Source organism: Prodigiosinella aquatilis, assembly GCA_030388725.1.
Classification (GTDB): domain Bacteria; phylum Pseudomonadota; class Gammaproteobacteria; order Enterobacterales; family Enterobacteriaceae; genus Prodigiosinella; species Prodigiosinella aquatilis.
The window spans coordinates 4,839,321-4,896,991 of sequence record CP128857.1 but is presented as its reverse complement, the minus strand read 5'-3'; the positions used below and the strand labels follow the sequence as shown (position 1 = coordinate 4,896,991).

Genomic DNA, 57,671 nt, shown 5'->3' with positions numbered 1-57,671 from the left:
AAATGTACCAGCTTTACCCAGAGCAACATGCTGAGGGAGATATTCTGCTGGATGGTAATAACATCTTGACGGATAAGCAGGATATCGCATTGTTGCGTGCCAAGGTGGGTATGGTATTCCAGAAACCGACACCGTTCCCGATGTCGATTTATGACAATATTGCGTTTGGGGTGCGCCTGTTTGAAAAGCTGTCCCGTCCGGATATGGATGAGCGCGTACAGTGGGCGCTGACCAAGGCGGCATTGTGGCAGGAAACCAAAGATAAACTGCACCAGAGTGGTTACAGTCTGTCTGGAGGACAACAGCAACGTTTGTGTATCGCTCGCGGTATTGCTATCCGCCCTGAAGTTCTGCTGCTGGATGAACCTTGCTCGGCATTGGATCCTATTTCCACTGGCAGAATCGAAGAACTGATTTCAGAGCTTAAGAAAGATTATACCGTGGTGATCGTGACGCATAACATGCAGCAGGCTGCGCGTTGTTCCGATTATACGGCGTTTATGTATCTGGGTGAGCTGATCGAGTTCAGTGATACCGACACCCTGTTTACCGCGCCTCGGCAGAAAAAGACCGAAGACTATATTACCGGTCGCTACGGTTGATTACGGGAGTATCATGGAAAATCTTAATCTGAATAAACATATTTCCGGTCAGTTTAATGCCGAACTGGAGAACATTCGCACTCAGGTCTTGAGCATGGGGGGACTGGTTGAGCAGCAACTGACTGACGCCATTACTGCGATGCACAATCAGGACTCAGAACTGGCGACGCGGGTTATTGAATGTGATTCCAAAGTTAACTTGATGGAAGTGACGATTGATGAAGCTTGTGTGCGCATTATCGCCAAGCGTCAACCCACGGCCAGCGATTTGCGCTTGGTGATGGCGATCATCAAAACTATTTCGGAGCTGGAACGCATCGGTGACGTGGCGGATAAAATTTGCCGCACCGCGCTGGAAAAATTTTCCCACCAGCATCAACCGTTGCTGGTGAGTCTGGAGTCTCTGGGCCGTCACACGGTGCAGATGCTGCATGATGTGCTGGATGCTTTTGCCCGTATGGATCTGGATGAAGCCATCCGTATCTACCGGGAAGATAAAAAAGTCGATAAGGAATACGAGGGTATTGTGCGTCAGTTAATGACTCACATGATGGAAGATTCCCGTACCATTCCAAGTGTTCTGACCGCACTGTTTTGCGCCCGTTCTATCGAGCGTATCGGTGACCGCTGTCAGAATATCTGCGAATTTATCTTCTACTTCGTGAAAGGTCAGGATGTTCGCCATATGGGTGGCGATGCTCTGGAAAAACTCCTGATCGCGAGTGACGCCAAAAAAGCGAAATAATGTTATTTCGCTGAGTTTGATAACAAAGTGCATATAGCGATGATAATGGGGAGATCGTAAAGGCGCTGCAAGTATATTATTGTCAGCTTCAGCCGCACCATCTCTGGCATGGATGTTTGACTTGTCTCTCCCATTATCATCGTTTTGACTCCGCGGTTTATCGTCTGACGCTCTGCTTGCAGAGCGTTTTTTATCGGGATCCCCAATAAGTCTGACTCCTTCGGAGCCGCCTTTCTGAACTGGAATTATTTAGAGTACAGGTAAGGTGAATAACCGTGATAATAACGCTGTATTGATACCAATAATTATTATTGGAGTCATGACCAAAGAATTTATTGTGCAGCACAAATGGCGGAAGAACCCATTAAACGGGGTTGTCGACAGGGAGTCTTGGTCAGAAAAATGCTATCTGCTTATGGGGTTGTAGTGGCGGCGAGCTACACGTTGATCGGCAGTTACAAACTCAATACGACCAGTACCACCGCTCTCGACCCTAAGCTCATTTTACTTACAAACCTGACATTAGCGTTTTAAGTTTTAAATAAGTGTTTGATGACACTGTTTATTGTCTCCGATAGTCGTTTGTAGTCAATTTTATTCTCGTTGGCCCTGGTGACGACATGTTGGGATAATCCACTGAAAATTAACGCTATAATATCCATCTTTCCACTCAACTTTCGGAACTCCTCCGCGTTGCTGGTGTTTGACCTTTTAATCAATTGCTCATCAAATTGTGCAACGATATTTTTATGCGATAATTGAAGCAATTTAGCAACGCTCGGATTACGTGCCGCCTCGGCAACAATTTCTAGCCATAATCCTACAAAATCAGGGGAAGTATGATGCTCAATCATTCTTTCGGTTTGCCTGGTCAGAGAATCAACCAACGCTTCATCGGGTGGAGCAGCGGCGATGTCATTCACGAGTTCCAGTAGCGTGTGTTCCTGCTGTGCCACCAGTGCTTCAACGATCGCTTCTTTGTTAGCAAAATGATAGTAGATATGCCCTGGGCTCATGCCAGCAGCCTTAGAAATTTTGGCTATGCTGCAACCATGAAAACCCTCTTTCCGGAAGCAATCTGCCGCTGCGTCTAGCACCTGTTTTCTGCGTTCCTTGGTTTTCTCCCGAACTTCATCGTCCTGGGGGTTACTCATGGATTTCTCCTGTTCAGTAATTCTTGCAAGTTTTAAATTAGCATTAATATACTAGAATGAATATTCAACCTAATAAGAGGGTGATAGTCATGTTTGCTTTTCTTCGCCCTGTTTGGACAAGTTTAACCATATTAATGATGGCACTCTCACTGGACACGATCGCTCTCTGCATCCCTCAGGGACGGTTTTCACGAGGAGTGTAACGTTAACGTTAAGAGAATTAAATGTCACGCTCACTTCAAAGCTTCATGGCCCACAACATCTCATTGAGTAGCTGAAATAAAGCATCAGACCAGGGGGTATTTCAAAAACACTTATTCCACAAGGGTAGCATGGTCAATGTGGGACACACTGTACAAGATCAATCTCACATTTTGCCAAGACAAGCTAGCAAGAGAGTGATGGTTTCTCTATTACGGTCGGTAAGGCATCAGCCGTAAGTAGGTCATTGGGGACTATGCCTATCGCAACCGTATTGGTGATTTTTGATATCCCACGGTTTAACGTTTTGATTGCGAGTTGGTTCAGTAAAGAGAAGAAACGCATTAATAAAGTAGAACATCCCGAAGACCTGACGAAGCAATGTGCGTTGGGCTCGCAAGCATAATTCTCGCGATTAAATCAAAAAGTTATTGAGTTAATGTTGGGGAGATTAATCAGTGGTAAAACGCAAAAAAGTCGCAGCGGAAGAAACTCGCGAGCAGATCCTTGAAGCTGCCGAGCAATGTTTCCGAGATGTGGGAGTGGCGCGCACTACACTACAGATGATCGCTGTACGGGCCGGTTGTACCCGTGGGGCCATATACTGGCATTTTACTGAAAAACAAGATCTTTTACGAGAGATCATAAACAGGGTACCTCTGTTGCTGTTCAGCCAGTTGGAGAGGATATGCGTGGCTGCTAAGCCTGTAGCTGAGTTACATCGTTGCCTCACTCGCAATTTGGAGGATATTCAAAACGACAGGCATCTACGTAATGTGGTCGAGATTATGGTCTTCAGAGGTGAATGCTCTGAAGAAATAAACAATGCATTCTTAGCGGGGAAAGAGGGTGACAATAAGTTTTTGCAACTGCTGGTCAGTATTTTCGATTCTGGTAAAGCGCGGGGTGAAATTAAAACTACCATCCCGACGAAGACGCTGGCTTGTCTGACGTTCTTCGTTTTCACCGGTGCGTTGAAGTCTTGCATTTTGATGCCGCCGGACTGTTGGGCGGTCCAGGAAGGTCAATCTGTATTACAATTTGTATTCGATATCGCCCATGAAAATACCAAGGCATGTCATCGCGGTAATGTTGGATAAAAGCGATTTATCCATTGATCGGGTGATGCTTTCTTCTGTGCCCGGCTCCTTCAACCCACAGGCAGGTCTGTTTGTGTATGTTATAAGCGAGTAACGGGCTGGCATGATGCCGATGAGATAAAAATAATAAGCAAAGCTGTTTTCGGCGTAAGACAAAAAGGCTCTTTTATTCGATTGTTGGGCCAGGAAGGCTTCGTTTTTACGATCGAAACGCCACTGGTGGACATTTTCAACGTTTCTTCCCGTTGCTGGGTCAGTGTCTTGTTTGCTGTCAATTTCGCGCGACGGTCATTTCGTTTTTACCTGCCATCCAATGACATTTCAATCCGCTTCCCAAGCCGATCATCCCGTTTTTTGTTCGCGCCATATGACGACTCTGGCTCTACAAGTGATCAGGGTTTGAAGGTCCGCAATTGTCATTCCCAATTCATCAATTTTTTTACATTTTGTAACTATTTTTTTTGTGCTTCGACACTTATTGACGCAACATGATATTGTGCTCAACTTAGAATGATCATTCTAATTTCTTTGGGATAATATATTCATTATGCGGTATACATTATCAGTGCTTTTTCTGAGCATGCTGCTGATCGCCTGCGATCGTTCTACCAACAATGGCGCACCAGCAGCACCGGTGCCTCATGTTAGCGTCGTAACGCTTAAAACTCAGCCCATAACCTTGTTCACAAGTCTGCCCGGCCGCACAACCGCGGTACGCAGTGCTGAAGTGCGACCACAGGTAGATGGCATTATTCTTAAACGGCTGTTTACCGGAGGTACCGAGGTCAAGGCCGGTCAACAGCTGTATCAGATCGATCCCGCCAGCTATCAGGCCGCTTATGACAAAGCGGTAGCGACTTATGTTAACGCCGAATCAGTGGTCAAGCGCTACAAGCCACTCGCTGCCGCCCACGCGGTGAGCGCCCAGACTTACGACGACGCGGTGGCTACTGCCGCTGAAGCCAAGGCCGATGTGGAAACCGCGCACGTGAATCTGGAATACACTAAGGTTCTCGCGCCGATATCCGGACGCATCGGTCGTTCACTCTTTACCGAGGGGGCCCTGGTCACCAATGGCCAGAGTAGCTATCTCACCACCATCTCCCAGCTTGATCCAATCTATGTCGATGTCAGCGAGTCATCTCTGGATCTGCTGCGCCTGAGGCGCGCGCTGAGTGAGGGCAAGCTAAAAGCGCCGAACGACCATGAGGCTGCGGTGCAGCTTATGCTTGAAGACGGCAGCAGTTATAGCCAGGAAGGACGGTTAGACTTCTCCGAAGTGACCGTGGATGAAGGCACCGGTTCGGTCACGCTGCGCGCCACCTTCCCCAACCCACATCATGTGCTGCTTCCCGGCATGTTCGTCCATGCCCGTCTGGTGCAGGGCGTTCAGGAAGAGGGCATTCTGGCACCTCAAGAAGCCATCAGCCATGACGTCAAGGGCCGTCCCTATGTGTACGTAGTCAAAACCGATAACACCATCGAGCAACGTTATATCACTACAGGTGAGATGAACAACGGCCAGTGGCAGGTCACCAGCGGCCTCAGTGCTGGCGAAAAAGTGGTCACTGAAGGCATCCAGAACATCCATACCGGCATGAGAGTTTCCGCTAGCGAGCAGAGCCAGACGGCTAATTCCAACTCCGTCCAATTATCCATGACCGATCCGTCGGCGCAATAAGGGGCTATCGATGTCAAAGTTCTTTATCGAACGCCCAATTTTCGCCTGGGTGATCGCCATTGTAGTGATGCTGGCGGGGGGGCTCTCTATCCTCAATCTTCCGATCAACCAGTACCCAAACATCGCGCCGCCGGCGATTCAGGTGTCGGTAACCTATCCAGGGGCTAGCGCCGAGACAGTACAAAAAACCGTAGTGCAGGTGATAGAACAGCAACTCAACGGTATTGACAATCTGCGCTACATTGAATCCAACAGCAATAGCGATGGCAGCGCTAGCATTATTGTTACCTTCGATCAGGGCACCGATCCGGATATCGCCCAAGTGCAGGTGCAGAACAAAGTGTCTCTGGCGGAATCGCAGTTGCCGACCGAAGCCACAGAACAGGGTATCCGGGTAGCGAAATACCAGTCCAACTTCATGATGGTCGTTAGCTTGATTTCCACCGACGGTAAAATGACTGACGCTGACCTGGGCAACCTTTTGGTCTCCAAACTGGAAGATCCCATCGTGCGTACCAAGGGGGTGGGCGACTTTCTGGTTATGGGGGCGGAATACGCCATGCGTATCTGGCTGGACCCGGCCAAACTGTATAAGTATTCATTGGTACCAAGCGACATTAGCACCGCCATTTCGCAGCAAAACGTCCAGGTGTCCTCGGGCGCACTGGGTGGTTTACCGACAGTGAAAAACGCTAAATTCAGCGCCACCATTATTGGCAAAACCCGGCTGGAAACAGTGCAGCAATTCCAAAATATCCTGCTGAAGGTCAACAGCGACGGGTCACAGGTGCGGCTCAAGGATGTTGCGGCGGTCGATCTCGGGCCGAAAAGTTACAGTATTTCTTCCACTTTTGACGGCAAGCCCTCCACCGGTATCGCACTGCGTCTCGCGAGCGGAGCTAACTTGCTCGACACCGCCAATGCGGTGCGTGCCACCCTCCACGGCCTTGAGTCTTCTTTGCCGGAAGGTGTGAAGATTGAATTTCCGTACGATACCTCGCCGGTGGTCAGCGCCTCAATTGAGGAAGTGGTTAAGACGCTATTGGAAGCCATTGTGTTGGTGTTCATGGTGATGCTGCTGTTCCTGCAGAATCTGCGTGCTACGCTGGTCACCACCATGGTGGTGCCGGTTGTACTGCTCGGCACTTTCGGCATACTGTTTGCGTGCGGTTACTCCATCAACACACTCACCATGTTCGGCATGGTGCTGGCGATAGGCTTGCTGGTAGATGACGCCATAGTGGTAGTGGAGAACGTTGAACGAGTGATGCACTATGAGAAATTGGGGCCGAAGGAAGCCACTATCAAATCGATGCAGCAGATTCAAGGGGCTCTATTCGGCATCGCCATGGTGCTGTCAGCGGTGCTGGTGCCGATGGCGTTCTTCAGCGGCTCCACCGGTATCATTTACCGTCAGTTCTCCATAACCATCGTATCGGCGATGGCACTATCTGTGTTGATGGCGCTGATCTTCACCCCAGCATTGTGCGCCACAATACTCAAACCATCGGCCGGTGAGCGAGCCACCACCGGCTTCGCCGGTGCCTTTAACCGCATGTTTGTTCGTGGGACGGTGAGTTATACCCGTGGTGTTGGCCATGTCATCAATAAACGCTCACTGTTCTTACTGGTGTATTTGATGATCGTCGGGGTCACCGGCTACCTATTCACTCGCGTGCCAACGACATTTCTACCTGATGAAGACCAGGCTACTTTGATGATTCAGGTTAGCCTTCCGGCCAATGCTTCTGCCGAGCGTACTCAGCAAGTCGTGCAAAAAATCAAGGACTATCTGCTGACCGATGAGAAGGATATCGTTAGCTCGGTATTTGCTGCCAACGGCTTTAGCTTCGCCGGCCGCGGTCAGAACAGCGCTATGGCTTTCGTGCGTCTTAAAGACTGGAGCGAGCGCCCCAAAGCTAGCCAAAGCGTCCAGGCGCTGGCGGGGCGCGTCATGCAACATTTCGCCACGTTGAAACAGGGTCAGGTCATCGCGCTCGTACCGCCGGCAGTGATGGAGCTTGGCAACGCCACCGGCTTCGATTTTTATCTCCAGGATACTAACAGTCAGGGGCATGATGCACTGGTGGCCGAGATGAATCAGTTCCTATCGCTGGCCCGTCAGGATCCTCGGTTGTCCATGGTTCGCCACAATGGTATGGCGGATGAGCCGGAATACCACCTGGTGATCGATGACGAGCGAGCTCGTGCGCTTGGGCTCAGCCTGGAGGATATCAATGACACACTGTCCACTGCCTGGGGCTCCAGCTATGTTAACCAGTTCATGTACCAAGGACGAGTCAAGGACGTCTATCTACAAGGTAAAGCCACTTCGCGTGTTACGCCGGAGGATCTTAATCAGTGGTACTTCCGTAACAGCAGCAACCAGATGGTGCCGTACTCGGCGTTCGGTAGTGGTAAATGGGGGTATGGTTCGCCTCGCTTTGAGCGCTTCAACGGCCTGTCGGCGGTAAATATCATGGGGTCGCCTGCGGCTGGCTACAGTTCCGGCGATGCGGTGAAAGCGGTGGATGAAATTGCCGCCAAACTGCCTAAAGGTTTCCGTGTCCAATGGCATGGCTTGTCCTATGAGGAGCAGAGTGCCGGTTCTCAGACTACCGCGCTATATACTCTTTCGGTGCTGATGGTGTTTCTGTGTCTGGCTGCGCTGTATGAGAGCTGGTCGATTCCGTTCTCGGTATTGCTGGTAGTGCCACTTGGGGTACTCGGTACCATCGGCGCGGTGTTGCTGCGCGGACTGTCTAATGATGTATTTTTCCAGGTGGGTCTGCTGACCACCGTCGGACTTGCGGCCAAGAACGCCATTCTGATCGTCGAATTCGCCAAGGAATTACATGAGCGGGACGGCAAAGATATCGTCGAGGCCGCTATTGATGCTGCACGTCTGCGTATCCGGCCCATCATCATGACTTCAATGGCATTCGTGCTCGGGGTACTACCGCTGACCATTTCCCACGGCGCCGGCGCCGGCAGTCAGCACTCGATCGGCACCGCTGTTGCTGGTGGTATGATCACCGCTACCTTCCTGGCCATTTTCTTTGTACCGATGTTTTATGTTGTCGTGGTGCGCCTGTTTGACCGCCGACGGACCAAAACGCCGGCCACCGAGGTGCAACAACATGATTGATCACAGTAAGACATACGCGCGGAACGTGATGATCCCGGCGCTTCTGGCACTGACTATTACCGGTTGCAGCCTGCAGCCTGAATATAAACGACCAGCGCTACCGGTCACTAACCACTATTGGGAAAGCACCATCAATGGCGGCACTAGCGCGTCGGATTTAGGTTGGCGGCAATTTTTTACCGAGCCAGAGTTGCGTCAACTGATCCAGTTGGCGCTAGACAATAATCGCGACTTACGGGTGGCGGCGCTGAATGTCGAAAGCGACCAGGCTCAATTTCGCGTCGAGCGCGCAGCACTCATGCCGACAGTGAGTGCTGGAGCCGATATGACCTCGGCGCACGTGCCTGGTAATCTGTACAGCACCCAGAGCACCGGACCGACGACCTATCAACAGTATGAGGCCAATCTGGGCGTGACATCATGGGAGCTGGACTTCTTCGGCCGAGTGCGTAGCTTGCGCGACCAGGCGCTGGAAACCTATCTGTCCACCGAGGCAACGGCCAAAGCCACGCGTATCAGTCTGATGGCAGAGGTCGCTTCAGACTATATGACGTTATGCGCCGACAGCGATTTGCTGCGCCTGGCACACCAGACCGTCGATAGCCAACGCGCCTCCTACGAACTGACCAAGAGGAGCTACGACAATGGGGCCAGCACCGAGCAGGATTTGGCGCAGGCCGAAACCACTGTCAGAAGCGCTGAAGCCGATGTGGCGCAATATGCCAGGCAGGTGCGTCAAGACGCCGACGCGCTGCGGTTGTTGCTGGGAACTGAATTGCCCGCCGGTTTGGTGAAACAGGCACGGCTGGACCGTGACTGGCACTTCCCGGATCTGCCAGTCGGCCTGCCGTCGGAGCTGTTGACCCGCCGGCCGGATATCGTCGCTGCCGAACATACCCTTAAAGCGGCCAATGCCAATATCGGCGCGGCGCGTGCGGCGTTCTTCCCTACCATTAGCCTGACGGCGTCCGGCGGTTCGGCCTCGTCGAGCTTGGGTCATCTGCTGGAAGGCGGCACCGCGGCCTGGTCGTTCGTGCCCAGTATCAGCGTGCCGATTTTCGACGGCGGCAAGAACCGCGCTAATCTGGATATTGCCAAGGTATCAAAGCGGATCGATGTGGCCAACTATGAGAAGACCATTCAGACAGCGTTCAAGGAGGTTTCAGATGCGCTGGCTGGACGGGCTACCTATAAGGACGAATTGACCGCGCGAATTCAGGATACCAACGCTAACCAGCGTAACTACGATATGTCCCAGATGCGTTTTCGCGCTGGCGTGGACAATTACCTGAATGTGCTGGTTGCCCAACGTTCACTATATCAGGCCCAACAGAGTCAGATCACGACTCGACTCAACGAACTGAACCAGCAGATCACGCTGTATAAGGTGCTGGGTGGAGGCTGGAAAGCAGACTAAGAACTCTCTGCACAACGCGGCGTCGGCTACGATTAGGCCGGCGCCGCCACGTCTTTCATATTACAAAGGATTGTCGGCTGTGATTAACGCTGTAATAAAGAGAAAATAATAGGTTAACCATCGTTCAGGTCGGGTTTCTCTGGCTATTTTATATAATATTCTCTAAATAATTTGACTTCCAAAGTTAATAATATCCCATTGCTTTTAAATAGTGCATCTTAATGTTTAGGGTGCACTGCAATTGTACTTTTATCGGAAAGTAATTCTTATATCAATTAAATTGAGATTTAATTTTTTACGCGGAGTTGATAAATAAAGCATGCCGCGACTATGGTTTCTTATTTTGAGAAACCTATTGCCTAAAATCAGTAAGGATATAAATCATCGATTGGCTTCAGTCTTGCAACCCATAGGGTATGGCTTATTCATTGATGGTACGGAGAATAACATGACTGGCTCCCTGGCAAGACAAATAAGGAAATATGCTTTATCCGCATTACTGATGGGCTTTGCTGCATATAGCTATGCGGGAAAACAGAATGATACTTTAGTTTATGCCTCGGACAGTGAGGTGGATAATGTTAGCCCTTATCATAATAACCTGCGAGAAGGGGTAATTATTGCCCACCTGGTATGGGATACGTTGATTTATCGTGATCCTGAAACCGGTAAATATCTTCCAGAATTGGCTTCATCATGGAAATGGGAATCCCCCTTAACACTGGTCCTGCATTTACGTAAAGGCGTTAAATTCCATAACGGTGATGACTTTACGGCTGACGATGTCGTTTATACATTCAATAATATTGCGGGTGATAATACTGCCTCGGTTATGCCACAGAGTGTTGACTGGATTAAGAACACCGAGAAAATTGATGATTACACGGTAAAACTCCACCTTAAAAAACCTTTCCCGGCGGCACTGGAATATCTGTCTGGTCCGACACCAATCTATCCTGCTAAATATTATCAACGGGTTAAATTATCTGGTTTCAGTAAAGCGCCTGTTGGCACTGGCCCCTATAAAATTACCAAAGTGATACCGGGGCAAGGCATCACGATGGAAAAGAATACCCATTACTTTAAGGACAGCCCGGTTGGGCAGCCCAAAATCGGAAAACTGGTATTTGTGGCAATCAGCGATCCGGAAACCCGGCTGGCTCAACTGATGACCGGACAGGTTGACTGGATCTGGCGGGTGCCTGCCGACCAGATGGCTTCGCTGGCGGCCATGCCAAACATCACAGTGAAGAGCGGCGAAACCATGCGAGTCGGTTTTCTGGCATTGAATATTCACGCTAACGGACCAGAAGGTAAGCCTTTTAAAGATCTGCGCGTCCGTCAAGCGGTGAACTATGCCATTAACCGCAAGGCTATTGTCGATAATCTGGTTCGCGGCGGCAGTCGGCCCGTTTATTCCGCCTGTTTCTATGCGCAAACCGCATGTAACACCAGCGATGTCATTAAGTATGAATACAACCCGGAAAAAGTCCGGCAGCTACTGGCAGAAGCGGGATATCCCAATGGTTTTGATACAGATATCTGGGCTTATCGTGATCGGGATTACGCCGAGGCGATCATTGGCGATTTACGTAAGGTGGGTATCCGCGCCAGGCTGCATTATGTGAAATATACGGTACTGGCGGCGGATCTGATTTCTGGCAAGGCACCGATGGCGATGCGCACCTGGGGCTCTTTTTCCATCAACGATGCTTCAGCCTTTACCTCACCTTATTTTGGTGGCAAAGGTGACGATATCTGGAAGGATGCCGAACTGACCAGCATGCTGGAAAAGGCTGATGAAACTATCGATCCGCAGCAGCGCAGCGCCATGTATGCGAAGGCGCTGGGCCGAATTTCCTCCCAGGCTTATCTGGCGCCTCTGTTTTCCTATTCGACAAATTATGCATATACCGCCGATCTGAACTTTGATAGCTGGCCGGATGAACTGCCGCGTTTTGTGATGTCCAGTTGGAAGTAAAACGCGACCGGGGATCGGCATCGATTCCCGCAGGTATCTGATGAGAATAAGGAACTGTTCATGATTCTCTATATCTTACATCGGCTTCTGGTTGCGCTGGCGGTGTTGCTTACCGTCGCGGTGGTCAGTTTCTCTCTTTTGCACCTTTCTGGCGATTTGGCGGCAGCTATTGCCGGCCCGGATGCATCTTCTGAAGTGGTGGAGCGTATTCGTGTGCAATACGGATTGGATCAACCGTTAACCACACAGTTTATGCACTGGATGTGGGCGGCGTTGCATCTCGATTTCGGGCACTCTTTCTATTTTGAAAATACGGTCATGGAACTGATTGAGCAGAGGATGCCCATCACACTCAAGCTCGGTGTGGTTTCTCTGTTGCTGGCACTGGTGGTGGCGATCCCTCTGGGGGTGCTGGCCGCGGTCTTCCGTGATACCTGGGTCGACAGATGTTCCATTTTCATTTCTGTGATCGGTCAGGCGATGCCGAATTTCTGGTTTGCTCTGATCCTCATCCTGGTATTTGCCGTCGGGTTGAAATGGCTACCTGTGGCAGGGAACAGCAGTTGGCGGAATTTTGTATTACCGGCGGTAGCACTGGGATATTACGCCATGCCATCGCTGATGCGTATGACTCGCTCTGGCATGCTGGATGTGTTGGGTGCGGATTATATCCGTACCGCGCGGGCAAAAGGGCTGAGTTCATTCAAGGTTATCGTTAAACATGGTTTACGTAATGCCATCATTCCGGTGGTGGCACTGGCGACGGTTGAACTGGGTTTTATGTTGGGGGGATCGGTGGTGATTGAATCTATCTTCGCACTACAAGGGCTGGGGCAACTGGCCTGGGACTCTATTTCTCGTAATGATTTTCCAGTGGTGCAGGCCATTGTGTTGATTATTTCCGTGTTTTATATCGGGCTGACATTTTTGGCGGATGTCCTTAATGCGGCGTTAGATCCGCGTTTACGAACCCAATAAGGAGCGTCCATGAAAACGTCTGCAACGTTGGCGAACACAGCATCGGTCGTTACGTCGGGATTGTCTCCTGAACCTACTCTCTGGCGGCGGTGGTTAAGACGTCTGCTTGGACACCATAGTATGACGCTGGGCCTGATGATTATTGGGACCATTGTACTGGCGGCTGTTTTTGCCCCCTTGATCGCGCAGCACGATCCCTATGCTCAGGATGTCAGTCAGCGTCTGATTCCACCGATATGGCATGAAAAAGGGAGTTGGGAACATGTACTGGGGACGGACAAGCTGGGGCGTGATTACCTGAGCCGCTTGCTGTACGGGGCACGGGTTTCACTCACTATCGGTTTGATTGCCGTTGTTGTCTCCGGGTTTATCGGTGTGACGTTGGGCATTCTTGCCGGGTATTTTGGTGGGCGGGTTGATGTGGTGGTGAGCTATATCCTTACGGTTCGTCTGTCTATGCCGCTAATACTGGTGGCACTGGCTACCGCTTCGCTGGTGGGGGGATCGGTAAAAGTCGTGATTTTGCTGCTGGGATTATTGCTGTGGGACCGTTTCCTGATTGTTTCCCGTTCTGTCACCCGACAGTTACGTGAGGCCGAGTTTATTGCCGCCGCCAAAACGCTGGGGGCGTCTTCGTTGTTCATCATGCTATGCGAAATTCTGCCTAACTTGCTTGGTCCGCTGACGGTGGTGGCCACACTGGAGATTGCTCATGCGATTCTGCTGGAAGCAACGCTTTCATTCCTTGGATTGGGTGTGCAGCCACCAATGCCGTCGTGGGGACTGATGATCGCCGAAGGTAAGACATATATGTTCTTTCAGCCCTGGGTGATTCTGATTCCGGGGGGTGTATTGGCGGTCCTGGTGCTGGGAATTAATCTGGTGGGAGATGGACTGCGTGATATCACCGCGCTGGATGGACGCAACTGAGGACATGGCCATGAATAATGACATTTTGCTGGATGTGAAAAACCTGCGGGTCGATCTGCCAACACCGCGGGGAACTTTGCATGCCGTTCGCGGCCTTGATTTTACGGTAAACCGCGGTGAGATGCTGTGTCTGGTTGGTGAGTCGGGATGCGGTAAATCCATGACCTCGCTGGCGTTAATGGACCTTCTCCCCCGTAAAGCGGCGCGATCCGCCGATTATATTCGTTTTAAGGGAATGGAATTACAGTCGCTGAAAAAACGCGACATCATGGCGCTGCGCGGCGATCAGATGTCGATGATTTTTCAGGAGCCGATGACGTCGCTGAACCCCTCTTTTACGCTGGGTAATCAGTTATGTGAAACCCTGCGGGCGCATCGCAAGGTTTCGTTGGCGGTAGCCCGGGACAGAGCGGTCTATCTGATGGAACGGGCCGGCATTCCAATGGCGTCCGCTCGTTTGAATCAGTATCCACATCAACTTTCCGGCGGTTTGCGGCAACGTATCATGATTGCGATGGCGCTGATGTGTGAACCGGATCTGATTATCGCCGATGAGCCGACCACCGCGCTGGATGTGACAATTCAGGCGCAGATTCTGCGTATGTTGCGCGAACTACAGCAGGAGCTTGGCACTGCGGTGATTTTTATCACCCATGATTTGGGTGTGGTGGCGCGGATTGCTGATCGGGTTGCGGTGATGTATGCCGGACAGATTGTTGAAACCGCACCGGTTATGGCGCTGTTCAACCATCCACAGCATCCATACACCAAAGCACTGCTTGATTGTATTCCGGTACAGGGCAAAACCGTACCTGGCCAGCCGTTGAAGGCGATACCTGGTGTGGTTCCCAGTCTGGTCGGTGTGCAACAGGGGTGCGCATTCAGTAATCGCTGTCCCCATTGTTGCGAAGCATGTCATCAGGATACGCCTTATGTTCAGGTGACACCTCATCATGGGGTTTGTTGCGTTCAGGCGTTAACCTCGGTGGAGGTGGCATGAACAGTCAAGTGACCCAACATGTCGGTATGAATCATGATTCGCCACTTTCTACGCTGCCAACACACATTCCAGGCAATGATGATATTGCGCTGGAGTTGTGTGCGTTAACCCGAGTTTTCCGGTTGAATCGCGGCCTGTTTTCTCGGCAGGGAGAAATCAGGGCTGTGGATAATGTTTCTTTGCGGGTTCGTCGCGGGGAAACATTGGGTCTGGTGGGGGAATCAGGGTGTGGAAAAAGCACGCTGGCTAAAATGCTGCTGGGATTGCTTCACCCGACATCCGGCAATGTGCTGATAGAAGGCCGCGAGATTGATGCCGGGAACCGTAAGGAGATGACCTCCCACATACAGCCTATCTTTCAGGACCCTTATTCATCCCTTAATCCGCGGCGAACCGTTGCGGATATTGTGGAAGTCGCGCTGCGTCTTCATCGTATCGGTACCGCAGATGAACGAAAAAAACAGGTCAGGGAGATGCTGGATGTGGTGGGGATGCCAGCCCGGACGCACAGTCAGTACCCAGGTCAGCTTTCCGGCGGACAGCGCCAGCGAGTGGCGATCGCCCGGGCGCTAATTATGCGGCCCGACATTTTGATCTGCGATGAACCGACATCCGCGCTGGATGTTTCTGTTCAGGCTCAAATTCTGAATCTGCTCCTGGCGCTTAAACGGGAGTTTGGTCTTACTTACCTGCTTATCAGCCACAATCTGTCGGTGGTGGAACATCTGGTTGATCATGTAGCGGTGATGCAGCGGGGAGCCATTGTTGAACAAGGAACACGTGAGCAGATTTTTCACTCACCGAAGCACCCTTACACTCGAACGCTGCTGGCTTCTGTGCTGACGCCAGAGCCGGGGCTGGGTATTCCTGATATTGAACCCTATTAACTAAACCAGACACGAATAATGTGGCGATAACGATAGCATGCCGAAGGAACAGGCGGAGACAGACAGGTCGCGGTTCCTCTGGGACGGATGCTTACCTTGATGAATATACCGATAAAAAAGGACCGGTTGACTATGACGCGTGAAGAAACCATACAAGCGACGGTGGATTATTTTGGTTCAGGCAAATTCCGGGAAACGCTGGCGCGCAGAGTGGCTTTCCGTACGGAAAGCCAGAATCCCGACGCCGAGCCTATTCTGATGTCCTACCTGACGGATGAGATGATACCGGTGTTGCAGGCGATGTCATTCGAATGCCTGATTGTGGAAAATCCGGTCAGCAAGAGCTGTCCTTTTTTACTCGCGCGGCGAATTGAGCCGCTGGCTGAATTGACGCTGTTGACTTATGGTCATGGTGATGTGGTCCAGGGATATGATGAACAATGGCGGGATGGATTATTGCCCTGGGAAATCGTTCAGAACGGTAACGTCTGGTATGGGCGTGGAACGGCTGATAATAAAGGTCAGCATACTATCAATCTGGCGGCGCTGGAGCAGGTACTGAAAGCACGACGTGGCCAATTGGGTTACAACGTGAAAATTATTCTGGAAATGGGCGAAGAAGTCGGTTCTCCAGGACTGAATGAAATTTGTGAGCAGTATCGTGACTGGCTTAGCGCTGATTTGTTTATTGCGTCGGATGGTCCACGGGTCAGTGCTTCCCAGCCAACGCTGTTTCTGGGATCCCGTGGAGTGTTTAACTTTGACCTGAAACTGAATTTACGTGACGGGGCACACCATTCAGGTAACTGGGGTGGGTTGCTGAGCAATCCGGGGATCCGACTGGCGCATGCCATCGCCTGTTTGGTGGATGATCATGGCCGCATTCTGATACCGGGTCTGCGTCCGCCCGCTCTCTCTGACAACTTACGCCGGATGCTAGCAGAGATCGAATTGGGTAGCGGGCCGATGGACCCGGCCGTTGATTCTGGCTGGGGAGAGCCTGGTTTAACGGCCGCCGAGAAGCTCTATGGTTGGAATACACTGGACATACTGGCATTTGTGACCGGGAATCCCGACAAGCCGGCGCACGCTATTCCGCCACAGGCCAAAGCACATTGCCATATGCGTTATGTGGTGGGGAGTGATGTGGGGAATTTTACGCAACACATTCGTCGACACCTTGATGCCAACGGTTTTGAGGATGTGGAAATCATGAATGATGTCAACTGCTACAAGGCAACCCGGCTGGATCTCTGCGACCCGTGGGTTGAATGGGGCGTGATGTCGATTACGCATTCGGTTGGTACCACGGTGGCGGTATTGCCTAATTTTGGCGGCGGACTGCCCAATGCCTGTTTTTCAGAAACATTAGGATTACCGACATTGTGGGTTCCACACTCCTATCCCGCCTGCTCACAGCATGCACCAAACGAACATATTCTGGCTGATATCACGCTTGAGGCGCTCAAAATCATGACGGGCCTGTTCTGGGATCTAACTGAACAGGGTGCTGATATCGTCAGGATGCGTTTACCAATGCAAGCCGCCCGGTTAGGAGGATGATGCTGATCACCTCCGTACTTTTTGTGTCTTCAGGTACGGAGAACCAGAGAAAGCGGATGACGCTATCGTTAAACACCAGCGGAGGCGCTAATGCATAGCAATGAAATTCGTTATTTTATGGCCGTGGCGAGTACCGGTTCGTTGAGTGCCGCCAGTCAGCAGTTGTTTGTCGCTATTTCAGCTATCAGCAGGCAAATCCAGCGTTTGGAAGCTCGCATGGGGGCTCCCTTATTCGAGCGGCATGCCCGGGGCATGGTACTTAACGATGCCGGACATATCCTGGAGAATCATGTTCGCCGCAGCGTTGCGGACATGCAGTTGGCCATGGCTGAAATTGAGGGACTGAAATCGTCCCGTCAGACGACCATTCGGGTTGTTTGTACTGACGGAATAGCCTTCAACCTTTTGCCGACAATGATGGCGAAATTCCGACAACAGCATACCAAGGTCAATTTTGTGCTGACGGTAGGCAACGCCAGACAGATTCCTGAGCTGGTTCGCAATGGTGAGTGTGATGTGGCGTTGAAGTTTAGTCTGGCACCAGAGCATGGTGTTAAGGTCATCGCTTCATTTCCTGCTCCGTTTATGGCAGTTATGAAGGCGGATCATCCGCTGGCCTCCCGAGATTTTCAAATGGCCGATCTGAATGCTTTCCCGGTCGTACTACCCGACCAGACGGCGACGGTCCGACAACTGTTTGATCTTTCCTGTCGCATGAGTGGTGTTTTCATTGATCCCGTGTTTACCTGCAATCACTTTTCAACCCTATATGCTTTTTTGCTCAATACACCACAGGCTATCGCCATATGCAGTCATTTCTCGGTGTTATATAGTGCCCGGCGTGATGGTTTACAGGTGAAGTCAGTCAATATGGAACCACTGGGTCAACGAACCTTGCAAATCCAGACTGAGGTCAGCAAGCCGGCAACGGTAGTGCTCAACTATTTTTTTGATTTTTTACACCAGGAGCTGGTGAGTCAGGATGCATTGTTTCGACAGGATTATCACTTTCAACACTGATGGTGCAGCGTTGACATAAATATCGTTTACTGGTGTTGTGAGGTTTAGAAGGAAATATGGCGCAATGTTCGCGAAATCTGATGTTGTACTTTCCGCTATCGGGCAGCGAATGGGTGTCTACTCATTCGCTGCCCGATACGTTTTGTATTCGATAGATTTCAAAAAGATAGCTGGGTATCAGCCATTACGGAAGATATAACTATAAGCGCTCAGGGCGGGGGCTCCTCCCAGATGTGCATAGAGCACTTTCGATCCTTTCGGGAACTCCCCATTACGGATCATATCAATCATGCCCTGCATGGATTTGCCTTCATACACCGGGTCGGTCATTACACCTTCCATGCGAGCACATAAACGTATGGCTTCCAGCGTTCCCTCATTGGGCAAGCCATATTCAGGCCCACCATAGCGGGTATCAAGCACAATATCCTCTTCGGTTATTTCGCGGCCCAATTCAACCAGACTCGCCGTATTCTGCGCAATTCTCAGGATTTGCTTTCTGGTCTTTTCTGGTTTTGCCGACGCATCAATTCCAATAACGTTGCGTGAACGACCATCAGCGGCAAACCCAACCACCATCCCAGCCTGGGTACTGCCGGTGACTGAGCACACAACAATGTAGTCAAATTTGAAGCCTAGTGCTTTTTCCTGCTGGCGGACTTCTTCCGCAAAACCCACGAAGCCCAGACCACCGTAAGGATGTTCAGAACATCCAGCCGGAATGGGGAACGGTTTACCCCCGTTCTGTGCCGCTTCTTCCATGGCGTTTTTCCAGCTTTCCCGGATGCCAATATCAAAACCGGCGGCGTCCAGACGAACATCGGCGCCCATAATGCGCGATAATTCAATATTACCCACGCGGTCATAAACAGCGTCGGTATAATTAACCCAGTTTTCTTGCACTAATATACATTTCATTCCCAAATGAGCGGCAACCGCCGCGACTTGTCGCGTCTGATTCGATTGAATACCACCGATAGAAACCAACGTATCACAACCTTGTTCTAATGCTTCAGGAATAAGATATTCCAGTTTGCGCGTTTTATTCCCGCCAAATGCCAGGCCACTATTACAATCTTCACGTTTGGCATATATTTCTACATCCCCACCTAAATATTCGCTGAGCCTTTTCATTAGTGTGATAGGGGACGGTCCAAAAGTTAATGGATAACGCGGAAATTTCTCCAGATTCATAATCATGCTCCGGTAAATAATGAATGAAAGTGGTTGCAGGTTGTCAATATTCCACTGGGAAATACCGTCATCCCATGCCGATAATATTACCGGTAATGAATTGAATTTAAATTGCTAAATACCTTTGTGTTTTTTATTTAAATTGCGGTAAAAAGAAAAAATAATTGAGGTTATTTCAATAAAAACAAAAAAACGAAATAAAATTACACTCAGCGTCATTAACTATGGCGGCGGCAACTCCGGTCGAGAACCCTCCCTGTATTTTCCGCGTCAGAATGTCAATTGTGTTGTGGAAAGCACCTCTCTGAGCCCGATAAAGGAGCGGATCTGGCGGACACCGGGCAGGAAAAGCAATTGTTCAGCATGAAGGCGATTAAAGCTTTGATTGTCTTTGGTCCTGATCATCAAAATATAATCAAATTCACCCGTAACCACATGACACTCCATGCAACCGCTGATCTTCTGTACGGAGGATTCAAAATCCTCAAACGAATTGGGTGTTGAACGATCCAGCACGACACCGATCAATACTACCAGACCAGCATTGAGTGCTTGTGGATTGAGCAAGGCGACGAAATGCTTTATCAAGCCAATCTGTTTAAGCCGTTCAACGCGTCTTAGACAGGCTGGCGGACTAAGGTTGACCTTTTCTGCCAACGCAACATTTGATATGGAAGAGTCTGCCTGCAACAGTCGGAGAATTGCGGTATCAAAGCGATCCAGTTCGTAAGATTTCCGCTCTTCTGCCGGAGGTGTAACGTTCGGGGATTTGGCTTTCATTATATGGTTTTCTCACTAACGCAGGTGATGGGTCGACACAAGTGTTGTATCGTCATCAGGTCACTCAACAATATTCCAGCCTCTTTCACGCCACTGCTGTGGTAATTCATTCATGTCATCAAACATGGTGACCAGTGGATGGTGAATCGGGGTATTGTGCGGATCGGCACAGTAGTAAAATACGGGAATACCCGCTGCAATCCCGGCCTGGGTGCCAGCGACAGAATCTTCCACCAGAACGCAACGTTCTATTGCAACGTCCATTTGTTCTGCAGCGTGATAAAGCAGTGCCGGATCGGGTTTCCATTTACCAATGTCGTAGCCGCTGTAGAGCTGTGTGCCGAAAAAATCCAGCAGTTGGGTTAACCCCAGTGAATGTTGCATTTTACTGACCGGACCATTGGAAACCACGGCAGTTGGCACTATCAGTGTTTGCAGTAATTCGCGTACGCCGGGGATGGGTTGCAGGGATTCTTCGAATAACCGGGCCACTTCCTGACGATAGTGACGTTCGAGATCTTTCGGTGAAGCGTCGTGGAGATCATATTGCTGGCTGACGCGGGAGACAATGTCGCTCAGGTTTGTACCTTTAAAGGTTTTAATCATGGTATCCAGCGATAACTGAACACCATACGGTACAAAAATATTCACATAGGCCTGACAGCATAACCCTTCGCTATCTACCAGCGTGCCATCACAATCAAACAAAACACATTCAACCGAGAGCATGAAACATCCTTATTGGTGAGATGAATTATGTCTGACACTTTAACCCAGCAGTAGAATATCGCGATATATCCATCATACTTTAAGTCGCGGTTGCGTTGAATGGCGTAAATAATTCATATGAATTTCTTATGAATCAAAAAAAACCAGTGAACGGCGTTAACTGGTTCACATTTTGTTATAGGATACCTGACAATTATCTTTTCTTTCTTTAGGTCATTAATAATGGATAAACCTCAATCTGACCTTGCTGTGAGGCAAGGCCTGTTGGAACGTGTGTTTAAATTAAAACAGCACGATACAACGGCACGTACTGAAATTATTGCCGGATTCACTACCTTCCTGACAATGGTCTACATCGTATTTGTTAACCCACAGATCCTCGGAATTGCCGGAATGGATACCAGAGCGGTGTTCGTTACCACCTGTCTGATTGCCGCATTTGGTAGTATTTTCATGGGATTGCTGGCTAATCTGCCAGTAGCATTGGCGCCCGCGATGGGGTTGAATGCTTTTTTTGCCTTCGTGGTCGTTAAGGCGATGGGGTTGCCATGGCAGGTAGCGATGGGGGCTGTTTTCTGGGGTGCCATCGGTTTCCTTATCCTGACGATTTTACAGATCCGTTACTGGATGATAGCCAATATTCCCCAGAGTCTGCGGCTGGGTATCGCCAGTGGTATCGGTTTATTTATTGCCATGATGGGGCTGAAGAATGCCGGGATTATTGTACCGAACCCGGAAACACTGGTGAGTGTCGGTCAACTGACGTCTCACAGTGTGTTGCTGGGGGCATTGGGTTTTTTCATCATTGTGGTGTTGGCTTCCCGGAATATTCACGCGGCAGTGCTGATATCCATCGTTGTGACCACGACTATTGGCCTGCTGTTGGGTGATGTGAAGATGGCCGGCGTATTTTCCATGCCGCCGAGCGTGGGGAATGTGGTGGGCCAGGTTGATTTGGCCGGATCGCTGAATTTGGGGTTGTCGGGCGTTATCTTCACATTTATGTTGATTAACCTGTTCGACTCCTCCGGCACATTGATTGGTGTGACAGACAAAGCGGGGCTGGTTGATGCGCGCGGCAAGTTCCCGCGTATGAAGCAAGCTCTGTTTGTAGACAGCATCAGTTCCGTTGTCGGTTCCTTTATCGGTACATCTTCTGTCACTGCCTATATTGAAAGCTCTTCCGGTGTATCTGTGGGGGGGCGTACCGGTCTGACCGCCGTTGTTGTCGGCTTGTTGTTCCTGCTGGTCATGTTCCTTTCACCATTAGCCAGCATGGTGCCTGCTTATGCGGCTGCGGGGGCGTTGATTTATGTCGGTGTGTTAATGACGTCGAGCCTGTCACGAGTGAAGTGGGACGATCTGACTGAAGCGGTACCGGCGTTTATTACTGCGATAATGATGCCATTCAGTTTTTCTATCACCGAAGGTATTGCATTAGGTTTTATCTCTTACTGCGTGATGAAGTTGGCAACGGGCCGCTGGCGCGATATCAGCCCATGCGTGATCGTGGTTGCCATACTGTTCCTGTTAAAAATTATTTTTATCGACGCTCATTAATCATGCGGCCCGCTCCGGGGATATCCCGGAGCGTTTCTTCTCCCTTCATTATTTCACCCAATCGGTCCAAATTTATTAATTCCGTTTTGTCGTGCTGGTGAAAAGTCGCGTTTACTACAATGCAAATAGGGAAGTTACTTTTTCCGCCGAGTGGCTGGTCAGCTTCATATAGCGCCGGGACTGACGTTGTTGCTGTATGATTTCACCGGATTTTCTCATGCCACAAGCTGAAGTGTAGTTCCAGAGAACTAGCTGGTTCAGTGTAGGTGTATGTGCACAGGCCCACGCCAGATAATCATCAATATCACTAATGACTTCGACCTCTGGAACATGTTTGGATCGCAGTCGGCCTGAAGCCGGATGAAGTTTTAGCGACTCCGGTTCTCCCTTGTTGAAGCCGGGAATTTTCAAGATCGATTGACGGATGGTGCACAGTTGAGTGGCCGCTTCCAGTGGGTCAAGCTGCGCCTCAATCCAGGCTTTTTCTGCGTGGGTCTGTATTTTCTGATTTGACCATATATGGACGATTTCTACATCCATGCCGACTTTACCTTCTTCACTCAGAAGGATAGCGATGGTATTACCAGCATACCCGAAGCTGAAATCGGGAAGATGAGGATCAATAAAACAGGGTCTTCCGTTGGGAGAGACCATCATAGGTGGGAGAACGGGATAGCCAAAGAAATAGAACATCATCTCTGCTAGAAGCGCCCTGCTTTTCAGATATCGTTCTCGGCGTTTCACGGAAAATCCTTGTGTTGATGAGATGAGATCATCCGATAATCGCTGTAGATCGGGCAAAGCTTCCGTGCTGGTCCACCTGACGAAATGACAGGCCATATTCACTCCATGATGACAAGAAACATAATCGTTTTAGGTTGAATCGGTGATATATAAATCACTACAGACTCATATTATCAGACTAAAATATGAACTAAAGAAAAATTGATGGATAAATCGGCGATAATTATCTTTTCCCGATTTGAATACATCAAAACAGATTTTTAATTGAAACTAATTTTATTTTTTATCGACACGAAATAATCGTCTGGCTTTTTGCCAGCGGCATTCATTAACAGTAGCACTTATAAATAAATGCGTGCACTCGACAAAGGGACAGGCTTTGTATCCGCAGAAGCCTTCCTGGTTCCGCGGACTGGTTGTTCAGAACAAATGTATTCCCGCGTTATCCTGAGCTGATTGTTGCCGCTTTTTGTCGATCTGCTGATGCAGGTTCTGCGAAGTAACCAACTTGAAGACTGAAGTCGGGCACACACTTACGCAGGATGGTCCATCCTGCTACGCCAGCGCTACTTGACGAAGATAAGGCTTCTTCAACATATAAGTTAGTATTCACTACTGCATTTATAGCCCTAAATGGGCAGATAATAACGCAGCTTTCACCGCCAATGCAGTGTGACTGGATGACCTGGATACTGTCATGATGGCGTACCAGCGCGTCATGAGGACACACTCTGGCACAAGGCGCATTGTCACATTGATGGCACAGCACAGTGTACTCACCTTAGCATTTTTAATTACCTTCAGGCGCGGGAAAAAATGCGTTTTGCCCAGTGTTGTTCGCGTTCCACTGACATGAGCTAATACACACGCGATTTCACACGTTCGGCAACCGATGCATTTCCCCGCACCTGCAATGATAAAATGATTTACGGCAGGTGCTCTTCTCGTGATGAGTTAAACGTGGAAGCCAGTGATGTCGCTGGCTCTTGTGCCTCGGCAACGTCTAATCCCATGGTTTTAATCATTCCCAAGGCGGCTTTGCGCCCATCAGCAATGGCGGTTACCACTAAATCGGCCCCGCGTACGACATCACCGCCCGCAAAAATCCGGGGATGATTGGTCTGGCAAGGAAATTGTCCCTGTGCGGGAGCGGTGATATATCCCCGCTTGTTCAATTGTATCTGTGCGGCTTCCAGCCAGGGCATGCTGTGAGCCTGAAAACCAAACGCTGTGATGATAGCATCCGTAGGCTGAATAAACTCCGAACCTGCTATTGGGCATGGCCGCCGCCGTCCGCTGGCGTCAGGTTCGCCAAGTTCAGTGCGGATCAAACTGATGCCGCAGACCTCACCTTGCTGATTCAGGCAGATTTCCTGTGGCTGGACATTGAACATAAATTCCACCCCTTCCTCGCGGGAATTTTTCACTTCCTTCTTCGATCCAGGCATATTGGCTTCATCGCGGCGATAGGCACAGGTAACAGATTCAGCGCCTTGTCGGATAGCGGTGCGCAGGCAATCCATAGCCGTATCACCCCCCCCTAGTACCAGCACGTGTTTTCCCGCCATGGAAATGTAGGGTTCATGCTCCAGTTCCGGCAATCCCATGACCCGTTTAGTGTTGGCAATCAGGAAGGGTAGCGCGTCATACACGCCAGGGGCATCTTCATTTTCCAGACCGGCCTTCATTGAGCGATAGGTGCCGACGCCCAAAAATACTGTGTCGAACTCCTCCAGTAACAGCGCCAGAGAGATATCTTTTCCCACTTCAGTGTTAAGACGGAATTCGATGCCCATTTCACTGAAAATGGCACGGCGCTGTACCAGAACGTCTTTATCCAGCTTGAAAGGAGGAATACCGAATGTTAGCAGACCACCGATTTCCGGGTGGCGATCGAACACCACGGCCTGCACTCCGTTACGCGTCAGGACGTCGGCACAGGCTAGCCCCGCCGGGCCGGCACCAACGATCGCCGCACGTTTTCCGGTGGGGATGACATGGGTTAAATCAGGTCTCCATCCCATTTTCAGTGCTGTGTCGGTGATGTATCGCTCAATATTTCCTACGGTGACGGCGCCATACTCTTTGCCTAGCGTACAGGCACCTTCACATAGCCTATCCTGTGGACAAACACGGCCGCATATTTCCGGCAAACTACTGGTGCTATGGGAAAGCTCTGCCGCTTCGAAAATTCGCCCCTCTTTTGCTAACCGGAGCAGGGTGGGAATCTGGTTATGCAATGGGCAAGTCCATTCGCAGATGGAGTGTTTGCCGCAGACAAGGCAGCGTCCGGCCTGATCTTTGGTCTGGTCGGGCGTAAAGCCGTAATAGATTTCTTTGAACGTGGATACCCTTTCGTTCAGCGGTTTTTTTGGGGCGTCAAGGCGTGGCCAGTCTTTTCTTTTCTCCAGTGGATGACAGGTCGTCTGGTTCAGTATTGACGTAGCCCTTTGCCCGTCTGGCGCAGCACGTAGTGCCATGTCCCGTTGTTTCTCGCGACGTCGCGCCTCAAGTGAGCTCTCACTAACCAGATGCAGGGCATTCGTCGGGCAGGCTTCCACACAGGCCTGTCCCTCTGGACGGTCAATGCAAAGATCGCACTTATAGGCATGCTCGATTCCCTGGGGCGAGTCTGTCACCATGGACATGGCGCCAAACGGACAGGCCAATACACAGGTTTTACAGCCAATGCATTTGTCCTGAATGAGCTGGATGCTATCATTTTTTTTCACCAGCGCCTGGGTAGGGCAGACTGCGGCACAAGGGGCATCCTCACAATGACGGCAGGTTACGGCAGAACGGAGTTCTGGCGTGTTAAATACCTTGATGCGTGGCTTAAATGTGTCGGCGTTATTTGGGTAGCGGTTGTTGTTATGTGAAATAACACAGGCAATTTCACAGGCTCTACAGCCAATACAATCCTTCGCATTTGCGATAACAAACCTGTTCATATCGTCTCCTGACATGGATGGATAGCGTTACAAGGAAGCAGAGCGGTGTGACAAGAACACGGCTGTTTTCACACCCTATATAATACCCGTCATCTCTCAAGTTGCAGGGACGTTGATGGCGCTCAATGGCTCGGCCCATCATTGGACCTCGCCCTTTTGAGGCTGCTGTAAGCGGCGTTCAACTCCGCCCTCGACAGATTTGATCACCCGAATCACTTATCAAAGCAAGCTCATCGGGATCCCGTCACTTTCTGTCTTCCTGCGACTCGATATCTCTTGGGTATAGTATGGTGCATATAAGTGTGTACTTACTTCTGTTTTTCGACCTCTCTGCCTGTCATTTCTGATTTTTAGTCTGGTCACCCAGAAGTTATTTCTGGAAGGGGGTGGCACGGATCTCGTCAGGAGAAAATACAACAATCCCTCCATTTATTGATTTTTATCCTAGCGGCTCTGTATGCGAACGATCTTGATATAGGACAGGTAATATGAGGGGGAAATAACCAAAACTGTTCGTGCAATTAACCTAATGAGGCCGTTTCAGGAGCAGAAAAGAGGGATCATCCATCATTCTCGTGGTGCTGTAATTTTTAATGATGAAATAAGTGGTTACTTATCTTAACAATAATCATAATAGCCGCGGTTATCCGGCAGATATGTCTGATAACGAGGAACCCGTTGTTTCAAAACATAAAACAGCAGTATTTTATTAATGGACTAGTGATGAGTAAAAAAAACCTTCTTTGTTCTTTTTTTATATCAGTAACGTTACTGAGCGGATGCGCGACAGAATCTTCACATACCGTTGAAGTGCCGAAGGTGTCGTCTTTCAACACCCCATATCAGGGAATACGTAGCCCCATTTCTGTGGGTAAATTTGAGAATCGCTCTAACTATATGAATGGCATTTTCTCTGACGGTGTTGACCGTTTGGGGAACCAATCGAAAACCATTCTGGTGAGTCACTTACAGCAAACTGGCCGTTTTAATGTGCTCGATCGCACCAATATGGATGAGCTGAAAACCGAAGCCGGTATCAAAGGGCAAGCTCAGACCTTGAAAGGTGCAAACTATGTCATCACCGGTGATGTTACCGAGTTTGGCCGTAAAGAAGTGGGCGACCATCAATTATGGGGCATTCTGGGTCGGGGGAAATCACAAATTGCCTATGCAAAAACCACGTTGAACGTTGTTAACGTTCAGACGTCGGAAGTGGTGTACTCCGTACAAGGCGCCGGTGAATATACCTTGTCGAACCGTGAAATCATTGGTTTTGGTGGCACAGCAAGCTATGACTCCACGTTAAACGGTAAAGTTCTGGATTTGGCGATCCGTGAAGCTGTAAACAACCTGGTTGCTGGTATTGAAAGCGGTGCATGGCACCCGGCAAACTAATGGAATAGGAAAACAGGAATGCTATTTAATAAGAAAACAGTTTTGTTATTGACGATATCGGCATTGGCAGGTTGTGCTTCTGCGCCTAAAACAACATATAGCTGGGATAATTATCAGTCTACTCTTTATCAATATTATCAACAAGATAAAGCCAGTCCTGAAGAACAGATCGCATCACTTAATAAGTCGCTGGACATTGCTAAAGCCAAGAATAAACCTGTTCCGCCAGGATTACATGCCCAACTGGGGCTGCTGTATGCCAAAACCGGCAATACAGGAAATGCGCGTCAGCAGTTTGAAGCTGAAAAAACGCAGTTTCCAGAATCAGCACCTTTTATGGATTTTCTGTTGAGCAAAAAATAAGGGAAAAAGTAAATGAAGCGTTTTTTAGCATTCGTCAGCCTTGCTGGTGTTTTGGTGCTGACAGGTTGTGCAAAACCTGTTTCTTATGATTACACCGCATTTAAGCAGAGCAAACCAAAGTCTATTCTGGTATTGCCGCCACTCAATCACTCTCCTGATATCAATGCCGGTGCCAGTTTTCTGACGCAAGTAACCTATCCGTTGGCGGAATCTGGCTACTATGTGCTGCCGATTGCGGTCGTTGATGAAACGTTCAAACAGAATGGATTAATGACTGCACAGGATATTCAGGCGGTTAATGTTTCCCGACTTCATCAGATTTTTGGTGCTGATGCAGCATTATATTTGGATATTACCGATTACGGATCTAAATACCAGGTGATTAACAGTGAAACACGGGTGACAGCCAACGCTCGCCTTGTTGACTTAAGAACGGGTAAAGAGTTGTGGAAAGGTGCAGCAACCGCCTCCACCAACGAGGATCAGTCAAATTCCAATAACGGCATTATCGGGTTGCTGGTACAGGCTGCTATTAACCAAATAGCCAATACAATAACCGACAAAGGCCATGATATTGCCGGCATCACTAGTGCCAGGCTGCTGACTGCCGGTGGCCCTGGGCATATTCTTTATGGGCCGCGTTCCCCTTTGTATGGTAAAGATGCCAGGTAAGTTATCAGCATAGTGCTTTTATCTTTATCCAAACCGTGCATGTTTACATGGGCGGTTTTTTTACGTCGTGAATCACTTCACTGTTGTTCCTGTATTTGCTGTCATTTCTCAATGGAGAAATGACAGGTTTGTGGATGGTATTTGTAGTTCTGAATACGTTTACTATCATTGAATTAGTATTAATTATTAATGAGTTATCATCTATTTCAGCCATTTTGGTAAATGAATTGAAGTAAATACGTAAAAATTTTTACCTATTTAACCATTATCCTTGATCGCGTTTTGTTGAATTTTTTATTACAGAGAGATTGTTGCGTGTTCGTTGAAAAATAACTTGTTACCCTTTTAAGGCGAAAAGTGATAGCAGATACTGGGGTTCTTAATATTTAACTAAGAAATTAGGGTTATGCTCACACTCCATGACAGTTGTGTGCAGAATCTTATTGATAAGTCATCACTCTGCCATCAACTGACGTTGTACTTGAGGAGTCATATCTTTATTTATTCTGACTTGTTAACCAGTAATAAACGTGGCTGGTTTCATTATCGCGATAAAATCGTAAAAAAGTATTGCCAGCCTTTAATTAAACTCAAGAGTGAATTCCTGAAATGGCCGATTTTTTACCTTTTTCCCGTCCCGCGTTAGGTGAAGAGGAACTCGCCGCAGTTGAACAGGTTCTGCGATCCGGATGGATTACCACTGGCCCTAAAAACCAGGAACTTGAACAGCAATTTTGCACTCTGACGGGGGCCAAACATGCAATTGCCGTCAGTTCTGCTACCGGTGGGATGCACGTTACCCTGATGGCGCTAGGTATTTCTGCGGGTGATGAAGTGATTACCCCTTCGCTCACCTGGGTTTCCACCTTAAATATGATCGTTCTTCTCGGTGCCGAGCCAGTGATGGTGGATGTTGACCGGGATACACTAATGGTGACGCCTGAAGTGATTGAAGCCGCCATCACACCACGTACCAAAGCCATTATCCCGGTGCATTATGCCGGTGCGCCGGCGGATATCGATGCTATTCGGGATATCGGGCGTCGCCACGGTATTCCTGTGATTGAGGATGCGGCCCATGCTTGCGGCACCTACTATCGTGGGCAGCATGTTGGTCATGACGGTACCGCGATTTTTTCTTTCCATGCCATCAAGAATATGACCTGTGCCGAAGGCGGCATGGTGGTAACCGATGACGATGAGCTGGCAAGTCGCATTCGCAGTCTCAAATTTCATGGTCTGGCCGTGGACGCCTTTGATCGAATGGTTCAGGGGCGGGCACCGCAGGCGGAAGTGATTTCACCGGGATTCAAATATAACCTGCCGGATATCAATGCCGCCATTGCGCTGGTTCAACTGCATAAGTTGCCGGTACTTAATGCTCGCCGTGAAGCGTTGGCACAGCGTTATTTGCAAAAACTGGCCGCATTGCCATTCCAGCCATTGGCACAACCGACATGGCCGCATCAGCACGCCTGGCATCTGTTTATCATCCGGGTGGATGAAGAACGCTGTGGCATTAGCCGCGATGCATTAATGCAGGAACTGAAAGCGCGCAATATTGGCACGGGTCTGCATTTCCGTGCTGCACATACCCAAAAGTATTATCGCGAACGTTTTCCTGATGTTCATCTTCCCAATACGGACTGGAATTCAGCGCGCATTTGCTCATTGCCACTGTTCCCGGATATGACAGACGCGGATGTAGACCGCGTGATAGAAGCATTAACAGTATTAGCGGAGAACAAACATGGCAGGAGCTGAAAAAATAAAAAAAGTGTCCGTGGTTATTCCGGTTTTCAATGAACAGGAAAGTCTGCCGGAGCTTATCCGGCGTACCACGGCGGCCTGCGATTTACTGGGCACCGATTATGAAATTTTGCTGGTGGATGATGGTAGCAGCGATGATTCTACCGAATTAATGACTGCCGCGGCGCAGGCTACCGACAGTCATATTGTCGCCGTGGTGCTGAACCGTAACTATGGCCAGCATTCGGCAATTATGGCGGGTTTCAGCCATGTTAGCGGTGATCTGATCATCACGCTGGATGCCGATTTGCAAAATCCACCGGAAGAGATCCCCCGGTTGGTGCAAACGGCCAATGAAGGCTACGACGTGGTGGGGACTATCCGCCAGAACCGTCAGGATAGCGTGTTCCGTAAATTGGCGTCCCGGCTGATCAACCAGTTGATTCAGCGTACCACAGGCAAGGCCATGAGTGATTACGGTTGTATGCTGCGCGCCTATCGCCGCCATATTGTTGATGCCATGCTGCATTGCCATGAGCGCAGCACCTTCATTCCGATTCTGGCCAATACTTTTGCCCGCCGAACGACCGAGATCACCGTTAAGCATGCCGAACGGGAATTCGGTGATTCCAAATACAGCTTCATGAAGCTGATTAATCTGATGTATGACCTGGTGACTTGCCTCACTACCACACCATTGCGTTTGCTAAGTCTGGTGGGTAGCGTGATTGCCATTTCCGGCTTTACGCTGGCGTTACTCCTGATTGTACTTCGTATTTTTTTTGGTTCGGTATGGGCTGCCGAAGGCGTGTTTACGCTATTCGCCGTGTTATTCACGTTCATCGGTGCCCAGTTTGTCGCTATGGGCCTGCTGGGGGAATATATCGGCCGCATCTATAACGATGTCCGCGCCCGCCCTCGCTACTTTATTCAACATATCGTCAGTAATGATCGCCAACTTTCTCATCAGGACAATGAAGAATGAATACAGTTGTTTTTGCTTACCATGATATCGGCTGCGTGGGTATTCGCGCGTTAGTGACAGCGGGTTATACCATCAAGGCTATTTTTACTCACCCCGATAACCCTGCTGAGAATCACTTTTTCGGTTCTGTTGCCCGCACGGCAGCGGAATTCGGTATTCCCGTTTTTGCGCCGGATGATGTGAATCACCCGTTGTGGGTTGAGCGTGTGGCAGCGATGTCGCCGGATGTCATTTTCTCGTTCTATTATCGTAATCTGCTCAGTGACGATATTTTGCAGTGCGCCCGTCAGGGAGCCTTTAACCTGCATGGTTCGCTATTGCCGCGTTATCGTGGTCGGGCACCGCTGAACTGGGTGCTGGTGAATGGGGAAACGGAAACCGGTGTGACGTTACACCGTATGGTATCCCAGGCTGATGCGGGCAATATTGTTGCCCAGCAACGTATCGCCATCGACGAAAAAGATACGGCGTTGAGCTTGCATGGCAAAGTGCGGGATGCCGCCGGACAATTACTGGCAGCGGCTTTGCCGGGCATCGCTTCCGGTCATTTCAGTGAAACACCACAAAACGAGCATGAAGCGACGACGGTTGGCCGTCGTACGCCGGAAGATGGCCGTATCCGATGGGAACAGCCAGCGAAGACGACATATAACCTGGTACGCGCCGTAACTGAGCCGTGGCCGGGCGCATTCAGCTATGTGGGTACCACGAAATTCATTATCTGGCAGGCCGCTGTGCGTGCTGATTTCCCGGCAGCCAATCCGGGCACGGTACTGAGTACGTCTCCGCTGGTGATTGCCTGTGGCAATGATGCGCTGGAAGTGATTACCGGTCAGGGCGATAACGGGATCTACCTACAGGGTTCGCAGTTGGCGGAAAGCCTGGGTCTGGTGACCGGTGCCATTCTCAATAATGCGCCCGTGATTAGTATGAAACGCCGTACCCGGGTGTTGATTCTTGGGGTTAACGGTTTTATCGGTAACCACCTTACCGAGCGGCTGTTGCAGGAAGATGGGTACGAAATCTTTGGGTTGGACATCAGCTCTGATGCTATCGCCCGCTTCCTGGACAATCCCCGTTTCCATTTTGTGGAAGGCGACATCAGCATTCATTCCGAGTGGATTGAATACCACATTAAAAAATGCGACGTCGTGTTGCCGCTGGTGGCGATTGCCACGCCTATCGAGTACACCCGCAACCCGCTGCGCGTCTTTGAGCTGGATTTTGAAGAAAACCTGAAAATCATCCGTGACTGCGTGAAATATAAAAAACGCATTATTTTCCCGTCCACGTCTGAAGTCTATGGCATGTGTACCGATCCGATGTTTGATGAAGATAATTCCAACCTGATTGTCGGGCCTATCAATAAACAGCGTTGGATTTATTCGGTATCTAAACAGTTGCTGGACCGTGTTATCTGGGCTTATGGCGAAAAAGAAGCGCTGCGCTTTACGTTGTTCCGCCCGTTCAACTGGATGGGGCCGCGGCTGGATAATCTGAATGCGGCGCGTATCGGAAGTTCTCGTGCCATCACGCAGTTGATCCTGAATCTGGTGGAAGGTTCTCCCATCAAGTTGGTTGATGGCGGGAAACAGAAACGCTGCTTCACCGATATCAAAGATGGTGTGGAAGCGCTGTTCCGTATCATTGAAAACCGGGATGGGGTTTGTGATGGGCAGATCATCAATATTGGCAACCCGGACAATGAAGCCAGCATCCGTCAATTGGCGGAAATGTTGCTTAAGTGCTTTGAAGCGCATCCGCTGCGTAATCAGTTCCCGCCGTTTGCCGGTTTCCGTGAAGTGGAAAGCAGCAGCTATTACGGTAAAGGCTATCAGGATGTGGAGCATCGTAAGCCCTCCATCCGTAACGCAAAACGCCTGTTGCAGTGGGAGCCTACCATCGACATGGAACTGACGGTGGCGGATACGCTGGATTTCTTCCTCAACACGGTTGAGCAGGCGGGAACGGCTGAATGAGAAAAGTGGGGTTAAGGATTGACGTTGATACCTGGCGTGGGACGCGGGTGGGGGTTCCTCGCCTGCTGACGTCACTGGAGACTCATGGTGTCAGGGCCAGCTTTTTCTTCAGTTTGGGCCCCGATAACATGGGCCGCCATTTATGGCGTCTGATTCGACCGGTATTTCTGTGGAAAATGCTGCGTTCACACGCAGCATCCCTGTACGGCTGGGATATTCTGCTGGCCGGTACGGCCTGGCCCGGCCGAGTGATTAGTCGCGGCCTGGCCGGACAAATCAGCGCCGCCACGCAACGTCATGAGGTTGGGTTACACGCCTGGGATCATTTTGCCTGGCAAACCTGGGCCGGTGTGTGGGATCGGGCCAAAATGAAACAGCAAATCCAACTGGCATATGACGCGCTGTCTGAGATTACCCACCAACCCGTGATGTGTTCGGCGGTGGCGGGCTGGCGGGCCGATCAGAACGTGGTCGAAGCCAAACAGGCGTTCCCATTTCATTACAACAGTGATTGTCGTGGCACCGCGCCGTTCCGGCCGCTGCTGGATGATGGTTCTACCGGTACCGTACAGATTCCGGTTACGCTGCCGACCTGGGATGAAGCCATTGGCCGGGAAACCAATGCTGATGATTTTAACCGCTACATTCTTGATCGGATCAAGCAGGATGAAGGCACACCGGTCTATACCATTCACGCTGAGGTGGAAGGTATTTTGATGAACGGAAAGTTTGACGAGTTGTTGACGATGGCTAAACAAGAAGGCATTCAGTTCTGCCCGTTAAGTGAGTTATTGCCCGCCGACCTTGCTACGTTGCCGTTGGGCCGTATTGTCCGTGGTACGCTTGCGGGACGTGACGGATGGTTGGGATGCCAGCAGTCAGTGGGAGACGCATACTGATGAAACAGGCTGGACAGGCCATCATGTGGCTGGGATTGTTGGCGCTCTATTACCTGATTCCGCTTAATGGCCGTTTTCTATGGCAACCGGATGAAACCCGCTATGCAGAGATCAGTCGTGAAATGCTGGCTAGCGGAAACTGGGTGGTGCCCCATTTTCTTGGCCTGCGTTATTTTGAAAAACCCGTGGCGGGTTACTGGATTAATAATCTGAGTCAGTGGTTGTTTGGCGATAGCAATTTTGCGGTACGCTTTGGTTCGGTGTTTTCTATCTTGCTAACCGCCGGGCTGGTGTACTGGCTGACGCTACGCCTGTGGCAGCAGCGTAAAACCGCTTTTCTGGCGGTGATAATTTATCTGAGTAGTCTGCTGGTTTACGGCATTGGCACTTACGCTGTGCTGGACCCGATGATTGCCCTGTGGCTGGCCGCTGGCATGTGCAGCTTCTGGCTGGCAGCGCAGGCGACAACTCGCAGCGGCAAGATAAACGGTTATCTGCTGCTGGGTGTGGTATGCGGCATGGGGTTTATGACCAAAGGGTTTCTGGCGCTGGCGGTGCCGGTAATCGCGGTGTTGCCGTGGGTGACTCAGCAACGGCGCTGGAAAGAGGTGCTGCTGTTCGGGCCGTTGGCGATCATCAGTGCACTGGTCATTTCCTTACCCTGGGTGCTGGCGATAGCCAAACACGAGCCGGATTTCTGGCACTATTTCTTCTGGGTGGAGCATATTCAACGTTTTGCCGAGAAAAATGCCCAGCATAAGGCACCTTTTTGGTATTACCTGCCGATCCTGTTTGCCGGTACACTGCCGTGGATGGCGCTATTGCCTTCGTCACTGCTGAATGGCTGGCGTTCGCGACGACAGGACAGTGGCGCTTTTTATCTGTTGGGTTGGGTTGTGATGCCATTGCTGTTTTTCAGCATCGCCAAGGGTAAATTGCCCACTTATATCCTGCCTTGTTTTGCGCCGTTGGCCATGTTGATGGCTCGACGGGTGACTACTCTGGTGCAACATCGGATACTGACCGTGAATGGCTGGATTAACCTGCTGTTTGGTGTCGTTTGTGCGCTGGTGGTTGTGCTGGTTTTATCTCCGTGGGGATTCTCACATCGTCCGCTTTATCAGCATGATGAGCTGATGAAGGTGGTATTGGCGGCTGGCGCATTCCTGTTTTGGGGCGTGGTCGGTGCACTGACGTTGCGTCGATCTGCGCAGCGCTGGTATTGGGCGGTGTTGTGTCCGTTGGGTGTGGCATTGACCGTTGGTATGGTTATTCCACAGCGGGTGTCCGAAACCAAAAATCCGCAGATTTTTGTGCAGGAGGTTCAGCCTCAGCTGGCCCAGAGCCGCTATATTCTGTCGGACAGTACCGGTATGGCATCAGCGATTGCCTGGGAAACCAAACGTAGCGATATCACCATGTTTAATAATCAGGGTGAGCTGGAGTACGGGTTGTCTTATCCTGACGCAAAATCCCGTTTTGTGGATCAAAGCCATTTTGCGGATTGGCTGGCGACACATCGTCGTGACGGTAATGTGGCGTTGATACTGAAGTTTTCCTCAGCGAATGATCCGGTTTCGGGTGTACCGAAAGCCGATTTCACGTACCGTCAAGGGCGGATGGTATTGCTATGGTATCGTCAGCAGTGATCGACTATGTACTGATTGTGGTGGTGAGCCTGCTGAGTTGCGCCGGTCAGCTTAGCCAGAAGCAGGCTGCCTGTGGGCAACACACGGGTTCCCATCATCGCCATATTTTGCTGTGGATGGGGATCAGTATCCTGCTGCTGGGGCTGGCGATGCTGCTGTGGTTGGCGGTATTGCAGAGAGTGCCGGTCAGTGTGGCTTATCCCATGCTGAGCTTGAATTTTATTCTGGTCGCCTTGGCTGCCCGTGTACTGTGGCGTGAAGTTATCAGTTGGCGTCAAACTGTGGGGATTGTGCTGATTGTCGCCGGGGTTGTCCTGATGGGAAGCAGCGTATGAAAGGTTACGGCTGGGCCATGTTGAGCGTGCTGCTGGTGAGCGCGGCGCAACTGTTGATGAAATGGGGCATGTCACAACTGCCATCGATGACGGAACCACTGCTGTTTGTCTCGTCACTGTTCACCTCGTTATCCGCTACAGTGGCGGTGGCGAGCGGTTTGGTTGCTTATGCGCTTTCCATGTTGTGCTGGTTTAATGCGTTGCGTTTTTTACCGCTCAGCCGGGTTTATCCGTTATTAAGCCTGAGTTATGTTCTGGTGTGGCTATTGGCGGTGATCCTGCCGGTTTTCTCCGACCGGTTCAGCCCCGGTAAACTGGCAGCCATTGGATTGATTCTGGTGGGCGTCTGGCTGGTGTGCGGAAAACCGGATAATCAGAACCATCATGCAGGTTAAGCCGGTTGGCCTAACCTGTATATTATCGGTTGCCGTTGCGGTGTCGGATAAAAATACCGGGGCCAGTAACCGGCCTCATGGTCTGACGATATGGCCAGCCGACATGGAAACCGCACGGTCACACATGTAACCGATCACATCCGGGTCATGGCTCACCAGTACCATGGTCAGCGCATCTTGCTGTTTCAGATCGTTAAGCAGATTTAGAATCTCCGCCTGCACCGACATATCCAGTGCCGACGTTGGTTCATCCAGCAGTAGTATTCTGGGTTGTAGCAATAAGGCTCTGACTATCGCCACGCGCTGACGTTGCCCACCCGAAAGCTGGTGCGGATAGCGGTTCATCATGGCTGAATCCAGGCCAACATGACGCAGCCCGGCTGCAATACGATCATCAATATCCTGTATTTTTAGTAACTTCAGTGGCTCGGATAAGGTTCGACGCAGCCGGTGTTTGGGGTGCAATGACGCATAAGGATCCTGAAATACCATCTGCACATCACGCCGCAAGCTGCCAGTAAAAGGGCGCCCAGGCTGAACCTGATGCCCTGCCAGTGTCATTTTACCCTGCCAGTGGGCGTTAAGACCGGCCAGTACCCACAGTAGTGACGATTTACCGCATCCGGAAGGTCCTACCAGGCCAAAGCATTCACCGGGTTCTACCGTCAGACTGACATCATGTACCACGGTGAGTAGTTCATAGCCCTGTTTATGCGCGATACTAACAGCCTGCAAATCAATCATGCTCATTTGCCGCCACCTCCAGCGCAACCCGCTCCTGCCCGAGAGTGAAGGAGATATTTTTCACCAGATCATTGCCATCAGGCAGCGTGATGGATAAATGCCGTGCGTCTATCAACGGGATGTCAGTTGTTGTCATTACGGGTATCCAGTCGGTCTCTCAGACCATCGCCAGTCAGGTTAAAGGCCAGACTGGCCAGTAAAATAGCCATGCCGGGTGCGGCAGCTACCCACCACTGATCAAAAATGACTTTTCCACCTTCAGCCACCATCGATCCCCATTCTGCGGTTGGCGGTGCGACTCCCATCCCCAGAAAGCCGAGTCCGGCGGCGGCAAGAATAATCCCGCCCAGGCTCAGGGCAGCACGTACCACAGCGCCGGGCATGCAGAGCGGCAGAATATGCCCAAACATTAAACGCAACCCGGTAATTCCCTGCATGCGAGCGGCGGCCAGATAATCACTGCGGCGTAATGCGAGAGTTTCTGCCCGTGATTGACGGGCGAAAGGCGGCCAACTGGTTAGCGCCAGCGCCAGTGCACCATTCATCAGCCCGGGACCCAGTACCGACACCAGCGCGAGAGCGATCACCAGATTGGGTAGCGACATGGCGATATCGGTAACGCGCATTAATATGCGCTCAGTCCAGCCGCCCACATAACCGGCAGTAATACCGATCAACATGCCAATCGGTATGGTAAGAATCAGGATCAGGATAACCAGCACCAGCGTTGGTCGGGCGCCATAAATCACCCGTGATAACAGGTCGCGACCAAAGCCATCGGTTCCCAGCCAGTGTTGCGTGGAAGGTGGCAACAACCGCGCCGTTATCGTTTGCATATCAGGATCAAACGGCGCCAGCCACGGGGCCAGGAGGGCGACCAACACCAGAATGGCCACCAGTGTTGTGCCCATCGCCAGTGTATTGATCCGCCTGACCGGTTTAGTGACAGATAAATGTTGTGTCATCGTGTTCTCGGATCGGTTAAATACGTCAACGCATCCGCCAGCGCGTTCAGTAAAATGAATAAAGTCCCGATCATCAATGTCGCACCCAGAATCGCGGGCGTATCCGCCGCGAACAGGGCATTGGTCAGATAGCGGCCGACGCCAGGCCAGGCAAACACTGTTTCCGTCAATACCGACCCCTCCAGCAGACTGGTATAGGCAATAACCAGCACCGTAATCAGTGTACCCCGCACATTAGGCAATACATGCCGGATCAATATGCGCCAGCGACCTGCGCCTTTTGCCCGCGCCAGCACCACATACTCTTTATTGCTTTCTTCCAGTAATGCCGCCCGCAATAAACGGGTAATACTCGCCATCGATAACAGGCCAAGCACTGCAACCGGTAACCACAAATGGGCGATGGCATTGCGGAACATGGCACTATCGCCTGACAACCAGGCATCTACCAACACCAGCCCGGTATGCGGCTCCAGCGAATAAATCCAGATATCGTCCAGTCGGCCCGGTCCGGCTGACCAGTGAAGCACGGCATAAAACAGGAGTAACCCCAGCAATCCCAGCCAGAAAACCGGTACGGAGAAGCCCAGCAATGAGATCAATCGGACCAGATTATCGAGTACGCTCCCCGGTTTTAAGGCCGCCAGAAGTGCCAGTATGATTCCGCCTGTTGCGCCGACCAAAATGGCGCAGGTCGCCAGCTCAAAGGTGGCCGGGAAGGTGCGTAGCAAATCACTGAAAACCGGCTGAGTGGTGATACGTGAAATCCCCATATCACCCTGTGCGAGGTGCGCCAGGTAATGCCAGAATTGCATGATAACAGGCTGATCCAGACCCAGACTGTGCCTGGCCTGATCGTAAGTGGATTCGCTGGCATGATCGCCCGCCAGTTGCAGCACTGGATCGATCGGGGACAAGTGGGACAAAGTAAATGTGAACGCCAGTAACCCCAGCATGGTCACTATCAACGAGATAATGCCGGTTAGTAACCGGCTGGCACGCTGTTTGGCCAGTCGGATAAACCCGGCATGAGCGGTATCTGGTTCCATTACTTCGTAACCTGGTTGTAGTAAACCATGTCGGGGTTGATTCCCTGAATGTAGCCTTTCAGATTTGCACGCACGGCAATCAGGTTTTTGGCCTGTAAACCAATCACATAAGGTGAAGATTTCATGATTTCCCGCTGAAGTTTCTGATAGATTGCCACCCGTTTTTGCGGATCGCTTTCTGCCGTGGCGGAGATAGTTTGTCGGGTCAGTTCCGGGATCTGCCAGTTAGCGCGCCAGGCTAGTGTTTTACCGCCTTCCGGGCTGGAAGCAAAAGCAGCCGCGTTGGTGTTCGGGTCAAAATAATCCGCGCCCCAGGAGGTCATGGTCGCCTGGTAATCATGTGATTTTATTTTCGTTGAGACTTCTGAACTGATGCCGGGAATCAACTCGATTTTCACTCCACCTTTGGCAAAACTGGCCTGTAAGGCTTGCGCAATATCAATGTAAGGCGGCTGGTTACTCACAATCAGCGGGAAACTGACATTTTTCAAACCGGCTTTGTCCAGAATTTCGCGGGCTTTTTGCGGGTTATATTGATAGGGCGTGTCATTGATGGCTCCAAGAAAGCCTTTCGGCAGAAAGGACTGATGAACCTGAAACTGTCCTTTCAGCAAACTATCGGCAATACCATGGTAATCAAACAGATACCTTGATGCTTCCCAGAGCGCCGGATTACCTGTTAATGCATTGGCCTTGGTATTGAACAATATGTAATAGACCGATGCCATGGGGATGGCGAGGGCTTTAACACCGGGTTTGTTTTTCAGCGCTGAAATCTGATCGGCACCCAGGTTACGGGCAATGTCTGCATCACCTTGTTCCAGCAGTAAACGGCGGGTTGCTGGCTCGGGAACGTTTTTAATCAGTATGTTTTGCAGTTTTGGCGCACCGGCCGGAGATCCCGGATTGGCTCGCAGCAACAGCACTTCATGGGGTATATATCTCGTAATCTGGAATGGGCCGCTGCCAGCGGAATGGCTACCTAGCCATTGGTGGCCGAAATCATTTTTTTCCTGATGCGCCAGCACGGTTTTTTCATCAACAATAGAGGCTACCGGTGCGGAGAGCAGACTGAGCACATAGGCCGGGCTGACATTGGCGGACCAGCTTATTTTAACTTGATTATCAGTAACTTTTTTTAAAAAACCCTCAACATTCTGCGGATCCCAACCCAGCTGTGCCAGAATAAAAGAGGGTGCCAGATTGAGCTTGATCACCCGTGCCAGCGAAAAAATCACATCTTCCGGCCGTACCGGATTTCCGCTGGAAAACGTGGCACCTTTACGCAGGGTAAAAGTCAGGCTGCGGTTATCACTGCCCGCCTGCCAACTTTCTGCCAGCGTGGGCTTCAGGTCGGTTGGATTGGTGGGATCTGACTGTACCAGCCGTTGATAAAGGTTGGTAAACGCCTGAACGGTGGTCAGTTCAAAGCCCTGGGCGGGGTCGAAGCTGCTGGCATCATCAATGGACTGGGCGATAACCAGTGTATCCTTGGGTGTGGCGGCCTGAGCTGAGAATCCAAACGTAACAGCCAGTACAAGCGATGTGAGAGTGAATGATTTCATAATTTACTCTGTGTCATTGAATTCTGGTGATTTTACGGTAGGTCGTAGATATAAAATAGTCTAATAAAAACTATACTTATATCTTTTAATAATAACGACTACAGCATCGGATTGGTTATTTTATCGGCACGGCTTCGGTAGCCATACTGCCATACCATTGGCTACTCTCTGTTCCGTTCTATCACGCCGCAGTAATTACTGTAAAAAACGAATATGTTATTACTCTTTGAATTTTTTATTAAATAGGGCTAATGAATGCGGCGTTTATCTCCTGGCGTTCTGGCTCCGTGCCGGAGCCAGGCATAAACTAACAACAACAGAAAACTATCCGTGAGGCATCACAATGGCATTCGAATGTGTTCTCAATGCCTGGCAGACCCATGAAAAGGAGTTGTTGGGTTTTCTATACCGCCATCTTGGTGAGCATTCGTTAGCTGAAGATTTGCTTCAGGATGTCTTCATCAAAGCGATGAAGCAGGGAAGCCATTTTTGTTCGCTGGATAACCCCAGAGCCTGGCTTTTCCGGGTAGCCCGTACAACACTGATTGACCATACGCGGTTGACCAAACCCGATGTGGTACTGACTGAAGATTTATCGATATCGGACGCACAGGAGCGTGATGCCATTGATGAGCTGGATATCTGCATCAGCCGCAATCTGCCGCATCTACCCACGGAAGATAGATTTATCCTCGAAGCCTGTCATCTCCATGGCCTGACGGTTTCCGCCTTTGCTGAGCGGGAGGGACTTTCACTCCCGGCGGCCAAATCGCGTCTGCTACGCGCTCGCCGGCGATTACGCGATGCGTTGGTTCAATATTGCCAGGTGCAATTCGACGAGCAGGGCAGAGTGTGCTGCCATATCCCTAAAAAAATAGAAAAATAGACAGCATCCTTTTGCCGATTCGTTCGTCTTCTTGATTAGAGACCTGTGGTGATGCCACAGGATGAATCAATTAAGGAGTTGTACGATGTCAGAACCCATGTTGCGGTGGTCACAGCGTAGCCCGCGCGTGTTTCTTATGGTAATGGTTGTTGTCTGGTATGGGTTGTATCAGATGCTGGCACCATTGGCGGAGGCACTGGTTGCCCAGCTGCCGGTGACGACTGATAGCCATCTTGGCGGCGCATTGCAATTCTTCTTTTATGACACGCCCAAAGTGCTGTTGTTGTTGACGGGTATTGTATTCGTGATGGGCATGATCAACAGCTATTTCACGCCTGAACGTACTCGCGCCATACTGGCAGGACGACATGAGGGGATCGCCAATGTGATGGCGGCCAGCCTGGGGATTGTGACGCCATTCTGTTCATGCTCTGCTGTCCCGCTGTTTATCGGTTTTGTTCAGGCTGGCGTCCCGCTTGGCGTCACGTTCTCATTCCTGATTGCTGCACCGATGGTTAACGAAGTGGCGTTAACATTGCTGTTTGGTCTGTTCGGTTGGGAAATCGCCTTGCTTTACCTCGGACTGGGACTTGTTGTCGCCATCGTCGCTGGCTGGTGTATCGGCCATTTGAAGATGGAGGCATACCTGGAAGATTGGGTGCGCGAGATGCCCAAAATGACAGCGCAATATAGCGGACAGAAGTTGAGCTTATCCGAGCGTATTGCCGTTGGCATGCAAAGTGTACGTGAGATTGTCGGCAAGGTCTGGCCTTATATTCTGGTCGGTATCGCCATTGGCGCGGGTATTCATGGTTATGTGCCGGAAGATTTTATGGCTTCGGTCATGGGTAAAGAGGCGTGGTGGTCGGTGCCGCTGGCCGTTTTGATCGGTGTGCCCATGTACACCAATGCCGCTGGTGTGATCCCCATCGTACAGGCTCTCCTGACTAAAGGTGCCGCGCTCGGTACGGTGCTGGCCTTCATGATGAGTGTGATTGCGTTATCACTGCCGGAAATGGTGATTTTGCGCAAAGTGCTGAAGGTGCGCCTGATCATCACATTTATCGCTATTGTGGCCAGCGGCATTCTGCTGGTTGGTTATATTTTCAATTGGGTTCTGTAAGGAGTCATCATGAAAGATATCAAAGTATTGGGAACAGGGTGTGCCAACTGTAAAAATACTATTGCGTTAATCGAAGAGATCGCCAAAGCGCAGGGTGTTGATATTACGCTGGAAAAGGTTGAGGCAATTCAGGATATTATGAGTTATGGCATTATGAGTACGCCGGGTGTGGTCATTGATGGTGAGGTGGTCCATGCCGGTGGCGTTCCGAGCCGTGACGCCATTAAGAAATGGCTGATGTTTTGAATAAAAATAATATTAGTAAAAGGACAGCCCTTGGAACCGTAGATACTCCTGGGGCTGTCTAGTCAAAGATGGAATACACGGTGGTCGACTATCTTGGCCTTTCACACTTGAGTCATTTCCTGCAAGAAGATTGGCAGCGATGATTTGAGCGCCACTGATTAAATCCAAGGCAATGATGATGGGTCAGCTCTGCCGGTGACTGGGTTAATTATTCTCTACCTGCTATAGGCGGTAATTATTGATTCATCTGTTATAGCAGTTAAAGAATAACTACCGCTTTATAGTGTGAAAATAAGCAAAGCGAAGCTCGTACCAGAAGGGATATAACGAAAATTATTGGAACCTGTGGTGGGATAAATTTGCTTAATCAACAATAGGTATATTTTTGCTCAATGAGTGGGCGAAACCAGCGTATTACAGAGAGATTGGGCTAAATGAATAACAAGGGGTTATGTGATAAACGGAGAGTGTTATGTATCAGCTGAGGATTTACAAAGTTAATCTTGAAAAGCGTGAGGCGTTTCACGATAGGTTTAAAAATCATGCTATGCGTATTATGAAAAAATATGCGTTTAGTATTGTTGCAATGTGGGAAACCGTTACTGAATCCGATATGGAGTTTATCTATATTCTGGATTGGCCTAATGTTGAGACGATGGAACATCAATGGAAAGCATTTCTTGCAGATCAAGAGTGGATAGATATTAAGAAAAAGATGGATCTTGATATTGGAGAACCAGTTATTCAAGCAACGGGTCGTGTTCTAACCCCTATCGAATATTCACCTCTATCCACAATACAGGTGCCATAGTGCCAGGCACCAGGTTACCGTTTTTCTCCAATATGCTCCGAAAAGTTATCCTCGGAGCACATACGGAGCAAGAATCGACAAAACCCTTCAAATTACTTCCCACCAAGTAAAACAAAATTATTTTAAAATCATAATGTTGTTTTGATTTGGTTTGATGCGTTTTACTATTCTACTTGCCGATACAGAAACTAAAAATGGTGGTTAGCCGTTCCTTTTTGATGTGTGCTCACTTATTTGTATTGGCAAATATCCCTGGCACTTTTGGCTGGCTATCTATTCGTAGTGTTTGTCAGAAATATGATGGAGTTGAATAAAACCTACCCAATGCCAAGTCGTCATAAACGAATGAAACGTGATAGTACTGTTTTCGCGGATAGTTTTGATTACGGCTACCGAAACTATATTGGGTTTGATGACTAATTTTGGCCCTTAGTTGGTTCATTTTAAGTACAACTCAATGATATCAAAGATATATTACAAATTCATTTTAACTAATAGATTAGTGTGTCGACGTCGCTGCTTCGAGTTGCGCAGGCTCCATAAGTGCGAATGCTGTGCGCATTTTACGCGCCTCCTCTCCGGGGCTGCGACCAAACAGTCGTTTGAACTCCCGGTTGAACTGCGATGCACTTTCGTAGCCGACCCGAGCCGCTGCCCCTGCAGCAGTAACGTTGTCCCGGATCATCATCAGTCGCGCCTGGTGAAGACGCACTGACTTGATGTACTGAATAGGAGAAGTCGCCGCTACGGCTTTGAAATGCGCATGAAAAGCCGGAGCGCTCAGGCCAGCTTCGCGCGCCAGTGAAGCCACATCCAGTGGCCGGGCGTAATCGAGGTGGATACGCCGTAACGTACGCGCGATACGTCCAAAGTTGCCATGACAGGCCAGCGCAGCACGAATGGCTCCGCCTTGTTGACCCAGCAGAACACGAAAAATCAGCTCGCGTACAATCCCCGGCCCCAGAACCCGGGCTTCAAGCGGTGAAAACAATACCTTCAGAAGACGAACTGTCGTATCTGACAGCGTGTCGTCAAGTGGTGTGGAGACAATGCCGACGGGTGTGCCTGACGCAGTACTGGCATGGTGATCGACAGCCATAGCCAGGTCTGCCACAGCTGTCATATCCAGACTAATGGACACAGCAAGCAAAGGTTCTGTCGGACTGGCATCGGTCTCGCTTGAGAATGGCAGAGGTACTGACAGCACCAGGTAGTGCAAAGGGTCATAGTGGTAAACCCTGTCGGCCAGGTAGCCACGTTTGTGTCCCTGACAGACGATAATAATGCTCGGCTCGTAGAGTACGGGCGTGCGACCCAACGGTCCGTCTGCACGCATCAGACGAACGCCATCAAGCAGCGTACGCGTATGGCCTTCGTGCGGGGCAAGTTGGCAAATCATAGCAGCCATTTCGGACTGCTGAGACACAGAGGGGGATGCTCCTGACATATATCAGACCTGCTTAGTTAATTTAATGGTTATATTTTTGCTTCTGACATGCTTAAAAATCAATACAGAAATAGGATTAGGCAATGATGCAAGAGTGTCAGGCCTGTCGCCGATCTTTCTCTCTATTTATGATAACTGCCTGTTCGATATTCCCACGGCATTTCCTGTAACCCCCGAAGACAAGTAAGGAGGAGTAATGAAAGCAGTGGTATCTGAAAAGGCTAAGGTGGTCATTCTTACCGGAGCAAGTAGTGGTATAGGTGAGGCCACAGCCCGTCATCTTTCCCGGCTGGGGCACCATCTATTTATCGGAGCCAGACGTCTGGAAAGACTGACAGCATTGGAGGCAGAGTTGCGGGCAAAGGGGGGCAATATTGATGCCATGGCACTTGACGTCACGCGACCAGAAGATTTGCAACGCATCGTAGCCAGTGGCGCAGGCAATCGCTTATGCCATCGAACAACCCTCTGGCGTGGATATCAGCGAACTTATAGTCCGTCCTACGGCCAGTCCTCATTAACCGTAAACGTGTTTTCATCTATCAGGAGTGTTCATGTCAGAACCAAGCGCTTTTTCCATGTCCATGTCTTTTGCTGGCCATGTTGCTATCGTCACCGGTGCCGCCAGCGGTATCGGCCTGGCGACCGTCGAACTGTTGCATCGCCAGGGAGCACACATCGTCGCGGTTGGCCGGGGAGATAACGTCAATACGCTTGCGCGCGAAGGCATCATTCCTGTCGTAGCCGACGTGACGCAGGAAGCCAGTGCAGAGCTGGCGGTCCAGACTGCAATAGACCAGTTTGGTCGTCTCGACATCCTAATCAACAACGCTGGCATCATCATCAACCAGCCGGTGGCAGCAATGACTCTCACGGAGTGGAATCAGGTAATGGCTGTTAATGCAACGGGCGCATTCCTTTTCTCAAGGGAAGCCATGCGCCCAATGATGGCGGCAAAATCAGGTGCAATCGTTAATATTGGTTCCTACGCCTGTTATCAGTCCTTTCCCGGTATCGCCGCCTATGCAGCATCCAAGGGGGCGCTGGCGCAGTTAACTCGCACACTCGCGCTGGAAGCTATCGATCACGGTATTCGTGTTAATGCCGTCGGCTCCGGAGATGCTGTGACAAACATTACGAATACACTCCAGCCCGATGGGCAGGCATATCTGGCAGAGCACGGTCGTAAAGCGCCTATTGGTCGCGCAGCCCATCCTAATGAAATCGCAGAGGTAGCGGCCTTCCTGGCGTCAGACAGAGCCAGTTACATTGTTGGTGCGGTGGTTATGGCCGACGGTGGCATGAGTGTCGCCATCCAGTAATGCAACTTATTTTTCAACAACAGGAGTCTCCATCAATGCAACAACAAACCTCACCTGCAAAAGTCTGGTTTATCACCGGTGCCGCTCGTGGTATTGGCCTTTCGCTGGCGCGTCAGCTGCTGGCTCGTGGCGATATCGTTGCTGCAACGTCCCGTACCAGAGCCAGTCTGCGTCAAGCGCTTGGTAACGACAATGCGCAGTTGCTGGCGCTGGAGGTGGATTTAGTGAACGAAGCGAGCGTTCAAAAAGCCATCAATGAGACTATTACCACTTTCGGCCGCATAGACTGCGCGGTAAACAACGCAGGTTACGGTCAGCAGGGCACTATCGAAGCATTGACCGATAACGAATTGCGTCGCAATTTCGATGTTAATGTGTTCGCTCCCCTGCACGTGCTGCGCCATGTACTGCCGCATATGCGCGCGCGGCGCGGCGGACATATATTCAACGTGGCGTCGATCGTGGGCTTTCAGGGCGGTTACGCAGGCTGGGGCAGTTATGTTGCCAGCAAATTCGCGCTGGCCGGTCTGACCGAAACACTGGCTGCTGAACTGGCCGAGCTGAACATCAGGGCCACGGTGGTTTATCCGGGACCGGTGCGCACCGGGTTCCTGTCGAAGGACACGCTGGTCGTGGCCCAACGCACAATCGCCGACTATACCGAAGCTAAGGCCTCGCTTGACCTCCATCTGAACGGTCTGGACGGCAAACAGGCTGGCAATCCTGATAAAGTATCCTCTCTGATATTGCAGGCGGCCAGCGCTGACGAACCACCAGTGCATCTTTTCGCAGGTAAGATTGCCAACACGCTTGCGGAGCAAAAAATGCAGGTTGTGAGTAAGGACCTTGAGGTCTGGCGGTGTGCGTCAGACGCCACGGATTTTAATGAGTAATAACCCATTTCCCCGGGGACATGTGAACAACGCTGCCCCTGATTTTTCCTTCTGGAGGAAATATCATGCATGAAAGCCTGCCTGCGGAAAAAGCGTATCGTATTCTTGAGTCCGGCCCTGTTATTCTGGTGTCCACTAGGGGGACAGATGGCCGTGCTAATCTGATGACCGTAGGTTTTCACATGATGATGCTACATGACCCACCGCTGGTCGGTGTGATTATCGCCCCCTGGGACTACAGTCATCAGGCATTGTCAGATACGAGGGAATGCGTGCTGGCTGTCCCGACAGTAGAACTCACGGAGAAAGTCGTGGAAATCGGCAATTGTTCGGGAGAAACAGAGGACAAATTTGCACGTTTCGGTCTGACGCCTGTCCCTGCCCAATGGGTCAATGCGCCTCTGGTACGTGAATGCTGGGCCAACCTTGAGTGCAAAGTGGTGGACGATAGCTGGATGCGGCGCTATGACCTGTGGGTTCTGGAAGTTAAGCGGATATGGCTCGATAGCTCGCGGCAGGATGTGCGACTGGTCCATCATCAGGGTGACGGCTGTTTTAGTGTGGATGGTGAGACGATAGACCTCAGAGACAGAATGGTGAAATGGCGCGATCTGATGGATTGAATTTTGTGCAATCTAACTACAACGCCCTGATGGCGATACATTACCGGCAAAATTCGGAAATGTATCGCCATGAACAAGGGCGCACGCCTCGTTATCCATCCTGTAAATGAATACGCCAGAATACTTATAAAAATTTTCTTTTAGCTCAATTTTTCAGTCAATTAAATCCTGCAATTTACTGGCTGTATTGTGGCTTGAGTACCTGTCAATCTGACCAAACAGCGGGTCCCATTGTTGGATATCAAGTTGCGCGATAAGACCTTCACGTGCAAAAGGGGCCGCACTGATCATTGCCTGGACTTCATCCAGCGTCTCAGCCCTGAAAATAAGAAATCCCGCCCGCAGCTGCGTATTATTTAGTGGGCCGGATAGTAGTTTGGACTGCCCCCAAAACCGTGGACATATCCTGTCCTCACGATGAGGCCCGTTCAAAGGCCTCGGGACTGACCCCGCCAAATTGGATTTGTTACCGGATGCTTTACTCGCTGTTATCTGGTCGAAGTAGTTGAAGAAACTGGCATTGAGTTTGGTGCGGTCATCTAAGCCATGTTTGGCAGATTCCATTTCCAGCAGGCGTTTGGCACGAATGGCTTCGGCTTTTTGCTGTGTGGTTTTGTTGTGCTCGCGCTCAACTGCGTTTTTTGGCTTATTATAGAGGAACAGATTCAGCGTTTCATAAGCGCGTTTTTGGGCTATCGAGTCGTCTCCAGTTGTCTTTGAACCAACCTGATAGCACGTTGGCCATTCTTATCTGGATCTCGGTTTTGTATATTGATTTTCATGGGTTTTCCTCATCTTGTGCGCCAGAATTTATCTGTGGCGCACACGTGGCGCAAGAATCGACAAAACCCGTCAAATCACTTCTTACCAAGTAAAAAATTATTTTAAAATCAACATGTTGTTTTGATTGGGTTTGATGCGTTTTACTATTCTACTTGCCTATACAGAAGCTGGAAAAAATTCTGCCTAGCAGGTCATCAGAGGTAAATTCCCCGGTAATTTCGCTTAGTGCCTGTTGAGCCAGTCGCAATTCTTCCGCCAGCAGTTCCCCCGCGTAAGCACTCACTAGTTGTTCTTTACCTTCCTGTAGATGTTGGGCTGCCAGTTCCAGTGCTTGCAAATGACGGCGACGGGCCAGGAATCCGCCCTCGGTATTGCTGGTAAAGCCCATGCTCTGTTTGAGATGCTCACGTAAGGTATCAATACCTTCACCGGTACGCGCCGAAAGTCGAATAAGTGAGTGAGTATTCACATCCTCGATACCTAATGGTTCTCCGGTGATATCCGCCTTGTTCCGAACTACTGTGATCGGTAGCGTGGTGGGTAAGCGGGCCATAAATTCCGGCCAGATATCGGCGGGTTCCACTGCGTCGGTGGTGGTGCCGTCCACCATAAATAACACTCGGTCTGCCTGTTCAATTTCCTGCCAGGCACGTTCAATACCAATACGTTCTACCTCGTCGCTGGACTCACGTAACCCCGCGGTGTCAATGATATGCAGTGGCATACCGTCGATGTGAATGTGCTCGCGCAGCACATCGCGGGTGGTGCCGGCGATAGCTGTGACAATTGCGGCTTCCCGTCCGGCCAGCGCGTTTAGCAGGCTGGATTTACCGGCGTTGGGTCGCCCGGCAATGACCACTTTCATTCCTTCACGCAGCAGACTTCCCTGATGCGCTTCAACCCGTACCGCGTCCAGATCGGCGATGACGCCGTTAAGCTGCGCTTCTATTTTGCCATCGGAAAGGAAATCGATCTCCTCATCGGGGAAATCAATAGCGGCTTCCACGTAAATGCGTAGTTGTGTCAGGGCTTCGACCAATTGGTGGATACGGGCAGAAAATGCACCTTGTAATGAATTGAGTGCCGAACGAGCGGCTTGCTCTGAGCTGGCATCGATCAGATCGGCGATAGCCTCAGCCTGGGCCAGATCCAGTTTGTCATTCAGAAAGGCACGTTCTGAGAATTCACCGGGGCGGGCGATACGTACACCGGGTAGCATCAGAATCCGTTTTAATAGCAAATCGAGAATAACCGGGCCGCCGTGTCCCTGCAGTTCCAGCACGTCTTCACCGGTGAAAGAGTGTGGGCCAGGGAACCAGATGGCAATGCCCTGATCGAGCACGTTGCCAGCAGCGTCATTGAAGGGCAGATAGTCGGCATAACGTGGTTTGGGTAATTTACCCAGCACTGCTTGTGCTATGGTCGCCGCCGCCGAGCCTGAAACACGCAGAATACCCACCCCCCCGCGTCCCGGTGGCGTGGCTTGGGCGACGATGGTGTCGGAGTGACTCATGGTTTTCTCTCTAAAAAATAAGGCGGTCATTGACCGCCTTACAGTATGGATTGGGTGTCAATCAACCGTGATTATTTTTTCTTCTCACGGCTGTGTAAACCCCGCTTTTCCAGCCCACGGTAAATCAGTTGCTGTTGAGCAATGGTCACCAGGTTGCTGACGATATAGTACAGCACCAGACCTGACGGGAACCACAGGAAGAAGACGGTAAAGATAACCGGCATGTAGGTCATTATCTTCTGCTGCATCGGGTCGGTAACGGTGGTCGGCGACATCTTCTGAATGAAGAACATCGTCAGCCCCATCAGGACCGGTAGCACGTAGTATGGGTCTTGCGCCGAAAGATCGTGGATCCACAGAGCGAATGGTGCATGACGCAGTTCCACTGATCCCATCAGCATGTAATACAGCGCCAGGAAGATAGGCATCTGGATGACCAGCGGGAAGCAACCACCCAACGGGTTCACTTTCTCCGCCTTGTACAGCGCCATCATTTCCTGACTCATGCGCTGTTTGTCGTCACCGATACGCTCACGCATGGCCGCCAGTTTCGGCTGCAGCATGCGCATTTTCGCCATAGAGGTGTACTGCGCGCGGGTTAGCGGATACATGATGCCGCGAACGATAAAGGTGATAGCGATAATGGAGAAGCCCCAGTTACCGATAAAACCGTGCAGGAATTTCAGCAGTTTGAACAGTGGCTGAGAAATGAACCACAACCAGCCGTAATCCACGGTCAAATCCAGATGGGGAGCAATCGCCGCCATTTTGTCCTGAATTTCCGGGCCGACCCACAATGTTGAGCTAAGTGCCTGCTGACTGTCTGGTTGAACGACTACCGGGGCGGCTTTAAAGCCGATAGCGGCCAGACCATTACCCAGATTGGCGGTGTAGAAGGTGTTGTTACCTGTGGTTGAGGGAACCCAGGCGGTTGCAAAGTATTGCTGCAACATGGCTACCCAGCCGCCCGGCGTGGTGACGTTCAGGTTGTCCTTCATATCGCTGAAGCTGTACTTGCGGTACTTGTCTTCGCTGGAAGAGAATGCAGCGCCACGGTAGGTATGCAGAGCGAAATTATGGCTACCAGTGGCACGGTCTGACGGCAGGTCAATCGACTGCTTCAACTGGCCGAACAACGTCAGTTCCAGTGGTTTGGCACTGCGGTTGTTAACGTTGTACTCAACTTTCAGCGCGTAATCACCACGCTTCAGCACGAACGTTTTGGTGTAACTGACATCATTGGCATCGGTATAAGTTAACGGAATACGAATTTCGTTCTGTCCGTTTGCCAGCTGGAAATGATCCTGCGTCGTGCTATACAGCGGACGCTCGCCATTAGCCGGGTTGTCCGGACCGTTTCTACCGGTTAAACCACTTTGAGCCTGATAAACAAAGGTTGGTGTGGTTTCCAGTAATCTGAACGGCTGTTGTGAACCCAGTTTCGCTGAGTAAGACAGCAGGTCGGCCTGTTCAATATCACCGCCACGCGTATTGATGGTCAGTGACAGCACGTCGGTCTGTACTGTAATCAGTTTACCCTGACTGCTGGCTGGTACGCCCTGGTTAGCAGTATCACCCACAGTGCTATTCGTCGTCTGTTGTGTGGTCTGAGCGTTGGCCGGCGGATTTTTATCCGTTTCCCAAGCCTGCCAGATCATGAACGTTACGAATAGCAGAGCGATGACAAAAAGATTGCGTTGCGAATCCATCGTTAATGTTCTCTGTTATTGTCGGGTTTTGGCGGTACGGGATCATCACCACCAGGGTTCAAAGGGTGGCATTTTAATACGCGTTTCAGCGTCAACCAACTGCCTTTTATCATGCCGAACCGACGTATTGCCTCTATACCATAGTGGGAACACGTCGGCCGGAAACGGCAATGTGGTCCAAGTAACGGACTAATAACGAGTTGATACCCGCGTATCAACCCGATTAGCAGGCGTGAGCCAAACGACAGTGCCGACGCCATAATTTTTCCAATGCTTCCGTTAGCATACAGTTATCAAGCTCAGACACCCCTTTTTTCGCTATTACCACGAAATCCATAGCGGGTAATTCGTGTTGATGCAAACGAAAACTCTCGCGCGTCAGACGTTTAATCCGATTGCGTTCATGTGCCCGTTTGACATGTTTTTTAGCGACGGTAAGACCGACACGGGGATGCCCCAGCGTGTTCAGGCGGCCGAGGATAGTGATTTGCGGCGTGCCAGCCCGTTGTGGCTGCTGGAAGACAAAAGTGAAATGGCTGGGAGTTAACAAACGTAACTCCCTGGGAAAAGCGAGCTTAACCACTCGGTGGGTTAGCTTTTATTACTTAGAAACAGTCAGACGAGTACGGCCTTTCGCACGACGGCGGGCCAGAACCTGACGACCATTTTTGGTGGCCATACGAGCACGAAAACCATGGCTACGGTTACGCTTCAGTACGGACGGTTGGAAAGTGCGTTTCATGGCGATTTCTACCTAAACTTGATTAAAACTTCACAGTAAACGCGTTTGGCTACTCGGCGTGAAAATGACCGACGCCTCTATATCCGGCATCTTTCAAGTTGTCGATGCGTTGGCTGCTCTTGCTCACCCAGTCACTTACTGATGTAAGCTTCTGTGGATTCGCATGGTTGCCGCCTGGCTGCAACTCGAAATCTATTGAATATATCGCATATAATAAAGAGGCGAGATTGTAATAAGTGTACAGTCCCGAGTCAATTAACATCCACGTTTTACCCATCTATTGTTCCCGCTTTTCGGGATCTCCTGCCTGACTACACAGAAAACAGATGATAACGTGCAGGGCGGGAATTATACGGACTCTGTGATAAAGAGCAAGGATCGAACGATGATCCTGTCGCTGAGATCATGATCACCTACCGATCTCTAAGATTGCGGTTATTCTTATACTCTACTGACGCCACTCGTGTACGGTATGAATAACAAATTGCGCACCACGATCCTCTGGATGAATCGTGGTAGCTTGTTATAAGAATAGCCTGTGGATAAAAAGGACTGAAACTGTGCAGAAGGGGAAGATCTCTGTCTGGGTTTAGGTTATGATCCGCCGTCCCGCTAGCGATCCTCGGTTGGGATCGTCACGGTAAGCCGCATCTATAACGCGGTGCATACTGGCTCTTTTACGCGGGGGCTAGTGCTAAAAATCATGAGTTACATAATTAACGATTCTGTTTCTTTTCTTTTTGATTAATTTTGTTCGAGTGGAGTCCGCCGTGTCACTTTCGCTTTGGCAGCAGTGTCTTGCCCGTTTGCAGGATGAGTTACCTGCCACAGAATTCAGCATGTGGATACGCCCATTGCAGGCGGAACTGAGTGACAACACTCTGGCGCTTTATGCACCCAACCGTTTCGTGCTGGATTGGGTACGTGATAAATATTTAAACAACATTAATGGGCTACTGACTGATTTCTGTGGCATTGATGCGCCGTTGCTGCGTTTTGAGGTGGGTAGCAAGCCTGTTATACCGGTTTCTGTATCGGCAGGAAACCATATTGCCGCTGCCGCACCAGTAGCGCCAGTGCGAGTCACTTCTCCTGTGCGTCCGAGTTGGGACACGCCCCGCACACAGACAGAACATACTTACCGTTCCAATGTGAATCCCAAGCATACTTTCGATAATTTCGTTGAGGGTAAATCCAACCAACTGGCACGTGCGGCTGCGCGGCAGGTGGCTGATAATCCGGGTGGCGCTTATAATCCGCTGTTTCTTTATGGTGGAACGGGACTGGGTAAAACCCATCTACTGCATGCTGTGGGTAACGGTATCGTCACCCGTAAACCCAATGCCAAAGTGGTTTACATGCATTCTGAACGCTTTGTGCAGGATATGGTAAAAGCGTTGCAGAACAATGCGATTGAAGAGTTTAAGCGCTATTACCGTTCTGTTGATGCGCTGCTTATTGATGATATTCAGTTTTTTGCCAATAAAGAACGTTCGCAGGAAGAGTTCTTTCATACTTTCAATGCATTGCTGGAAGGCAACCAGCAGATTATTTTGACATCCGATCGCTACCCTAAAGAGATTAATGGAGTGGAAGATCGACTTAAATCGCGATTTGGCTGGGGGTTGACGGTTGCTATCGAGCCACCAGAACTGGAAACCCGGGTGGCGATCCTGATGAAAAAAGCGGATGAAAATGATATCCGTCTGCCGGGTGAAGTCGCTTTCTTTATCGCCAAGCGGCTGCGTTCCAATGTTCGTGAGTTGGAAGGGGCGCTGAATCGTGTGATTGCCAACGCCAATTTTACCGGTCGTTCCATTACTATTGATTTTGTGCGGGAAGCACTGCGTGATTTGCTGGCGTTGCAGGAGAAACTGGTCACCATCGATAATATTCAGAAGACGGTGGCGGAATACTATAAGATTAAAGTCGCTGACTTATTGTCCAAGCGGCGCTCCCGATCAGTTGCTCGTCCGCGTCAAATGGCGATGGCACTGGCCAAGGAGCTGACCAACCACAGCCTGCCGGAAATCGGTGACGCATTTGGTGGTCGAGATCATACCACGGTGTTGCACGCCTGCCGTAAAATTGGGCAGTTACGTGAAGAAAGTCACGACATCAAAGAAGATTTTTCCAATTTAATCAGAACATTATCTTCATAATATCATGAAATTTATCGTTGAACGTGAGCATCTGTTAAAACCATTGCAACAGGTCAGCAGCCCCCTCGGGGGTCGGCCGACGTTGCCGATCCTGGGTAATCTGCTGTTGCAGGTGAGTGAAGGAATGCTGTCATTAACCGGCACTGATCTTGAAATGGAGATGGTGGCGCGTGTTGCGTTGGCCCAGCCGCATGAACCGGGTGCAACCACTGTGCCGGCGCGCAAGCTGTTTGATATCTGCCGGGGTCTGCCAGAAGGTGCCGAGATTGCCATCGCACTGGAAGGTGATCGGATGCTGGTGCGTTCTGGTCGTAGCCGTTTTTCATTATCTACTTTACCGGCGACGGATTTTCCCAATCTGGACGACTGGCAGAGTGATGTGGAATTTTCTCTGCCGCAGGCCACGCTCAAGCGGCTGATTGAGTCCACCCAGTTTTCAATGGCACATCAGGACGTGCGCTATTACCTCAACGGTATGTTGTTTGAAACCGAAGGCGAAGAATTGCGTACTGTCGCGACGGATGGACACCGTCTGGCGGTGTGTGCCATGCCAGTAGGGCAATCTTTGCCATCACATTCGGTGATCGTGCCGCGTAAAGGCGTGATGGAGTTGGTGCGTTTGCTGGATGGCGGGGATACGCCGTTACAGTTGCAGATTGGTACTAATAATATTCGTGCCCATGTGGGGGATTTTATTTTCACCTCCAAACTGGTGGATGGTCGTTTCCCTGATTATCGCCGCGTATTGCCGAAGAATCCTGACAAAACGCTGGACGCCAGTTGCGATTTGCTCAAGCAGGCTTTCTCCCGAGCGGCTATTCTCTCTAATGAGAAGTTTCGCGGTGTGCGTCTGTACCTGAATCATAACCAGTTGAAAATCACGGCCAATAACCCTGAGCAGGAAGAAGCCGAAGAGATCCTGGACGTGCAGTATGACGGCGCGGAAATGGAAATTGGCTTTAATGTCAGTTATGTACTGGATGTGCTTAACGCACTGAAATGTGAAGGGGTTCGTCTGTTGCTGACGGATTCTGTTTCCAGCGTACAAATCGAAGATAGCGCCAGTCAGGCGGCGGCCTATGTGGTGATGCCGATGCGTCTGTAGTGGCATGTGCTGGTCAATGGGGAAATTGTACCGCTGCTGTTTTAGCGTGCGCCGCACTGAATTATCAGGTGCGGCGTGTTGTTTCTGAAACGTGGGTGATCTGTGTTCGGCAAATCGGCTAAATGGTAGTGAAATGGCTTTGACCCGTCTTCTTATCCGCGACTTTCGCAATATTGAATCTGCCGATCTGGCGTTGGTTCCCGGTTTCAATTTTTTGGTCGGGGCCAATGGCAGTGGAAAAACCAGTGTGCTGGAAGCGATTTATACACTGGGTCATGGCCGGGCGTTTCGCAGTATTCAGGCCGCCCGGGTGATCCGTCATGATCAGCCGGAATTTGTACTGCATGGCCGTGTCGAGAGTGGGGCGTTTGAGCGCTCGGTTGGGTTGAGCAAGAACCGTCTGGGGGACAGTACCGTCCGCATTGATGGCAGTGACGGCCACAAGGTGGCAGAACTGGCGCAGTTGCTGCCTATTCAGTTGATTACGCCGGAAGGATTTACGCTACTGAACGGCGGGCCTAAATTTCGCCGGGCCTTTCTGGACTGGGGTTGTTTTCATAATGAACCGGCTTTTCTCACGGTCTGGAGCAACGTGAAGCGGTTGTTACGTCAACGTAATGCTGCGTTGCGTCAGGTGAGTCATTATGGACAATTAAAAGCGTGGGATCAGGAGCTTGTGCCGTTAACGGCACGTCTTAGCCAGTGGCGGGCCGAGTACAGCACGGCCATCGTAGAAGATATCACTGCCACTTGTGGCCAGTTTTTACCCGAATTTCCCCTGACCTTTTCGTTCCTGCGTGGCTGGGATAAAGAAAGCGATTATGCCGAGCTGCTGGAACGGCAGTTTGAGCGTGATCGGCAGTTAGGTTATACCGCGTTGGGGCCACATAAAGCGGATTTCCGTATTCGCGCTGATGGTGTTGCAGTAGAGGATATGCTGTCGCGTGGCCAGCTTAAATTGCTGATGTGTGCCTTGAGACTGGCACAGGGTGAATTCCTCACCCGGCAGAACGGGCTGAAGTGCCTGTATCTGATTGATGATTTTGCTTCTGAATTGGATAGTACCCGCCGCCGTTTGTTGGCTGAACGGTTGAAAGCCACCCAGGCGCAGGTATTTGTCAGCGCGGTTAGTGCTGAGCAGATCGGCGACATGGTTGGTGAAAAGGGCAAGATGTTCCGCGTGGAACAGGGTAAAAT

General features: G+C 50.4%; 54 protein-coding genes and 1 pseudogene (2 of these 55 cut by a window edge). 36 read left to right on the top strand and 19 right to left on the bottom strand.

What is annotated here, in order from left to right; genetic code table 11:
* Positions 1–602, top strand: the 3' portion of a protein-coding gene (gene pstB, locus PCO85_22780; GenBank protein ID WJV53907.1) for a phosphate ABC transporter ATP-binding protein PstB. 175 nt of this gene lie to the left of the window's left edge; 602 of the gene's 777 nt are visible here — the last part of the coding sequence; the start codon falls outside the window, past its left edge; it ends in the stop codon at positions 600–602.
* Positions 603–615: 13 nt separating this feature from the next.
* Complete coding sequence (gene phoU, locus PCO85_22775) at positions 616–1,347, top strand: phosphate signaling complex protein PhoU (GenBank protein WJV53906.1); 732 nt, start codon at positions 616–618, stop codon at positions 1,345–1,347.
* 530 nt (positions 1,348–1,877) lie between these two features.
* Here phoU and PCO85_22770 read toward each other — a convergent pair.
* The gene (locus PCO85_22770) at positions 1,878–2,501 is read right to left on the bottom strand and encodes a TetR/AcrR family transcriptional regulator (GenBank protein ID WJV53905.1); all 624 of its coding nucleotides are present in this window, start codon (positions 2,499–2,501) and stop codon (positions 1,878–1,880) included.
* Positions 2,502–2,958: 457 nt separating this feature from the next.
* On the opposite strand from PCO85_22770, the gene PCO85_22765 reads away from it, so the two are divergent.
* The 12 genes from PCO85_22765 (at position 2,959) to PCO85_22710 (ending at position 18,407) form a co-directional block, all read left to right on the top strand.
* A complete protein-coding gene (locus PCO85_22765) occupies positions 2,959–3,108 on the top strand; it encodes a hypothetical protein (GenBank protein WJV53904.1) in 150 nt (49 codons plus the stop codon).
* Positions 3,109–3,160: 52 nt separating this feature from the next.
* Positions 3,161–3,802, top strand: a complete 642-nt coding sequence (locus PCO85_22760) for a TetR family transcriptional regulator (GenBank protein WJV53903.1) — start codon at positions 3,161–3,163, stop codon at positions 3,800–3,802.
* Positions 3,803–4,349: 547 nt separating this feature from the next.
* Positions 4,350–5,483, top strand: coding sequence for an efflux RND transporter periplasmic adaptor subunit (locus tag PCO85_22755; GenBank protein ID WJV53902.1), 1,134 nt, complete (start codon positions 4,350–4,352; stop codon positions 5,481–5,483).
* 10 nt (positions 5,484–5,493) lie between these two features.
* Entirely contained in the window at positions 5,494–8,631 is a 3,138-nt protein-coding gene (locus PCO85_22750; GenBank protein ID WJV53901.1) for an efflux RND transporter permease subunit, read from the top strand.
* A 28-nt stretch (positions 8,632–8,659) separates the two neighbouring features.
* Positions 8,660–10,048, top strand: coding sequence for an efflux transporter outer membrane subunit (locus PCO85_22745; protein WJV53900.1), 1,389 nt, complete (start codon positions 8,660–8,662; stop codon positions 10,046–10,048).
* A gap of 448 nt (positions 10,049–10,496) precedes the next feature.
* Positions 10,497–12,029 (top strand): ABC transporter substrate-binding protein, encoded by a 1,533-nt coding sequence (locus PCO85_22740; protein ID WJV53899.1) that lies wholly within the window; start codon positions 10,497–10,499, stop codon positions 12,027–12,029.
* A 60-nt stretch (positions 12,030–12,089) separates the two neighbouring features.
* Positions 12,090–13,007, top strand: coding sequence for an ABC transporter permease (locus tag PCO85_22735; GenBank protein ID WJV53898.1), 918 nt, complete (start codon positions 12,090–12,092; stop codon positions 13,005–13,007).
* Positions 13,008–13,016: 9 nt separating this feature from the next.
* Complete coding sequence (locus PCO85_22730; GenBank protein ID WJV53897.1) at positions 13,017–13,937, top strand: ABC transporter permease; 921 nt, start codon at positions 13,017–13,019, stop codon at positions 13,935–13,937.
* Positions 13,938–13,947: 10 nt separating this feature from the next.
* Positions 13,948–14,937, top strand: a complete 990-nt coding sequence (locus tag PCO85_22725) for an ABC transporter ATP-binding protein (protein ID WJV53896.1) — start codon at positions 13,948–13,950, stop codon at positions 14,935–14,937.
* A gap of 26 nt (positions 14,938–14,963) precedes the next feature.
* Positions 14,964–15,824 carry an ATP-binding cassette domain-containing protein gene (locus PCO85_22720; GenBank protein ID WJV56184.1) on the top strand — a complete coding sequence of 287 codons (861 nt, stop codon included), beginning with the start codon at positions 14,964–14,966 and terminating at the stop codon, positions 15,822–15,824.
* 132 nt (positions 15,825–15,956) lie between these two features.
* A complete protein-coding gene (locus PCO85_22715) occupies positions 15,957–17,387 on the top strand; it encodes a M20 family metallopeptidase (protein WJV53895.1) in 1,431 nt (476 codons plus the stop codon).
* Between the two features lie 90 nt (positions 17,388–17,477).
* The gene (locus tag PCO85_22710; GenBank protein ID WJV53894.1) at positions 17,478–18,407 is read left to right on the top strand and encodes a LysR family transcriptional regulator; all 930 of its coding nucleotides are present in this window, start codon (positions 17,478–17,480) and stop codon (positions 18,405–18,407) included.
* Positions 18,408–18,584: 177 nt separating this feature from the next.
* Here PCO85_22710 and PCO85_22705 read toward each other — a convergent pair whose 3' ends face one another.
* The 3 genes from PCO85_22705 to yieH form a co-directional block, all read right to left on the bottom strand.
* Positions 18,585–19,601: a 1-aminocyclopropane-1-carboxylate deaminase gene (locus PCO85_22705; protein WJV53893.1), complete on the bottom strand. Its 1,017-nt coding sequence runs from the start codon at positions 19,599–19,601 to the stop codon at positions 18,585–18,587.
* A gap of 270 nt (positions 19,602–19,871) precedes the next feature.
* Positions 19,872–20,381 (bottom strand): Lrp/AsnC ligand binding domain-containing protein, encoded by a 510-nt coding sequence (locus PCO85_22700; protein WJV53892.1) that lies wholly within the window; start codon positions 20,379–20,381, stop codon positions 19,872–19,874.
* A gap of 60 nt (positions 20,382–20,441) precedes the next feature.
* A complete protein-coding gene (gene yieH, locus PCO85_22695; GenBank protein WJV53891.1) occupies positions 20,442–21,110 on the bottom strand; it encodes a 6-phosphogluconate phosphatase in 669 nt (222 codons plus the stop codon).
* Between the two features lie 222 nt (positions 21,111–21,332).
* Between yieH and PCO85_22690 the strand changes: the two genes are divergently transcribed.
* On the top strand, positions 21,333–22,670 hold the full coding sequence (locus PCO85_22690) for an NCS2 family permease (GenBank protein WJV53890.1): 1,338 nt from the start codon (positions 21,333–21,335) through the stop codon (positions 22,668–22,670).
* A 114-nt stretch (positions 22,671–22,784) separates the two neighbouring features.
* Here PCO85_22690 and PCO85_22685 read toward each other — a convergent pair whose 3' ends face one another.
* The 3 genes and pseudogenes from PCO85_22685 to aegA all read right to left on the bottom strand — a co-directional run bounded on the left by PCO85_22685 (position 22,785) and on the right by aegA (position 26,365).
* The gene (locus PCO85_22685; GenBank protein ID WJV53889.1) at positions 22,785–23,510 is read right to left on the bottom strand and encodes a hypothetical protein; all 726 of its coding nucleotides are present in this window, start codon (positions 23,508–23,510) and stop codon (positions 22,785–22,787) included.
* A 324-nt stretch (positions 23,511–23,834) separates the two neighbouring features.
* A pseudogene (locus PCO85_22680) lies at positions 23,835–24,365 on the bottom strand (4Fe-4S binding protein).
* Positions 24,341–26,365, bottom strand: a complete 2,025-nt coding sequence (gene aegA / locus PCO85_22675) for a formate-dependent uric acid utilization protein AegA (GenBank protein WJV53888.1) — start codon at positions 26,363–26,365, stop codon at positions 24,341–24,343. The pseudogene PCO85_22680 and the gene aegA overlap by 25 nt, the downstream one beginning before the upstream one ends.
* A 723-nt stretch (positions 26,366–27,088) precedes the next feature.
* Here aegA and PCO85_22670 point away from each other — a divergent pair.
* The 10 genes from PCO85_22670 to arnF all read left to right on the top strand — a co-directional run bounded on the left by PCO85_22670 (position 27,089) and on the right by arnF (position 36,786).
* Positions 27,089–27,760 carry a CsgG/HfaB family protein gene (locus PCO85_22670; protein WJV53887.1) on the top strand — a complete coding sequence of 224 codons (672 nt, stop codon included), beginning with the start codon at positions 27,089–27,091 and terminating at the stop codon, positions 27,758–27,760.
* Between the two features lie 18 nt (positions 27,761–27,778).
* On the top strand, positions 27,779–28,123 hold the full coding sequence (locus tag PCO85_22665; GenBank protein WJV53886.1) for a DUF4810 domain-containing protein: 345 nt from the start codon (positions 27,779–27,781) through the stop codon (positions 28,121–28,123).
* A 12-nt stretch (positions 28,124–28,135) separates the two neighbouring features.
* Positions 28,136–28,795, top strand: a complete 660-nt coding sequence (locus tag PCO85_22660) for a DUF799 domain-containing protein (GenBank protein WJV53885.1) — start codon at positions 28,136–28,138, stop codon at positions 28,793–28,795.
* A gap of 609 nt (positions 28,796–29,404) precedes the next feature.
* A complete protein-coding gene (arnB, locus tag PCO85_22655) occupies positions 29,405–30,559 on the top strand; it encodes a UDP-4-amino-4-deoxy-L-arabinose aminotransferase (GenBank protein ID WJV53884.1) in 1,155 nt (384 codons plus the stop codon).
* Entirely contained in the window at positions 30,546–31,529 is a 984-nt protein-coding gene (gene arnC / locus PCO85_22650; GenBank protein WJV53883.1) for an undecaprenyl-phosphate 4-deoxy-4-formamido-L-arabinose transferase, read from the top strand. The genes arnB and arnC overlap by 14 nt, the downstream gene beginning before the upstream one ends.
* The gene (gene arnA, locus PCO85_22645; protein ID WJV53882.1) at positions 31,526–33,508 is read left to right on the top strand and encodes a bifunctional UDP-4-amino-4-deoxy-L-arabinose formyltransferase/UDP-glucuronic acid oxidase ArnA; all 1,983 of its coding nucleotides are present in this window, start codon (positions 31,526–31,528) and stop codon (positions 33,506–33,508) included. The genes arnC and arnA overlap by 4 nt, the downstream gene beginning before the upstream one ends.
* Positions 33,505–34,407: a 4-deoxy-4-formamido-L-arabinose-phosphoundecaprenol deformylase gene (gene arnD / locus PCO85_22640; GenBank protein WJV53881.1), complete on the top strand. Its 903-nt coding sequence runs from the start codon at positions 33,505–33,507 to the stop codon at positions 34,405–34,407. Before arnA ends, arnD begins: the two co-directional genes overlap by 4 nt.
* On the top strand, positions 34,407–36,056 hold the full coding sequence (arnT, locus tag PCO85_22635) for a lipid IV(A) 4-amino-4-deoxy-L-arabinosyltransferase (protein ID WJV53880.1): 1,650 nt from the start codon (positions 34,407–34,409) through the stop codon (positions 36,054–36,056). The genes arnD and arnT overlap by 1 nt, the downstream gene beginning before the upstream one ends.
* Complete coding sequence (gene arnE / locus PCO85_22630) at positions 36,038–36,391, top strand: 4-amino-4-deoxy-L-arabinose-phosphoundecaprenol flippase subunit ArnE (protein ID WJV53879.1); 354 nt, start codon at positions 36,038–36,040, stop codon at positions 36,389–36,391. Before arnT ends, arnE begins: the two co-directional genes overlap by 19 nt.
* On the top strand, positions 36,388–36,786 hold the full coding sequence (gene arnF / locus PCO85_22625; protein ID WJV53878.1) for a 4-amino-4-deoxy-L-arabinose-phosphoundecaprenol flippase subunit ArnF: 399 nt from the start codon (positions 36,388–36,390) through the stop codon (positions 36,784–36,786). The genes arnE and arnF overlap by 4 nt, the downstream gene beginning before the upstream one ends.
* A gap of 75 nt (positions 36,787–36,861) precedes the next feature.
* Here arnF and PCO85_22620 read toward each other — a convergent pair whose 3' ends face one another.
* From PCO85_22620 to PCO85_22600, 5 genes are read right to left on the bottom strand one after another with little or no spacing between them, the layout of a single operon-like run.
* On the bottom strand, positions 36,862–37,530 hold the full coding sequence (locus PCO85_22620; protein ID WJV56183.1) for an ATP-binding cassette domain-containing protein: 669 nt from the start codon (positions 37,528–37,530) through the stop codon (positions 36,862–36,864).
* Positions 37,523–37,666: a hypothetical protein gene (locus tag PCO85_22615; GenBank protein WJV53877.1), complete on the bottom strand. Its 144-nt coding sequence runs from the start codon at positions 37,664–37,666 to the stop codon at positions 37,523–37,525. Before PCO85_22615 ends, PCO85_22620 begins: the two co-directional genes overlap by 8 nt.
* A complete protein-coding gene (locus tag PCO85_22610; GenBank protein ID WJV53876.1) occupies positions 37,653–38,495 on the bottom strand; it encodes an ABC transporter permease in 843 nt (280 codons plus the stop codon). Before PCO85_22610 ends, PCO85_22615 begins: the two co-directional genes overlap by 14 nt.
* A complete protein-coding gene (locus tag PCO85_22605; GenBank protein WJV53875.1) occupies positions 38,492–39,544 on the bottom strand; it encodes an ABC transporter permease in 1,053 nt (350 codons plus the stop codon). The genes PCO85_22610 and PCO85_22605 overlap by 4 nt, the downstream gene beginning before the upstream one ends.
* Positions 39,544–41,109 (bottom strand): ABC transporter substrate-binding protein, encoded by a 1,566-nt coding sequence (locus tag PCO85_22600; protein ID WJV53874.1) that lies wholly within the window; start codon positions 41,107–41,109, stop codon positions 39,544–39,546. Before PCO85_22600 ends, PCO85_22605 begins: the two co-directional genes overlap by 1 nt.
* Positions 41,110–41,452: 343 nt before the next feature.
* Here PCO85_22600 and PCO85_22595 point away from each other — a divergent pair, with 343 nt between their 5' ends.
* The 4 genes from PCO85_22595 to PCO85_22580 all read left to right on the top strand — a co-directional run bounded on the left by PCO85_22595 (position 41,453) and on the right by PCO85_22580 (position 44,175).
* Entirely contained in the window at positions 41,453–41,995 is a 543-nt protein-coding gene (locus PCO85_22595) for a sigma-70 family RNA polymerase sigma factor (GenBank protein WJV53873.1), read from the top strand.
* A gap of 85 nt (positions 41,996–42,080) precedes the next feature.
* Positions 42,081–43,118 (top strand): permease, encoded by a 1,038-nt coding sequence (locus PCO85_22590; protein WJV53872.1) that lies wholly within the window; start codon positions 42,081–42,083, stop codon positions 43,116–43,118.
* Between the two features lie 9 nt (positions 43,119–43,127).
* Entirely contained in the window at positions 43,128–43,364 is a 237-nt protein-coding gene (locus PCO85_22585; protein ID WJV53871.1) for a thioredoxin family protein, read from the top strand.
* 472 nt (positions 43,365–43,836) lie between these two features.
* Positions 43,837–44,175, top strand: coding sequence for an NIPSNAP family protein (locus tag PCO85_22580; protein ID WJV53870.1), 339 nt, complete (start codon positions 43,837–43,839; stop codon positions 44,173–44,175).
* A gap of 499 nt (positions 44,176–44,674) precedes the next feature.
* Here PCO85_22580 and PCO85_22575 read toward each other — a convergent pair whose 3' ends face one another.
* Complete coding sequence (locus PCO85_22575; GenBank protein WJV56182.1) at positions 44,675–45,583, bottom strand: AraC family transcriptional regulator; 909 nt, start codon at positions 45,581–45,583, stop codon at positions 44,675–44,677.
* Positions 45,584–45,818: 235 nt separating this feature from the next.
* Here PCO85_22575 and PCO85_22570 point away from each other — a divergent pair, with 235 nt between their 5' ends.
* The 4 genes from PCO85_22570 to PCO85_22555 all read left to right on the top strand — a co-directional run bounded on the left by PCO85_22570 (position 45,819) and on the right by PCO85_22555 (position 48,460).
* Complete coding sequence (locus tag PCO85_22570) at positions 45,819–46,325, top strand: SDR family NAD(P)-dependent oxidoreductase (GenBank protein WJV53869.1); 507 nt, start codon at positions 45,819–45,821, stop codon at positions 46,323–46,325.
* Positions 46,207–46,944, top strand: a complete 738-nt coding sequence (locus tag PCO85_22565; GenBank protein WJV56181.1) for an SDR family oxidoreductase — start codon at positions 46,207–46,209, stop codon at positions 46,942–46,944. Before PCO85_22570 ends, PCO85_22565 begins: the two co-directional genes overlap by 119 nt.
* Positions 46,944–47,837: an SDR family oxidoreductase gene (locus tag PCO85_22560; protein ID WJV53868.1), complete on the top strand. Its 894-nt coding sequence runs from the start codon at positions 46,944–46,946 to the stop codon at positions 47,835–47,837. The genes PCO85_22565 and PCO85_22560 overlap by 1 nt, the downstream gene beginning before the upstream one ends.
* A 65-nt stretch (positions 47,838–47,902) precedes the next feature.
* Positions 47,903–48,460, top strand: coding sequence for a flavin reductase family protein (locus tag PCO85_22555; protein WJV53867.1), 558 nt, complete (start codon positions 47,903–47,905; stop codon positions 48,458–48,460).
* Between the two features lie 153 nt (positions 48,461–48,613).
* On the opposite strand, the gene PCO85_22550 is transcribed toward PCO85_22555, so the two are convergent.
* From PCO85_22550 to rpmH, 6 genes are all read right to left on the bottom strand, one after another.
* The gene (locus PCO85_22550; GenBank protein WJV53866.1) at positions 48,614–49,024 is read right to left on the bottom strand and encodes a YciI family protein; all 411 of its coding nucleotides are present in this window, start codon (positions 49,022–49,024) and stop codon (positions 48,614–48,616) included.
* Between the two features lie 367 nt (positions 49,025–49,391).
* Complete coding sequence (gene mnmE, locus PCO85_22545; GenBank protein WJV53865.1) at positions 49,392–50,756, bottom strand: tRNA uridine-5-carboxymethylaminomethyl(34) synthesis GTPase MnmE; 1,365 nt, start codon at positions 50,754–50,756, stop codon at positions 49,392–49,394.
* Between the two features lie 71 nt (positions 50,757–50,827).
* A complete protein-coding gene (yidC, locus tag PCO85_22540; protein ID WJV53864.1) occupies positions 50,828–52,465 on the bottom strand; it encodes a membrane protein insertase YidC in 1,638 nt (545 codons plus the stop codon).
* A 2-nt stretch (positions 52,466–52,467) separates the two neighbouring features.
* A complete protein-coding gene (yidD, locus tag PCO85_22535) occupies positions 52,468–52,725 on the bottom strand; it encodes a membrane protein insertion efficiency factor YidD (protein ID WJV53863.1) in 258 nt (85 codons plus the stop codon).
* Positions 52,689–53,048, bottom strand: a complete 360-nt coding sequence (gene rnpA / locus PCO85_22530) for a ribonuclease P protein component (protein WJV53862.1) — start codon at positions 53,046–53,048, stop codon at positions 52,689–52,691. Before rnpA ends, yidD begins: the two co-directional genes overlap by 37 nt.
* Positions 53,049–53,066: 18 nt before the next feature.
* The gene (gene rpmH / locus PCO85_22525) at positions 53,067–53,207 is read right to left on the bottom strand and encodes a 50S ribosomal protein L34 (protein ID WJV53861.1); all 141 of its coding nucleotides are present in this window, start codon (positions 53,205–53,207) and stop codon (positions 53,067–53,069) included.
* Positions 53,208–53,977: 770 nt separating this feature from the next.
* Here rpmH and dnaA point away from each other — a divergent pair.
* The 3 genes from dnaA to recF all read left to right on the top strand — a co-directional run.
* Complete coding sequence (gene dnaA / locus PCO85_22520) at positions 53,978–55,369, top strand: chromosomal replication initiator protein DnaA (protein WJV53860.1); 1,392 nt, start codon at positions 53,978–53,980, stop codon at positions 55,367–55,369.
* 4 nt (positions 55,370–55,373) lie between these two features.
* Entirely contained in the window at positions 55,374–56,474 is a 1,101-nt protein-coding gene (gene dnaN, locus PCO85_22515) for a DNA polymerase III subunit beta (protein WJV53859.1), read from the top strand.
* A gap of 133 nt (positions 56,475–56,607) precedes the next feature.
* Positions 56,608–57,671, top strand: partial view of a DNA replication/repair protein RecF gene (recF, locus tag PCO85_22510; protein WJV53858.1) — the 5' portion only. The gene runs 22 nt beyond the window's last position; only the first 1,064 of its 1,086 coding nucleotides appear in the window; the start codon lies at positions 56,608–56,610; the stop codon falls past the right edge of the window.

What these genes read in the sequence shown, in the direction of transcription:
- phoU (WJV53906.1), top strand. Translation starts at nt 616, where the DNA reads ATGGAAAATCTTAATCTGAATAAACATATTTCCGGTCAGTTTAATGCC.
- PCO85_22770 (WJV53905.1), bottom strand. Translation starts at nt 2,501, where the DNA reads ATGAGTAACCCCCAGGACGATGAAGTTCGGGAGAAAACCAAGGAACGC.
- PCO85_22765 (WJV53904.1), top strand. Translation starts at nt 2,959, where the DNA reads ATGCCTATCGCAACCGTATTGGTGATTTTTGATATCCCACGGTTTAAC.
- PCO85_22755 (WJV53902.1), top strand. Translation starts at nt 4,350, where the DNA reads ATGCGGTATACATTATCAGTGCTTTTTCTGAGCATGCTGCTGATCGCC.
- PCO85_22750 (WJV53901.1), top strand. Translation starts at nt 5,494, where the DNA reads ATGTCAAAGTTCTTTATCGAACGCCCAATTTTCGCCTGGGTGATCGCC.
- PCO85_22745 (WJV53900.1), top strand. Translation starts at nt 8,660, where the DNA reads ATGATCCCGGCGCTTCTGGCACTGACTATTACCGGTTGCAGCCTGCAG.
- PCO85_22740 (WJV53899.1), top strand. Translation starts at nt 10,497, where the DNA reads ATGACTGGCTCCCTGGCAAGACAAATAAGGAAATATGCTTTATCCGCA.
- PCO85_22735 (WJV53898.1), top strand. Translation starts at nt 12,090, where the DNA reads ATGATTCTCTATATCTTACATCGGCTTCTGGTTGCGCTGGCGGTGTTG.
- PCO85_22730 (WJV53897.1), top strand. Translation starts at nt 13,017, where the DNA reads ATGAAAACGTCTGCAACGTTGGCGAACACAGCATCGGTCGTTACGTCG.
- PCO85_22725 (WJV53896.1), top strand. Translation starts at nt 13,948, where the DNA reads ATGAATAATGACATTTTGCTGGATGTGAAAAACCTGCGGGTCGATCTG.
- PCO85_22720 (WJV56184.1), top strand. Translation starts at nt 14,964, where the DNA reads ATGAATCATGATTCGCCACTTTCTACGCTGCCAACACACATTCCAGGC.
- PCO85_22715 (WJV53895.1), top strand. Translation starts at nt 15,957, where the DNA reads ATGACGCGTGAAGAAACCATACAAGCGACGGTGGATTATTTTGGTTCA.
- PCO85_22710 (WJV53894.1), top strand. Translation starts at nt 17,478, where the DNA reads ATGCATAGCAATGAAATTCGTTATTTTATGGCCGTGGCGAGTACCGGT.
- PCO85_22705 (WJV53893.1), bottom strand. Translation starts at nt 19,601, where the DNA reads ATGAATCTGGAGAAATTTCCGCGTTATCCATTAACTTTTGGACCGTCC.
- PCO85_22700 (WJV53892.1), bottom strand. Translation starts at nt 20,381, where the DNA reads ATGAAAGCCAAATCCCCGAACGTTACACCTCCGGCAGAAGAGCGGAAA.
- yieH (WJV53891.1), bottom strand. Translation starts at nt 21,110, where the DNA reads ATGCTCTCGGTTGAATGTGTTTTGTTTGATTGTGATGGCACGCTGGTA.
- PCO85_22690 (WJV53890.1), top strand. Translation starts at nt 21,333, where the DNA reads ATGGATAAACCTCAATCTGACCTTGCTGTGAGGCAAGGCCTGTTGGAA.
- PCO85_22685 (WJV53889.1), bottom strand. Translation starts at nt 23,510, where the DNA reads ATGGCCTGTCATTTCGTCAGGTGGACCAGCACGGAAGCTTTGCCCGAT.
- aegA (WJV53888.1), bottom strand. Translation starts at nt 26,365, where the DNA reads ATGAACAGGTTTGTTATCGCAAATGCGAAGGATTGTATTGGCTGTAGA.
- PCO85_22670 (WJV53887.1), top strand. Translation starts at nt 27,089, where the DNA reads ATGAGTAAAAAAAACCTTCTTTGTTCTTTTTTTATATCAGTAACGTTA.
- PCO85_22665 (WJV53886.1), top strand. Translation starts at nt 27,779, where the DNA reads ATGCTATTTAATAAGAAAACAGTTTTGTTATTGACGATATCGGCATTG.
- PCO85_22660 (WJV53885.1), top strand. Translation starts at nt 28,136, where the DNA reads ATGAAGCGTTTTTTAGCATTCGTCAGCCTTGCTGGTGTTTTGGTGCTG.
- arnB (WJV53884.1), top strand. Translation starts at nt 29,405, where the DNA reads ATGGCCGATTTTTTACCTTTTTCCCGTCCCGCGTTAGGTGAAGAGGAA.
- arnC (WJV53883.1), top strand. Translation starts at nt 30,546, where the DNA reads ATGGCAGGAGCTGAAAAAATAAAAAAAGTGTCCGTGGTTATTCCGGTT.
- arnA (WJV53882.1), top strand. Translation starts at nt 31,526, where the DNA reads ATGAATACAGTTGTTTTTGCTTACCATGATATCGGCTGCGTGGGTATT.
- arnD (WJV53881.1), top strand. Translation starts at nt 33,505, where the DNA reads ATGAGAAAAGTGGGGTTAAGGATTGACGTTGATACCTGGCGTGGGACG.
- arnT (WJV53880.1), top strand. Translation starts at nt 34,407, where the DNA reads ATGAAACAGGCTGGACAGGCCATCATGTGGCTGGGATTGTTGGCGCTC.
- arnE (WJV53879.1), top strand. Translation starts at nt 36,038, where the DNA reads ATGGTATCGTCAGCAGTGATCGACTATGTACTGATTGTGGTGGTGAGC.
- arnF (WJV53878.1), top strand. Translation starts at nt 36,388, where the DNA reads ATGAAAGGTTACGGCTGGGCCATGTTGAGCGTGCTGCTGGTGAGCGCG.
- PCO85_22620 (WJV56183.1), bottom strand. Translation starts at nt 37,530, where the DNA reads ATGATTGATTTGCAGGCTGTTAGTATCGCGCATAAACAGGGCTATGAA.
- PCO85_22615 (WJV53877.1), bottom strand. Translation starts at nt 37,666, where the DNA reads ATGACAACAACTGACATCCCGTTGATAGACGCACGGCATTTATCCATC.
- PCO85_22610 (WJV53876.1), bottom strand. Translation starts at nt 38,495, where the DNA reads ATGACACAACATTTATCTGTCACTAAACCGGTCAGGCGGATCAATACA.
- PCO85_22605 (WJV53875.1), bottom strand. Translation starts at nt 39,544, where the DNA reads ATGGAACCAGATACCGCTCATGCCGGGTTTATCCGACTGGCCAAACAG.
- PCO85_22600 (WJV53874.1), bottom strand. Translation starts at nt 41,109, where the DNA reads ATGAAATCATTCACTCTCACATCGCTTGTACTGGCTGTTACGTTTGGA.
- PCO85_22595 (WJV53873.1), top strand. Translation starts at nt 41,453, where the DNA reads ATGGCATTCGAATGTGTTCTCAATGCCTGGCAGACCCATGAAAAGGAG.
- PCO85_22590 (WJV53872.1), top strand. Translation starts at nt 42,081, where the DNA reads ATGTCAGAACCCATGTTGCGGTGGTCACAGCGTAGCCCGCGCGTGTTT.
- PCO85_22585 (WJV53871.1), top strand. Translation starts at nt 43,128, where the DNA reads ATGAAAGATATCAAAGTATTGGGAACAGGGTGTGCCAACTGTAAAAAT.
- PCO85_22580 (WJV53870.1), top strand. Translation starts at nt 43,837, where the DNA reads ATGTATCAGCTGAGGATTTACAAAGTTAATCTTGAAAAGCGTGAGGCG.
- PCO85_22575 (WJV56182.1), bottom strand. Translation starts at nt 45,583, where the DNA reads ATGGCTGCTATGATTTGCCAACTTGCCCCGCACGAAGGCCATACGCGT.
- PCO85_22570 (WJV53869.1), top strand. Translation starts at nt 45,819, where the DNA reads ATGAAAGCAGTGGTATCTGAAAAGGCTAAGGTGGTCATTCTTACCGGA.
- PCO85_22565 (WJV56181.1), top strand. Translation starts at nt 46,207, where the DNA reads ATGTCTTTTGCTGGCCATGTTGCTATCGTCACCGGTGCCGCCAGCGGT.
- PCO85_22560 (WJV53868.1), top strand. Translation starts at nt 46,944, where the DNA reads ATGCAACTTATTTTTCAACAACAGGAGTCTCCATCAATGCAACAACAA.
- PCO85_22555 (WJV53867.1), top strand. Translation starts at nt 47,903, where the DNA reads ATGCATGAAAGCCTGCCTGCGGAAAAAGCGTATCGTATTCTTGAGTCC.
- PCO85_22550 (WJV53866.1), bottom strand. Translation starts at nt 49,024, where the DNA reads ATGGAATCTGCCAAACATGGCTTAGATGACCGCACCAAACTCAATGCC.
- mnmE (WJV53865.1), bottom strand. Translation starts at nt 50,756, where the DNA reads ATGAGTCACTCCGACACCATCGTCGCCCAAGCCACGCCACCGGGACGC.
- yidC (WJV53864.1), bottom strand. Translation starts at nt 52,465, where the DNA reads ATGGATTCGCAACGCAATCTTTTTGTCATCGCTCTGCTATTCGTAACG.
- yidD (WJV53863.1), bottom strand. Translation starts at nt 52,725, where the DNA reads ATGGCGTCGGCACTGTCGTTTGGCTCACGCCTGCTAATCGGGTTGATA.
- rpmH (WJV53861.1), bottom strand. Translation starts at nt 53,207, where the DNA reads ATGAAACGCACTTTCCAACCGTCCGTACTGAAGCGTAACCGTAGCCAT.
- dnaN (WJV53859.1), top strand. Translation starts at nt 55,374, where the DNA reads ATGAAATTTATCGTTGAACGTGAGCATCTGTTAAAACCATTGCAACAG.